This is a genomic window from Plantactinospora sp. B6F1 (assembly GCF_040120695.1).
Taxonomy (GTDB): Bacteria; Actinomycetota; Actinomycetes; order Mycobacteriales; family Micromonosporaceae; genus Plantactinospora.
The window spans coordinates 1-56,588 of sequence record NZ_JBEEAC010000029.1; the positions used below are offsets into that span (position 1 = coordinate 1).

Sequence of the window (56,588 nt, forward strand, 5' to 3'; positions counted from 1 at the left end):
GGCCACGAGGTCTCCGTGCAGATGGTTGTCTTGGTCGATAACCCATCTACCGGAGACCTCGCCACATCTCGATCACCAACACGCCCGGCCCGTCAAACCGGATCAGCCACTTATGACACACGGCCTAGGGGGAAGTCAGGGTGTCGGCCGTACGGTGTGCCGCCGGGTCCTCGGCCTGACCCGGCGGCACACCGGCCGAAGGTCAGGCCTCCGTGTGGGCCTCAACCGGCACGTTGTCGGTCGGGTCGTCGAGCCAGATCGGGCGCCAGTCGGCCAGCTCGTGGTAGCGGCGCAGCTCGGCGAGGCCACTGAGCCACCCGGCCCAGGCCGCGTACGGCGGCTGGTCGAAGCCGCTCTGCACGAAGGAGAGCTTGGTCTTTCCGCCGCTGCCCTCCAGCTCCCAGCTCACCACCCCGGCCGGCCCCCAGTCGACGGTCATCGCCTTGCCGGGGGTGAGATCCAGCACCTTCGCCGGGTTGGGGTTGTTGTCGAAGCCGCCCATCGCGTAGCGGCCGCCGACGAAGGGCTCGATCCCGATCGGGTAGCCGAACCACTCGCTGGCCTTGGCCGAGTCGGTCAGCGACTCGTAGAGCTCCTCGGGGGAGGCGTCGATGACGATCTCCTCACGGAGCGTCGCCGAGGTGAAGTCGGTCTTCGGGGTGAGCGGCCGTCCCTCGACGTGGTCGACGAGGTTGGCGATCGCCAGCGCCCAGTACGTCTGGAGCACGCCCCGGATGCTCGCGCCGGTGATCACGTCCTGGAAGCTCCAGTGGGTCTGCGAGAGCGAGATGACGGTGGAGTCGGGGCTCTCCTCGGTCAGGGTGATCTCGGTGGTGGTCTCCTCGCCGTCCAGCAGCCAGCTGAACCGGAGGCTGTGCTCGCCGACGTGGCGCAGCCGTTGGTGCGGCGCGTCGCCCTCGGGCACCTGTGGGCCCCAGAACTCGTAACGGTGTGGCAGCTCCACCTCTGCCTGGTCGGCGAGCCAGACGCGCAGCTCGGCGGCGTCGGTGAGGGCGTGCCAGACGTTCTTGATCGGCGCGGCGGCGCGAGCGCGAAGCGTCAGTGGTGCGGTCATTCGGTGCCTCCGTGTGGGTAGCAGGCGACGGCGAGCTTGAAGGCGTCGCCCTCGGCTCCGCCGTAGCGGGTGAACAGCTCTTGCAGTGCGGTCTGTAGGTCGGCGAGGAACTGTTGGCGTTGTTCCGCCGGCACCCGGATCTCGCCGGAGACGCCGATCGACGGCAGCTCCGGTGCGGTCCGGTCGAGGGCGGCGATGTCGGCCTGGACCTCCTCCATCAGGTTGAGCAGGTAGCCGAGGCTCATCTCGTCCTGCGCCTTGCGCAGCCCGAGCCGGCCGACCAGCCGAGGGGAGAGCCAGTACGACCGGGCGCTGGCCCGGTAGATGCCCTCGGCGATGCCCCGCACCCTGCGCTCGGAGACCTGGTCGACGAGGCCGGCCTCGACCAGGCGCTTGACGTGGTAGTAGACCCGCTGCGGGGTCTGGCCGAGTTGGGTCGCCACCTCGGTGCAGGTGCGCGGCTCGGCCAGTTGCCGCAGCACCTCGATGCGCTGCGGTTTGAGCAGGGTCTCGGCCTGCTCGATCTGCTCCAGGTACATCACGTCTCTCATAACAAAAACAATCCTGTACGTAAAAACTAATTTTGTCAATCGGCCACGCGAGAGCCGATCGGGTCCGATCGTGGAGGCGGAGCGTCTGCTCGTGGAAGCGGAGGTCAGCCCTCGGGACGGTTCAGCAGGCCGACCGCGACGGTGTGCACCGCGGCCAGGTCAGCCGGGTCGGAGAGCGCCGCCCGCCCACCGGTGACCGCGTACCACTCGTCGGCGTCCTTGTACTGCACCCGCAGGACGGCGTCCTTCCCGTCCAGCTCGGTGCGGAGCGTCAGCTCGCCGGTGATCACCCCGACCTCGTCGGTCATCACCCCACCGGGGCCCGCGGTGATGTCGGTGGTCTGCGCGGCGCTTTCCGTCCCGGCCATCAGCAGCTCCCCAGCATGTCGTCGAGCGCACCCTTCTCGGCCGAGGTCACCGAGAGCCGCCAGTAGTGCTTGACCGCGATCCAGTCCTCCGCGTACCGACACCAGTCGCCCCGGTTCGGCGGCTTCCACTGCGACGGGTCCTGGTCGCCCTTCGACCGGTTGGAACTCGCCGATACCGCGAACAACTGCGGCCGGTCCAGGTCGTTGGCGAAGTCGCCCCGCTTGTCGTCGTCCCACTCGTCGGCACCGGAACGCCAGGCGTTGGCCAGCGGCACCATGTGGTCGATGTCCACCGCGGAGGGGTCGGCGAGGGTCCGCTTGTCGTACCGGCTCGACCAGCGGCCCCCGACCACGTTGCAGCCGGAGAGCTTGATGCCGGTGCCGTCCCGCTGGAGCACGGTGTCCCGGACGTCGCAGTTCTTGCCGGCATGCCGCCAGTGCGGGAATCGCTCCCGGCTGTAGCCCCGCATCGAGCCGGCACTGGCCACGGTGAGCTGGTCCAGCTGGGCGTGGGCGTCGGTCGGTCCGGTCGGCTCCGGCGCCGGGCTCTCGACCGGGGCGCAGGCGGCGGCCACGAGCAGGCCGGCGAGCACGGCCGCAGTTCCCGACCGTGCTAGTGATCTGGTACGGATGAACGGCACGTTCCCAGCTCGCGAGGTCTAGACCGGTCCGAGGGGCGACCGGCAGAGGTTCCGGCGTTTCGCGGCATCCTACGACACAGGCAGGAAGATTGACACCGTGAGCGATTCGTCAGCACCGTTGCGGATGTCCAGCACGGCCGGTCGAGGCACCCTGCTCGCCGCCGTCGTCGCCTCCGGCATGGTCTTCCTGGACGCCACCGTGGTCAACGTGGCCCTCCCGCACCTCGGCGCCGAACTGCGGGCCAGCACCGCCGGCCTACAGTGGACGCTCAACGGCTACCTGCTGACGCTGGCCGCGTTCGTACTGCTCGGCGGGGCGCTCGGCGACCGGGTCGGGCGGCGCAGGGTCTTCCTCGCCGGCGTGCTGGCGTTCACCGCCGCCTCCGTACTCTGCGGCGCGGCGCAGAGCATCGAGTGGCTGATCGTCGCCCGTTTCCTCCAGGGACTCGGCGGCGCGCTGCTGACCCCCGGCTCGCTCGCCCTGCTCCAGGCCAGCTTCCACCCGGACGAGCGGGGTCGGGTGATCGGCGCCTGGTCCGGCCTGGCCGGTGTGTCGACCGCGCTCGGCCCCTTCCTCGGCGGTTGGCTGATCGACGCGCTCTCCTGGCGGGCGATCTTCTTCCTCAACCTGCCACTCGCGGTGATCGTGATCGTCGCCGCGCTGCGCTGGACCCCGGAGAGCAGGGCCGACGGCGCGGCGGCAGCCCGGTTCGACGTGGCCGGCTCGCTGCTCGGCGCGCTCGGCCTGGCCGGCGTCACGTACGCGCTGATCGAGGCGGAGCAGCGCGGACCCGGCTCCGCACCTGTGGTCGGCGCGGCGGTGCTCGGAGTCGCCGCCGCCGTCGCGTTCGTGCTGCTCGAACGGCATCGGGGCGAGCGGGCGATGCTGCCGCCGACCCTCTTCGTCAGCCGGCTCTTCGGGGTGCTCAACGTCTACACCGTGCTGGTCTACGCCGCGCTGACCGGACTCACCTTCTTCTTCTCCGTCTATCTCCAGAACGTCGTCGGCTACTCCGCCCTGGAGACCGGCCTGGCCACCCTGCCGATGACGATCCTGCTGCTGGTCGGCTCGGCACGCTCCGGCGCGCTCGCCTCGAAGATCGGGCCCCGGCCACAGCTCACCGTCGGCCCGCTGGTCGCCGCCGCCGGGCTGTTCCTGCTGCACGGGGTGAGCCGGGGCGACTCGTACTGGACCGACGTCCTGCCCGGGATCACCCTCTTCGGGCTCGGCATGACCCTGGTGGTGGCCCCGCTGACCGCCTCCGTGCTCGCCGCCGCCCCCGACCGGCTGGCCGGCGCGGCGAGCGGCTTCAACAACGCCGCGTCCCGGGTCGGCGGGCTGCTCGCCGTCTCCGGGCTGCCCCTGGTGGTGGGGCTCTCCGGTGGCGGGTACGAGCGCTCCGACCAGCTCACCCCGGCGTACCGGCAGGCGGTGCTCTGGTCCGCCGGGCTGATGCTGCTCGGCGCGCTGATCGCCGCCGTACTGGTGCACCGGCCGGAGCGGGAGCCGAAGAAGTCCCGCCCCTGCCCGTCCCTGCCGCCGCCCCCGACCCACCAGCACGAACCGGACCGGGATACCGGCCGGGCACGGGCGGAACAGCACCGCTCGTAGCGGTGCCGACAGGCGTGCCGGACGGGTCGGGCACGGCGACGGCGGTGCGCCGGTTCGTGCGGGTCGGCCGGGATCGCCGATCCGGCCCGCACGAACGGCTGCTCACTGGAGGACGTGGCTCGGCTTAAGCCGGCTCGGCCCGTTCAGCGCGGACTTCAGCCGGCTCGGCCGGCTCAGCGCAGCGCGCGGTTGACGGCGCTGGTCACCGCCCGGACCGAGGCGGTCACGATGTTGGCGTCCAGACCCACGCCCCAGACCGTACGACCGTCGACCTCGCACTCCACGTACGCGGCGGCCTGGGCGTCGCCGCCCGAGGACATCGCGTGCTCGTGGTAGTCGAGGACCCGGACCTGGACGTCGAGCGCCTGCAACGCGCTGACGTACGCGTCGATCGGGCCGTTACCGGTTGCCGAGAGCGGCCGGCTGTCGCCGCCGAACCGGGCGTCGACCTCGATGTCGACCTTTCCGTCGGCGGTGCCGATGGTGTAGCCCTGCACCTGGACCGCCGGCTCCCGCTGCTGGTCCACCAGGTATTCCTCGGCGAAGAGCTGCCACATCCGGCCCGGCTCCACCTCGCCGCCGTCGTCGTCGGTGACCCGCTGCACCACGCCGGAGAACTCGATCTGGAGCCGCCGGGGCAGGTCCAGGTGGTGCTCCGTCTTCATGACGTACGCCACGCCGCCCTTGCCGGACTGCGAGTTGACCCGGATCACCGCCTCGTAGCTGCGGCCGAGGTCCTTCGGGTCGATCGGCAGGTAGGGCACCGCCCAGCCGAACTGGTCGATCGGCACCCCGGCCGCCTGCGCGTCGGCGGCCAGCGCGTCGAAGCCCTTGTTGATCGCGTCCTGGTGCGAGCCGGAGAAGGCGGTGTAGACGAGGTCACCCGCGTACGGGTGCCGCTCGTGCACCGGCAACTGGTTGCAGTACTCGACAGCCCGCTTGATCTCGTCGATGTTGGAGAAGTCGATCTGCGGGTCGACGCCCTGGGAGAAGAGGTTCAGCCCCAGCGTGACCAGGTCGACGTTGCCGGTGCGCTCGCCGTTGCCGAAGAGGCAGCCCTCGACCCGGTCCGCCCCGGCCAGCAGGCCCAACTCGGCGGCGGCGACGCCGGTGCCCCGGTCGTTGTGCGGGTGCAGGGAGAGGATGACGCTGTCGCGGCGGGGCAGGTTCCGGTGCATCCACTCGATCGAGTCGGCGTAGACGTTCGGGGTGGCCATCTCGACGGTCGCCGGCAGGTTGATGATCAGTGGCCGGTCCGGGGTCGGGTCGATGACCTCGATCACCGCCGCGCAGACCTCCAGGGCGTAGTCCAGCTCCGTCCCGGTGTAGGACTCTGGCGAGTACTCGTAGAAGACGTCGGTGTCCGGGGCGTGGATCTCGTGGTACTTCTGGCACAGCCGGGCGCCGGAGGTGGCGATGTCGGTGATCCCGGCCCTGTCCAGGCCGAAGACCACCCGGCGCTGGAGCGTCGAGGTCGAGTTGTAGAAGTGCACGATCGCGCGCCTCGCACCCCGGATCGCCTCGAAGGTGCGGTCGATCAGGTGCTCCCGGCACTGGGTCAGCACCTGGATGGTGACGTCCTCCGGGATCAGGTCCTGCTCGATCAACTGCCGGACGAAGTCGAAGTCGGTCTGGCTGGCCGACGGGAAGCCGACCTCGATCTCCTTGTAGCCCATCTGCACCAGGAGCTGGAACATCCGCCGCTTGCGTTCCGGCGACATCGGGTCGATCAGGGCCTGGTTGCCGTCGCGCAGGTCGACCGCGCACCATCGGGGCGCCGTCTCGATCCGCCGGGTGGGCCACTGCCGGTCGGGCAGGTCGATTGCGAACTGCTGGTGGTAGGGCTGGTAACGCCGGTACGGCATGCGGCTGGGCCGCTGCCGGGCTATCGGATCAGCGTCGGTGGTGGTGCCGGCAGGTTGTGCCATGACAGGAAGCTCCCGTGGTCATGTGGCGTGAACGCCGAGTGTCAGATCGAGATTTCGGATCTTCGTGCCGGATCCGGGCCTGGTCGCGGGCCGGATCCCGGTGTCAGATCTTTCGAAGAGGCTGACCGGGACGGGGCCCGGCCGAGATGCAGGACGGCGCGCTTCAACTCCGCGACGAGGTGCCGGCCTGGGAAGCCTCGTCGCGGCGGCGAAGGAGCAGGGCCTGCCACATGACAAAGTCACCTTAAGTGCTCGACGAGCGATCGGGTAAGCGTAGTCCGCAATCTGGGAGCCGCCCAGGTGGCGACGGGGGTGGGCGGGGTCAGCGGAGCAGCAACTCGGCCAGCGGGCGACGCTGGCGCAGGCCGATCTCCCGCGCCCGCAGGTCCTCCGGCAGCGAGTAGGGGTCACCGAGCCGGCCCACCGCGACCACCACGTGTGGGCGTACCCCGGACGAGAGGTCCAGGTCGGCGTGGAGCCCGGCGGCGTCGAACCCGGAGATCTGCCGCACGTAGAGCCGCAGCGCGGTGGCTTGGACCGTGAGATGCGCCACCGCCTGGCCCAGGTCGTACGCGGCGTGCGGCAGCGGCCCGCCGTTCGGCCCGGTGGTGGTGTGCGCGCCGAGCAGCAGCGCCGAGGCCCGGCTGGCCCACCGCTGGTTACCGGCGGAGAGGTTGGTCAGGATCCGCTTGAATGCCTCGTCGTCGCGGCGACCGACCAGGAAGCGCCAGGGCTGGGTGTTGTCGGCGGACGGCGCCCAGCGGGCCGCCTCGAGCAGCGACGCGACCTCGGCGTCGGTGAGGTCGGCGACCGGGTCGAAGGCGTGCGGGCTCCACCGGGTCGCCAGAATCGGGGAGAGCTGGGACATGATGCCGAGTGTGCCGTATCAGGCACTCTGTCCCCACACTGGGGTCACCCGGCGTGACGAAGCGCACCCATAACGTGAAGGAGGCTCATTCGCCGTCTGAGCCGTCGGGCGGCGGTGCGGCGATCGGTAACGGCTCCCGGTCGACCAGCGGACCGGGCAGCGCGACGGTGGCCGGGGCGGCGGTCGGCGTACCGGCCAGGGTCAGGGTGCCGGCGGGCAGCCGGGCCGCCGTGAGGGTGCCGTCCTGGGCATAGCAGTAGATGCCCGGGTCCAGCTGCGGGCTGACCGACGCCGAGGTCGACTCGACGGCGAAACACCTGCCCCGGGCGCCCGGCAGGGCGGCGGCGGAGACCGCGAGCGGGGCCTGCCGGTCGGTGAGTACCGCCGGCCAGTCGGTGAACGGGTGCCGCATCCGGGGGTCGATGCCGGGGTCGAGGGGTTGGTCGGGCCCGGCCACCCGTACGCAGCCCGACTCCGGTCGCTCCGCCGAGGGGAGCGCGCACTGGAACATTCCGGCACGATTCTGGACAACTGAGACGTCGGCGCTGCCGCCGAGCGCGCCACCCGGGATGTCCACCCGCCAGGAGCGGTCGGCCGCCCGGACCACCGAGATCGACCGGTCCGGTTCGCCGGCTGCGCTGAGCGTGTACACGGCCGTCAGCTGGCGGTCCTGTGCGGCGGCGGCGAGCGCGGCGAGCTGGTCCCGGGCCTCGGCCGGCTGGCTCGCCGCCGGAGCGGGACTGGTCGCGGCCGGCGCGGGGGTCTCGGCGCCGCAGCCGGCCAGCAGCGCCGTGCCGGCCAGCAGGAGTGCGCCGAGCAGGGGGGCTACGCCGGGATGCACCCCGCCATTCTCGGGGTATACCGCTGGAACGGGTGATCAGTCCAGCTACTCTCGCGTGTCGCGCCGGGTCGGATGGTGGGAACGTCTGGTCGGCGCGACGGCGCCGGCCGGTACTCTGAGTTGGTCTCACACGGCGCCGCCGGTCTCGACCCGGCGGCGTCGGCACGCTCAGGGTCGTGCGCCTCGTCCGGCCCGGGATTCGCTTGGCCCATCGGGAAGGAGTGCACCGTCGTGGCACTGGTCGTGCAGAAATACGGCGGATCGTCGGTCGCCAACGCCGAGCGGATCAAACGGGTGGCCGAGCGGATCATCGCCGCCCGCAAGGCCGGCGACGACGTGGTGGTCGTGGTGAGCGCGATGGGCGACACCACCGACGAGCTGCTCGACCTCGCCAACCAGGTCAGTCCGCTACCGCCCGGACGCGAACTCGACATGCTGCTCACCGCCGGTGAACGCATCTCGATGGCACTGGTGGCGATGGCGATACACAACCTGGGCTACGAGGCGCGGTCCTACACCGGATCCCAGGCGGGCGTGCTGACCACCTCGGTGCACGGCCGGGCCCGGATCATCGACGTCACGCCCGGCCGGCTGCGCTCGGCGCTCAACGAGGGTGCGGTGGTGATCGTCGCTGGCTTCCAGGGCGTCTCCCAGGACACCAAGGACATAACGACGCTGGGTCGGGGCGGCTCGGACACCACCGCGGTGGCCCTGGCGGCGGCGCTGGAGGCGGACGTCTGCGAGATCTACACGGACGTCGACGGGATCTTCACCGCCGACCCGCGGATCGTGCCGAACGCCCGGCACATCAGGATCCTCACCTACGAGGAGATGCTCGAACTGGCCGCCTGCGGCGCGAAGGTGCTGCACCTGCGGAGCGTGGAGTACGCCCGGAGGGCCGGGTTGCCGATCCGGGTACGTTCGTCATACTCGACCAACACCGGCACGTTGGTAACCGGATCGACGGAGGACCTACCCGTGGAGCAAGCACTTATCACCGGGGTCGCCCACGACCGGAGCGAGGCGAAGATCACGGCGGTCGGCGTACCGGACGAGCCGGGAGCGGCGGCCCGGATCTTCGAGACCGTCGCGGGGGCCGAGATCAACCTCGACATGATCGTGCAGAACGTCTCGACCGAGGGCACCGGCCGGACCGACATCTCGTTCACCCTGCCCAAGTCCGACGGACCGACCGCGATGGCGGCGCTGAGCAAGGTGCAGGAGCAGGTCAAGTTCAAGGGCCTGCTCTACGACGACCATGTCGGCAAGGTGTCGCTGATCGGCGCCGGCATGCGTTCGCACCCGGGTGTGGCGGCCAGCTTCTTCGCCGCGCTGGCCGAGGCCGGGGTGAACATCGAGATGATCTCCACGTCCGAGATCCGGGTTTCGGTCGTCTGCCGGGACACCGACCTCGACATCGCGGTCCGGGCCGTGCACGAGGCCTTCGACCTGGGCGGCAGCGAGGAAGCGGTGGTCTACGCCGGGACCGGGAGGTAGTCCGATGGCGACGCTCCCCACACTCGCGGTGGTCGGGGCAACCGGTGCGGTCGGCACGGTCATGTGCGACCTGCTCTCCTCCCGGAAGAACGTCTGGGGTGAGATCCGGCTGATCGCCTCGGCGCGCTCCGCCGGGCAGACCCGGCTGTGCCGGGGCGAGGAGCTGACCGTACAGGAGTTGACCGCCGAGGCGTTCGACGGCGTGGACGTGGCCATGTTCGACGTACCGGACGAGGTCTCCGCGCGGTGGGCGCCGGTCGCGGTCTCCCGGGGCGCGGTGGCGGTGGACAACTCCGCCGCGTTCCGCGGCGACAGGGACGTGCCGCTGGTCGTACCGGAGATCAACCCGGAGCAGGTACGCAACCGTCCCAAGGGCATCATCGCGAACGCCAACTGCACCACCCTGACGATGATCGTCGCGGTCGCGCCGCTGCACCGCGAGTACGGGCTGCGTGAGCTGGTGCTCTCGTCGTACCAGGCGGTCTCCGGGACCGGGCAGGTCGGGGTGGACACCCTGCACGACCAGCTCTCCAAGATCGCCGGTGACCGGGTGCTCGGCTCCCGACCGGGCAACGTGCGGCAGGCAATCGGCGACGACCTCGGCCCGTTCCCGGCCCCGATGGCGCTCAACGTGGTGCCCTGGGCCGGGTCGCTGCGGGACGGCGGCTGGTCGTCCGAGGAGCTGAAGCTGCGCAACGAGTCGCGCAAGATCCTCGGTCTGCCCGACCTGAAGGTCTCCGCCACCTGCGTACGGGTGCCGGTGGTCACCGGACACTCGGTCGCCGTACACGCGGTCTTCGGCACCGAGGTGGACGCGGAGGGCGCCCGGGAGGCGCTGCGCAACGCCCCCGGGGTGATCCTGGTCGACGACCCGGCGACCGGCGAGTTCCCGATGCCTATCGACGCGGTCGGCACCGACCCGTCCTGGGTGGGCCGGATCCGCCGCTCGGTCGACGACCCCCGCGCCCTCGACCTCTTCGTGACCGGCGACAACCTGCGCAAGGGCGCCGCCCTGAACACCGCGCAGATCGCCGAACTCCTCTCCGCCGAGTTCTCCGCCGCCGCCCGCTGAGCGGCGGTGTCAGACACCGGCCAGGCGTACGCCGTCGCGGCCGTTCCGTTTGACGCCGTAGAGGGCCTCGTCGGCGCGGCGCAGGGTCAGGTCGGGTGGCTCGCCGTACCGCTGCACGGCCACCCCGATGCTGACCGTCCGGCCGGTACCCCGGGCCGCCTCCACCAGGCGTTGGGCGATCCCGACCGCCTCCTCCGGGCGGAGCACCTCGATCACGGCCACGAACTCGTCACCGCCGATCCGGTACAGCTCGTCGCCGTGCCGCAGCGCGCCTTCGAGGGCCCGGGCGAGATCGACCAGTACCTGGTCGCCGACCTGGTGGCCGTAGGTGTCGTTGACGGTCTTGAAGTTGTCGACGTCGATCGCGAGCAGCGCCGTCCGGCCCGGGTGCGACCCGGCGATCCGCTCGCCGAACGACCCCTGGTGCCGCAGCCCGGTCAGCGGGTCGGAGCTGGCCCGCTCGCGCAACCGCGCCAACCCGTTCAGGCGTTCCAGGCAGATCCACGACTGGGCGCCGAGCAGCTCGATCAGGTTGACGGTGGTCGGGTCGGGGCGCAGCGTACGGGTGTCGCCGACCAGCAGCACCCCGCAGAACTCGGTGGGGCCGAGCGGTACCGAGATCAGGGTGCGTAGCCCGGCGGCGATCAGCACGTCCTGGTCCGGCGTGGTCGGGTGGTTTCCCTCGCCGAGCGTGTAGGAGGCACCGTAGGTGTGCGCGTGCGCCCGGAGCCGTTCCAGCACCGGTCGGCCGGCGCCGGCCAGCGCGGCATGCACCCGGGACTCGAGAGCGTCGGGTACCAGGTCCGGCGTCGCCACCCGAGGCCCGGCCGGCCCGTCCAGCACGAAGACCGCCGAGCTGAGCCCGGAGACGTCCCGGGCCGCGGAGACGGCGGCGGTCATCAGCTCGGCCTCGGTGGCGGCGGAGGTCAGCGCGGAGGCGTGCCGGAGCAGCTTCTCGCTCCGGGTCTCGGCGGGCGGGCCGCCGAGCTGCCCGATCCTGCCGCCGAGCAGGGCGGCGACCTGCTCGGCGGTGCGCCGCCAGGCGTCCAGGTCGACGTCGACGGTCGGCCACTCCAGATCCAGTACCCCGATCGGCTGCCCCGCCCGGTCGAGGATCGGGGCGCAGATCTCCGCCCGTACGTCGGGTCGCAGCGGCACGTAGTCGGGTTCGTTCGTCACCTCTGGCACGGTTTCGGTCTTGCCGGAGGCGTACACCCGGCCGACCGTTCCGGTGTCGGTCGGTACCGAGGCGAAGACCTGCCACGATCCGGTCGCGGCGACACAGCGGAGCCGGTCGCGGACCCAGAGCAGCACCGCGATCCGTCCCGGCATGTGCTTGCCCAGCGTGACCACCGTCACCTGAGCCGCCTCGACGGCGGTGGACGCCGTGCGCAGCCGGGTGGTCACGTCGCTGACGACGCGGGAGTGGTCGAGGGACACCGTTTCCGATCCGGGGAGGAGGGGTTCGAGGGGTCCGACCAAGATTACTCAGGGTATTGAGAATCTGCCGGGTGTGAGTGATCTCCGCCTCCCCGGACGCCTCGGATCAGTTGATCAGCGCCAGGGCCGCCTCGCGGAGCGGCGCCGATGCGTTCGCCGGGGAGCCGGCGTGGAACGGCGGGTCCGGGTCGTACTCGATGGCGAGCTGGACGGCGTGCGCGGTCGGCACGTCGGTCGCCTCGGCCAGCAGGGTCAGCGCCATGTCGACGCCGGCCGAGACGCCGGCCGCGGTGATGATCCGGCCGTCCCGGACCACCCGCTCCCGGACCGGCTCGGCGTCGAAGGCCCGCAGCTGGTCGAGCCAGCCCCAGTGGCTCGTCGCCCGCCGCCCGCCCAGTAGCCCGGCCGCGCCGAGCAGGAACGAGCCGGAACAGACCGAGGTGGTCCACCGGGTGTACTGGTGGGCGAGTGCGATCCAGCCGACCAGTGCCGCGTCGGCGAGCGCGGCCCGGGTGCCGGGCCCGCCCGGTACGACGATCACGTCCGGGCGGGACAGCTCGGCGTAGCCGGCCGTGGCGGTGATCGACATCGCGCCCCGGTCGTCGACAACCGGGCCGGGTTCGGCGGCGACCATGGTCACGGTGACGCCGGGAGCGAAGGCCAGCACCGTGTACGGCCCGACGACGTCGAGGGCGGTGAATCGCGGATAGAGCGGGATGGCGACGTGCATGCTCGGTTCCTCCTTGACGGAACGGGCTGGATCGGCTGCGCGGTACGGCGCCCGGCAGGTGTCGGGACGTGCGGGATCGGCTCCGGTGTCGGCGGTTGCCGGCGACTGTCGGAGATGCGGTCGGTGGATGGGCCGGCCGGTCAGGCCTGTTTCGACCGGAAACGGCGGCGGTAGTCGCCCGGCGCGACCCGCCAGTGCCGGCGGAATACGCGGTAGAGGGTTTCGGCGGCGCCGAGACCGGACTCCCGGGCCACCCGGTCCAGCGGATGGCCGGTGTGCTCCAGCAGCCGGCGGGCGGCGTCGGCCCGGCTGCGTTCGACGTACCGGCCCGGGGAGACGCCGGTCTGCTCGGTGAAGAGCCGGGAGAAGTGCCGCTCGCTCATTCCGGCCCGGCGGGCGAGCGCCGGCACGCTGAGATCCTCGGTCGGGTTGGCGTCGATGAAGGTCTGGAGTTCGCGCAGCGGTTCGCTGCGTGGCACCGCCGCCCGCATCGCCGTGCTGAACTGGCTCTGGCCGCCCGGCCGGTGTAGGTAGACCACCAGGCCCCGGGCGACGTACCGGGCGAGTTCGTGCCCGTGGTCCGCGGCCACCAGCGCGAGTGCGAGGTCGATGCCGGCGGTCACCCCGGCGGAGGTCCAGACGTGTCCGTCCCGGATGTAGATCCGGTCGGCGTCCACCTCCACCGCCGGATAGCGATCGCCCAGTTCCTGGGCGGCCAGCCAGTGTGTGGTGGCGCGCCGACCGTCGAGCAACCCGGCCTCGCCGAGCAGGAGCGCGCCGTTGCAGACCGAGCCGACCCGTTCGGCGATGCCGGCGAGTCGGCGGATCCCGGCGACCAGTTGCCGGTCGGTGAGGTGTGCCGACGCGGCGAGCCCACCGGCGACGAGCAGCGTGTCGATCGGCCCGGTGACCTGGTCCAGGGCCAGGGGTGCCAGGGTGCTGATCCCGTTGCCCGCCGTCACCGGGCCCGGGCGTACCGCCGCGACCTCGATCCGGTAGCCCCGGCTCTCGCCGACGATCAGGCTCGCCAGCGCGAAGACGTCGGCCGGGCCGGTGAGGTCGAGGTTCTGGAACCCCTCGTAGATCAGTGTCACCACCCGTCGCCGCATGTGTTCATGCTGCTCGCGGCGGCGCTGTGGCGTCAACGACACAGGTATTGCAGATTACGCCAGCGGATCGGCCCGGTCGCTTCGTGCGGCCCCGAGTGGCTCGGGCCGGTCACCGGCGGCGGCCCGGCGCTCGGCCAACACGCCGAACGGACCGGGGAAGCATGCCCGGTGCTTGGCTAAGATCGTCGACAATCCACGTGATCATGATGGCGGGAAGTCGGCGGACGGAGAGCCCGACATGGCGAGGTTGCCCGACGAGGTGGTGGCCGCGATCGGCCGGATCACGATTGCCGCCGGGGACCTGGAACTCATCCTGGCCTGGATCGGCGCCGACCAGGCCGGCGGCAACGCGTTCGAGGTGCTGGCCCGGCCCGGCGAACCGGTACGCGCCGCCCGGGGCTCGGTCGAGTTCGCCACCCCGGCGTACCGGCAGGCGTACCTCCCGGTGGTCGAGATCGCCGCGAAACTGCTCGCCAAGCGACACGCGGTGGTCTCCGCGATGTGGGTCAGCGAGGCTCCGGACGAGTCCGTGCAGCGCTGGGAACTGCTGGACGACAAGACCCACGTACGCCAGCTCGTCGACCCCCGGGCCCTGGACGAGCTGTCCCGGCAACTGCTGGAGGCGCGCAACCGGCTCGTGGCGATCGTGACCGCCCAGCTCAACAACGACCCGGTACCCGCCTCCTGACACTGGACGGAGCCGGACCGGCGCGGACAGGGAATCGGGCGGCAGGTCCTCGACCACGTGATCGGCTGGGCCCGCGAGCGTGCGCTCCGGGTCGACCTGTGGGTCGCCGACGACAATCCCGGCGCCCGGCGCCTCTACGAGTGCCACGGCTTCCGCCCGGACGGCCGGACCGAGCCGATCCGGGAGGGCAGCGAGGCCACCATGAGCCACCTGGTGCTGCCCGGCTGACCCGCCCCGGACGGAACATCCATTCTGGCCGGCCCCGTCCCGTTCGGGCAGACGTGAAATCGGGCGGGTGGTCGGCCGGAGCGCGATGCCTATCCATCGTGGAACGATGGTGGTGTGTGGCGAGGTGGCTCGACGAGCGTCGATCTGGTGGTCGGGGAGGGGTCCCGAACCGGCCGGGTTAGGTTCCGGGAACCGCACCGCCCCGTCGACGCTCGGTGGTGGCTCGTCCACCTCGACCGCCGGCACGACCGAGGCCAGCTTGCGACGTTGCCGCTCGCCGCCGGTCGATCGAACCCCGTGACGGGAGGGGACCAGGATGGATCTCGTGACGCAGGCCGGGCTGGACCGCGAGCAGCCGGAGCGGTCCTATGACCCGCTGGCCGCCGCCCTCGGCAACGCCTCCCTGATCGGCGTCGGCTACCTGATGCTCGGGCGGATCAGGCTGGCCGTGGCCGCGACGCTGGTCAGCGTCGTACTCGTCGCCTCCCTCGTCTGGGGTGCGCGATCGGGGTGGGCCGAGATCGTCGTACTCCTCTGGTGGGTGGCTCTGGTCGGGCACGCGTGGCTCCTGGCGGGCGGGCGGCGGCCGGGGGCCGTGCAGCGTGACCAGCGACTGGTCGCGCTCGCCGTCACGGTTCCGGTGCTGCTCGCCGTGGGGTTTCTGCGGTTCGACGCGGCGGGGATCGAGCGGACCGTCACCGAGGCCCGGGGCAGCGGCGACTGCGCCCGGGCGTTGACCGCGCTGGACCGGGTGTCGTTCGGCCACCGGGTCGCCGACGCTCCGCTGACGGTTCGTGGCGAGCGGAGTGTGGAGGCCTGTCAACGGCTGCGGGCCGCCGAGCAGCGGCTCGCCAGCGGGTTGACCGGGGACCCCGACGGGCTGAAGGCGGGCTTCGACGAACTCGGCGCGGTCCTCGTGGACCTGCCGGGTCACGAGAAGATGGTCGACGCGACCCTGGACAGGTTCCTCGGTGAGCTGCCGACCGACGACCCGTGCCGGACCGCCACGGTCACCGACTGGCTTCGCCAGCGGCCGGCGACCAACAACGCGCTGGACCGGGCCACCGAGGTGGTGGCGCGGACCGCACCGGCGGCGCTGGTCGACTGTGCCGACGGCCTGATGGCCGGCAGCGAGTGGGAGGCGGCGCGGACGCGCTACCAGCAGCTCCTCGACCAGTACCCCGGCCAGGAACTGAACGCCCGGGCCGTGGAGGGAGTCAAGCGGGCCGGCCTGGCCATCGAGCTGGCGAACGTCCGCAGCCTGCTCGACGGGCCGGCCAGCAGCCGACCCGCGTACTGCACCAAGCCGGCGCCGTACAGTGCCGCCACCCCGTACACCAAGGGGAGGACCAACCGGGCCCTGTTCTACGGCGACGACGAGTACACGAAGAAGCTTCCCGCCACCTGGCGGGCCGCCGACGTCACCGCTGCCGTGCTGATCGTCTGCGTGGGCCGAAAGGAGTATGGCACCACCGTCCGGACCTGCCCGTACGAGAACAAGATCTCCAAGCGGTTCCCGACGTACGTGGCGTTCCGCAAGATCGCGATTCCCGTGCAGGCCTACGAACTCCGGACCGGAAAGCTCGTGTTCAACAGCAAGGTGCAGATCAGCGGCGCAAGCTGCCCGAGGATCCTCAGATACACCCGCTACGGCAGCCTGATCGATCTCGGCCCGCCGTCCGAGGTGTACGTCACCGCGTCCAACGCCAACGTCCGCGCCGCCTTCCAATCGCTGATCACCCGGGGTTGACGGCCGGCGACGGATCGGTTTTCGGAGTGGGCTGGCGGCCGGTGCTATCCGGCGTCCAGGCGTCTGCGGGCCAGCAGGTAGCCCTGTGAGGTCCGCTCCCGCTCGCCCTCTGCCGCGCGGACGGCCTTCACCCGGACGTCGAAACCTGCCTTGTCCAGCAGATCGGCGACCTCCTCGGGTTGTTGGCGGTAGAAGTCGAGCGAGATCGTCAGGTCGTCCACCCCGTCGTAGTGCTTAAGGTCATCACCGATCTGGAAGGCGAGCATGAGCTGCCCGCCCGGGGCCAGCGTCCGATGGAACTCCGCGAACACCTGGGGGCGGTACTCCCAGGGAACGTGGATGATCGAATAGTTGGCGAGGAGGCCGCCGAGGGAGGCATCGGGGATGTCCAGAGCCAGCATCGATCCCACCTCGAACCGCAGGCCGGGGTAGGCCTGTCGGGCGAGCGCGATCATCTCGGGGGACAGGTCGACACCGAACGCCTTGAGGTCGAGCTCGCGCAGGGCGTTCGTCAACCGACCGGGACCGCAGCCGATGTCGGCGACCGTGCTGTTGCCGGTCGCCCGGACCCACTCGGCGAAGAGGGCCAACATGGCCCGGTCCACCGGCAGATTGGCCAGGTCGCTAGCGACGACGTCGAGGTGAGCGACGGTGAGCGCGTCGTAGGACTCGCGGGTGGTGCGCAGAAACGGTGCCTCGGTCATGGGCGGCAACCCTAGTACGGCTGAGGCCACCATCTCGTCCGCTGACCGGCGATGTGATCAGGGCGCGGGCAAGAGGTCGAGGGCGGCCAGCAGCATCGGGACGGCCAGTAGGATTCCGCCCAGCCCGAGGGGCGCGCCGAGCGCGCCGAGGACGGCAACGCCTTTCCGAAGCCCAGAGCGCCGCGAGTACGAGATCGCCAGGACACCGTAACCGGCTGCGAAGAGCAGGAAGAAGAGCACGTAACCGACTCCGGCCATATCGATCTGGTCGGCGGTGCCCGCCAGGCCCGAGGCCATGCCGACCGCTTGGATCACGCTGCCGAGGGCGTACACGCTGAGCATGGCAAACGCTCCCCACAGCAGCACGCCCAGCAGGGCCGGAGGAAGAAGCCTCGGGCGCTTGACGATCGACAGCAGTGCCAGCGTCGCGCCCATCACCTTCAGCACGGCGACGAGCCAGTTCATCACGGCGATCCCGGAGGTGTACTCGGCGTGGACCCCGTTGGCGAAGTGGTCGGTCATCTCGAAGTGGACGTTCACCGTCGCGAACCCGATGCAGAACAGGACCACCAGAGCACCTGTCACGGCGACGCCGACGCCGGGCGTGGCAGGGGCCTTGTCTCTAGCGGAAGCAACGGAAGCCATGCCGCCAGTCAACGCGCGTTCTTCAACCGAGTCCTCCCTCCCGAGAGGGGGATCGACCTGCGGACTAGCGCTGAAGTGGGAGCCGCGGCAGGCGCATCCAGTCACTGGATGTGCCTTCTGGGTTGGCCCGGCGGTCATGCGGGTACCGGATGTCGCGCCCCCGCATGACCGCCTGCTCCTCGTAGTCGCGGTAGCCGTTGTGGCCCCGCTCGGAGGAGGTCGGTCCCGCCTGCTTGGATCGCCCCAACTCCTCTTCGGCTCGACCTCCGCGTCTCGATCTCGCGTGGGGCGCCGGATCAGCTGCTGCCACCGTTCGTTGTCCAGACGCTGACCGACCGCCGGCAGTCCTTCGAGCCGGGTGCCGAAGGTCTGATCGTTTGCCGCCTTCTCGCTGCCTCCGACCGAGCGGTGATCGCCGGAGCGCATCAAGGCCCCTCCGTGGAGGGGCCTTGATCTGCCGTTTCTCGTGTCGGGGTGGCCGGATTCGAACCGACGACCTCTTCGTCCCGAACGAAGCGCGCTACCAAGCTGCGCCACACCCCGAGGCGTGCCGAGCAATAGTAGCCCACCCGTCCTCTCGGGCAAATTCGGTATCCCGCCCGGTGCGTCCCGCTCACACCGGGTCTGGGCAGCGGCAGGTCAGCGCGGAATCAGGGTCAACAGCGACGCCTCCGGCCGGCAGGCGAACCGTACCGGGGCGGTGGGGTGGGTGCCGAGGCCGGCGGAGACGTGCAGCCAGGCGTCCGTCTCCGGCCAGCGGTGCAGGCCTCGGGCCATCGACCGGGGTAGGTCGCAGTTGGTGGTCAGCGCGCCGACCAGCGGGACCCGGACCTGGCCGCCGTGGGTGTGGCCGGCGAGCAGCAGGGTGAAGCCGTCGGCGGCCATCTCGTCCAGTACCCGGGGCTCGGGCGAGTGGGTGACCCCGATGGCGAGGTCGGCCTCTGCCGGGACCTGCCCGGCGACCGAGGCGTAGTCGTCCCGTTCGATGTGCGGGTCGTCGACTCCGACCAGCTCGACCTGCCGGCCGCCGGCCTTGATCGACGTACGGGCGTTGTTCAGGTCCGCCCAGCCGGCACCGACCAGTACCTCCCGCAGGTCCTCGGCGGGCAGTTCGACGCCCTGCACGTACTCCCGGTCGGGCAGCAGGTAGCTGAACGGGTTCTTCCAGACCGGTCCCCGGTAGTCGTTGGAACCGAACACGAAGGCGCCGGGGTAGTCGAGCATCGGTTGCAGCGCCCGCAGCGCCCCGGGTACCGCGTCCGGGTGCGCCAGGTTGTCCCCGGTCACCACCACCAGGTCCGGGTCGGTGGCGGCCAGCGAGGCGACCCAGGCCTGCTTGCGGCGCTGGTCCGGCATCATGTGCAGGTCCGACAGGTGCAGGATGCGCAGCGGTTCGGCGTCGGTGGCGAGCACGGGTACGTCGTACCGGCGCAGGGTGAACATGTTGCGCTCGACGAGCGAGGCGTACGCCAGGGCGGCGCCGCCCGCGAGGACGGTCCCGGCAGCCAGGCGGAATACTGTGCGCTTCTGCATGCGGATCAGGGTAGTTTGACCGTCCATGGGTACCCTGAAGGACCTCCTGACCACGGACATGCGTACCGCGCTGAAGGCTCGGGACGAGCTGACCACCTCGACCCTGCGGATGGCGCTGGCGGCCGTCGGCACCGCCGAGGTCGCCGGCAAGGAGAAGCGGGAGCTTTCCGACTCCGAGGTGCTGGCGGTGCTCACCCGGGAGGCGAAGAAGCGACGCGAGGCGGCGGCCGCCTTCGGCGACGCCGGGCGGACCGAGCAGGCGGAGCGGGAGCGGGCCGAGGGCGAGGTGCTGGACCGGTACCTGCCGAAGCAGCTTACCGACGAGGAGGTGGCCGAGCTGGTGACGGGCGCGCTGGCCGCCGGCGGGTTCACCGAGCGCGGCCAGATGGGCCCGGCGATGAAGGCGGCCCAGGCCGCGGTGGCGGGCCGGGCCGAGGGCGGTCGGGTGGCCGCGGAGGTACGTCGGCAGCTCGGCGCCGGCTGACGGCCGCGCGTCACGCGGTAACGCGCGACGGGCGGGCATCCCCTCCCGGGGTGCCCGCCCGTCGTCGTCGTGACCTGCTCGGCGTGGCGTCGGGTCGTGGCCCGGGCCGCTACCGACCGCTCAGCGGCGGCCGGGTGGCCGGGGGCCGCGCGGTCCACCCGGTCCGCCCGGCGGGTCGTCGCTGGCCGGAGCCTTGCCGTTGCTGACCTCGATGCTCACCGCCCCACCCTTGATGGTCCGACCCTCGGGGCTGGTACCGGCCGCCGTGCCGGCCGGGCAGCTGGAGTCGACCTGGCCGCCCACCTCGGCGTCGAAGCCGGCACCCTTGATTCTGGAGAGGGCGGTCTGGATCGGCTGGCACTTGACGTTCGGGATGCTCCGCTGGTCACCGTTGACGATCTTGCCGCCCGGCGGGGTGAACTGGATCGCGGGTTTGCCCTTCATCGCGTCCCGGAGCGTCTGGTAGACGGCGTGGTTGACGCCGCCCGGGTCGTTGTGCCTCATGTTCTGCGTGGTCTCGGCCCAGTCCGGGTCGGCGAGGATGCCGGCGACCGCGAGCTGCTTCGTCATCACGACCAGCGAGGCGCTCTTCTCGCCGTCGGTGGTGCCGCTCTTGCCGGCGACCGGCTTGCCGACGGCGCCGCGCACGTTGCGGGCGGTGGCGCCCTTGCACCGGGAGGTGGAGGAGCGGTCGCCGACCGGGCAGCGGGCGGCGTCCACGGCGGCCCGGGCCACCTCGGTCTTGATCGTCTGCGAGCACTGCGGGTTGGCGATGTCGAGCTTGTTGCCCTCCTGGTCCCGGATCAGCTGCACCGGGATCGGCTTGCAGTACTTGCCGTCGGCGGCCAGCGTGGCGTACGCGTTGGCCAGCTCCAGCGGGGTTGTCTGGGAGACACCGAGGGTGAAGGCGCCCCAGCCGTTCGCGAGCTGCTTGGTGGAGGCGAAGTGCGCGTCGTTACTGGCCCGGAACGTGATGCCCATCCGCTTGGCGGCGTCGACGACCTTGGCCGCGCCGACCCGCTCCTGCAGCGGCACGAAGTAGGTGTTCACCGACGAGCCGAACGCGCTCCACATGTTGTGCACGCCGGCCATGCTCTTGCTGGCGTTCTGCGGGCAGTACTTGTTGGTGCCCGGGCAGGCGGCGTCTGAGCCGTACTCGACGATGTACTTCGTCTGGGCCACCTGCTTGGCGTTGATCGTGGTCTCCAGCGGGTAGCCGTTCTCCAGAGCCGCCACCACGGTGAAGATCTTGAAGGTAGAGCCGGCCTGGTAGCCGGTGATGTCGCCACCGCCGGTCAGCAACGGGTTGGTGGTGTTCGGGTACGTACCCCGGATCTTCTTCTTCCTCTTCGCCGGGTTCGTGCTGAGCTTGTTCTGCGGCTTCTTCGGGTCGTCGAGCTTGTAGTTCCGGTTCACCGCCAGCGCGCGGACCCGCCCGGTGCCGGGCTCGATCGCCGCCACCATCATGGCTTCCTTCTTGCCCGTCTTGACGTTGCGCTCGACGGCGTCCTTGGCGGCCTTCTGCGTCTTGGCGTCCAGGGTGGTGACGATGGTGTAGCCACCGCTCTTGAGCCGCCGCTCCCGGTCGTACTGGGTACGGCCGAAGGTCTCCTGCTGCATCCACCAGCGGTAGAAGTAGTCGCAGAAGAAGCCCCAGTCGTTCTTGCCGACGTCGACGCAGCCGTTCGGGGTGCGCTTGTCCTTGACCACCAGCTTGATCGCCTTGGCCTTGTCGGCCTCTTCCCGGGTGATCGCCTTGGTCTCGACCATCTGGTCGAGCACCCAGTTGCGCCGGTTGACCGCCTCCGGGTAGCCGCTCTTGGTGGTCGGGTCGTTCTCCGAGGGGGCCTTGACCATCCCGGCCAGCATCGCCGCCTCCTGGAGCTTCAGGTTCTTCGGGTGCTTGCCGAAGTACACCTGGCTGGCCGCGAAGATGCCGTACGCGCCGTTGCCGAACGGGGCGATGTTGAGGTAGCCCTCCAGGATCTCGTCCTTGGTCAGGTCGCCGTCGAGCTGCATGGCGTACCGCATCTCGCGCAGCTTCCGGGCGCTGGTGTCCTCAGTGGCTGCCACGACGTCCTGCGGGTGCGTCGCCGAGTAGGCGATGGAGAGCCGGACGTACTGCATGGTGAGCGTGGAGGCACCCTGGGTGGTGACCCCGGCCTGGTTGTTCGCCACGAACGCCCGGGCGACGCCGTTGATGTCGACGCCGTTGTGCTCGTAGAAGCGCTTGTCCTCGGCGGCGATCAGTGCCTGCGCCATCACCGGCGCGACGTCCTTGAGCGGCACGTCGCGGCGGTTCTCGTCGTACATGGTGGCGAGCGGGGTCTTGCCGTCGGAGGCGTAGAGGTAGCTGATCTGCGGCGCCTTCTTGACGGTCAGCTCGGTGGGCAGCTTGTCGAACGTCTCCGCGCCGGCTTTGGCGGCCAGGCCGGACATCGCCACTGCGGGGAACGCGGCCGCGGCAACCACCACGCCGGCCAGCAGCCCACAGATCAGCAGCGACGCGGCGTTGGTGAAGACATTGTGGTCACGCTTCCGCATCCAGGTCACCTCGACAGGGTACGTGAGTCGACACAGAGGTCGCGCCCTGCGTACTTTCCCCATTTCCTGCGGGCGCTGGCCTCGTTGTGTTAAACGCACGACCCCTGGTGCGCGGTTGCGGGCTCCTCGCTGCAGAGTCTCCTCCCTCCGGGAAGTCTCCGCAGCGTTTTCGCTGATCGCGGCCGGGTAGTCAGGGCCGGATTGCCGGATGAAGCGTCAAGGAATGTCCGGGTTGACGGATTTGGCTGACAACGTTGCGTAATCAGTTGACTACAGAGCATGATGGTCGAGCGAGAGAAACGCATGTCGTCCGTGATGCCCGGGGGAGGGCAGCACGGGTGGCCGGGGGGTTATCGCCGGCTGACCGGCTCTGGTCGGTAGCGGGACTGCAAGGGGGGACAGGAGCAGATGGGCATGATCACAGATTGGCCCACGTTGGCGGCGTGTCAGAACGGTGATCCTGACGCGCTGTTCGTGCAGGGTGCCGAACAGAACGTGGCGAAGCGGATCTGCCGCAGCTGCCCGGTGCGGTACGAGTGCCTGGCCGACGCACTCGACAACCGCATCGAGTTCGGCGTGTGGGGTGGCATGACCGAGCGGGAACGCCGGGCGCTGCTGCGTCGTCACCCGCAGGTGGCGAGCTGGCGCAAGATGTTCGAGGCGGCCTTGAAGAACAAGGACAAGGTACTGGTCAACGCCGGCTGATCGCGGCACCGATCGTGCGCAGCCCGTCGACGTCGTGCACGTCGGCGGGCTGAGCCGTCACCGCCACCGCCGGTACCGCCGGAAAGGCGTCGGTGAAGACCCGGGCGACCCGCCGCTCCCGCGCCGCCTGCTGGGCGAGCGCGGCATGGGCCAGCAGGGTCTCCACGGTCGCCTCGTGCCCACCGAGCCGCACCAGCCGCTCGGCCGCGGCCAGGCTCTCGGCGGCGGTCGGCCGCTCCACGGCGGGCCGATGCACCCGATTCAGCACCAGGCCGGCCAGCGGCATCCGTTCCTGGCTCAGCCGGCCCGCGAAGTACGCCGCCTCGCGGACCGCGTCCGGCTCCGGCACCGCGACCAGCAGGAACGCCGTCTCCCGTGCCTGGAGGACCCGGTACGTCTGCTCGGCGCGCTGCCGGAAACCCCCGAACATCGAGTCGAGGGCCGCCACGAAGCCGGACAGATCAGTGAGCAACTGGGCGCCGAGCACCTTCTGCACCACCCGGGAGAACATCCCGAACGAGGCGGTGACCAGGCTGAACATGCTCCGCCCACCACTGCGGGCCGGAGCCAGCAGCAGCCGCAGCATCCGCCCGTCCAGAAACCGGGAGAGCCGCGCCGGCGCGTCGAGGAAGTCCAGCGCGGACCGGGACGGCGGGGTGTCGACCACGATCAGGTCCCACTCGTCCCGGGCGTGCAACTGGCCCAGCTTCTCCATCGCCATGTATTCCTGGGTGCCGGCGAAGGTGGAACTCATCGCCTGGTAGAACGGGTTGGCGAAGATCTCCGCCGCCTTCGCCGGATCGGTGTGCGCGAGCACCACGTCGTCGAAGGTCCGCTTCATGTCCAGCATCATGGCGTGCAGCTCGCCGCCGCTCGCCTCGATGTCGATCCCCTTGACCTGCCGAGGGGTGTTGTCCAGCTCGTTCAGCCCGAGCGACTGGGCCAGCCGCCGGGCCGGGTCGATGGTCAACACCACCGTACGCCGGCCGTGTCGCTCGGCCGCCCGGAGCGCGAGGGCGGCGGCCGTGGTGGTCTTGCCCACCCCGCCCGAGCCGCAGCAGACCACGATCCGAACGCCGGGATCGGCGAGGATCTGGTCGATGTCCAGCTCCGGTGCTGGGTGATCGGGACGCACCAACCGAGCGTATCGGGACAGTGCCGCCCTGGCGGCGTGGTGGCACTCAGGTGTGAGTCAATCGGCGCTGCGGGGTAAGGGAGGGCCCCCTGTTATCGCTTTCTGGTGCATAAGGGGCCCTTTCTGACACCTCAGGCGGCGGCCAGCAGCGTGTCGGCGATCAGGTCCAGACCGGTCCGGTCCACTCCTTCGGCCAGCAGCGGCAACTCGACCAGGGGCAGCCCGAGCTCGAGCAGGTCGGCCCGGAGCGACTCCTCCAGGTCACGTCGGATGAGCTGGTCGCGGGCCTCGGCGTGCAGGCCCGCCACGGTCGTCCGGTCGGTCGGCAGGCCGGCGGCCTCCAGCCCTCGGCGCAGCTCCGCCTGGGTGACCCTGCCGGCCAGCAGCGGCGGGCGGGTCGCGTTCAGGATCAGCCGCCCGACCGGGATCCGCAGGTTGTTCAGGTCCGCGATCGCGTCGATGGTCTCCTGGACCGGCATCTCCTCCAGCAGCGTGACCACGTGTACGGCGGTCATCGGCGAGCGGAGCAGCGCCGCCACTCCCTCGCTCTGGGTCTTGATCGGGCCGACCTTGGCCAACCGGGCGGTCTCGGCGGTGACGTTCAGGAACCGGCCGATCCGTCCGGTCGGCGGGGCGTCCAGCACCACCGCGTCGTACACCCGGCGCTTGCCGGCCGTGCGGGTGGTGGCCTCCTTGACCTTGCCGGTGAGCAGTACGTCCCGCAGCCCCGGCGCGATCGTGGTGGCGAAGTCGATCGCGCCGAGCTTGCGCAGCGCCCGGCCGGCCGCCCCGAGCTTGTAGAACATGTCGAGATATTCGAGGAGCGCCTCCTCGGAGTCGACGGCCAGGGCGCGCACCTCGCCGCCGCCGCGCGCGGTGGCGATCGTCCGTTCCTCGTACGGCAGCGGGTCGGTGCCGAAGAGTTGGGCGATGCCCTGCCGGCTCTCCACCTCGACCAGCAGGGTACGGCGGCCACCGCTCGCCAGCGCCAACGCCAGCGCGGCGGCGACCGTCGTCTTGCCGGTCCCGCCCTTACCGGTGATCACGTGCAGCCGGGCCGGCCACCGGGCACTCGCCCGGTCGGCGTCCGCCCGGTCGCCCGACTCCTCGCCCGCTCGCACCCTTCGAGCCTAACCAGCCCGGCACCCGACCAGCCCGGCCGGTCAGATGACGTCGCAGACCCACCACCCGGTCTCCCGTACCACCACGAAGGTCAACTGCTGGTCCGTCGACCGCTCGTCGCCGGTCGTCATGGTCAGTTTGGTCGACACCAGAGCGCGCTCCCCGGCCTGCTCGTCGACCTTCGGCGTGGACCAGCGGAACCCGGCGGTGTCGTACCGTCCGGCGGATTCCGCCACCTCCTTGATCTTGGCGGCGATCCGGTCAGCGTCCCGGGCGGCCGGGCAGACCAGGCTGGCCGCCCGCGCGGCGTCCTGCTCGCTGTAGACCGCCGTCAGGAACTCGTCCACGGCCACGACCGGATCGGCGGCCCCCTCGCCCCGCTCCGCACCGCGGATCACCAGGACGGCCGCGATCCCACCGACCACGCATAGCAGCAGTGTCGCGGCCAGCGCGATCGACGCGACGATCAGCCCGCGCCGCGTCCTCGGCGGCGCGGCGAAACCGGCCGCCGGGTAACCGGGCGGTGCCGGATAACCCGGAGGTGCCGGATAACCGGGTACGGCGGGACCCGGCCCCGGCTGGCCGAGGTGGTGGCTGGCCGGCCCTGGTTGTTCCGGCCCTGGTTGTTCCGGCCCCGGTTGTCCCGGCCCTGGTTGTTCCGGCCCTGGTTGTCCCGGTTCCGGTTGTCCCGGTTCCCGTGGCTCGGGCTGCGGGCTCGCGTCGAGTGGTTCGGGCTGCGTGGCCGCGTCGCGGGGCTCGGTGTCCGGAGGTGAGGCGGTGGACCCGGTCTGCGGCGAGGGCTCGGCCGGCGGGCGGGTGGGTTCGTCGCCGTCGGACGGTTGCCTCATGTTCTCCCCAATCCCGCAGGCCTCGGTCCGGCGGTGAAGGTACCGGCCGGCGGGTCGGGAGGGCTGGCGTGGTCGGTGGCTGTGCCGGCGGAGCGGTGGCGGACCCGCCCCGGCAGGGTATCCCGGCGGGGCGTATCGGGGCAGCCACGGTCCGGCGTGGACGGGACCCTGTGCCCCACGGATCGGGAGGCGTACGCGTACGGCCGTGGCCGCAGCCCGTAGGCTGTCGCCGACAAGCCTGAGACGAGGAGACCCAAGCGATGCAGAAGTGGGAGTACGCCACGGTGCCGCTGCTCACGCACGCCACCAAGCAGATTCTCGACAACTGGGGCGAGGACGGCTGGGAACTGGTGGCGGTGATACCTGGCCCGAACCCGGAGCAGCTCGTCGCGTACCTCAAGCGGGCCAAGTCGTGACGGCTGGGCCACACGGCAAACTCGCCGAGCTGGGTCTCGTACTGCCCGAGGTGGTGCCGCCGCTGGCCGCGTACGTGCCGGCCGTCCAGTCCGGCCGCCAGGTCTACGTCTCCGGCCAGTTGCCGTTGCGCGACGGCAAACTGCTGGCGACCGGCAAGGTCGGCGGCGGCGTCTCGGCCGAGCAGGCGAAGGACCTGGCCGCGCAGTGCGCGCTCAACGCCCTGGCCGCGATCGACGCGCTGGTGGGTCTGGAGAGCGTCGTCAAGATCGTCAAGCTGACCGGCTTCGTGGCCTCCGCCGACGGGTTCACCGGGCAGCCCGGGGTGGTCAACGGCGCATCGGAGCTCTTCGGCACCGTCTTCGGGGAGGCGGGCCGGCACGCCCGCAGCGCGGTCGGGGTCGCCGAACTCCCGCTGGGCGCACCGGTCGAGGTCGAGGTCGTCGTCGAGGTGGCCTGAGCGCCTACCGTCCTCCCGGATCCTGGGCGCTTTCGAGCCGGAAGGGCGGTTGAGACCGGCAGGTCACGCTGCCCTCGCCCCCGGGTCGTACCATCGCAGCCATGACCGGGCACGTGACCGCGCCGGCCGCGGCGTTGGCTGACCAGCTGCCGAGCTGGGCGACGCTGGTCCGTGCTCCGAACCCGGGGCCGATGACCCTGGACGGCACCAACACCTGGGTCATGGGCGCACCGGGCGCGGGTGAGGTGCTCGTGGTGGACCCCGGTCCGCTCGACGAGGGCCACCTGGCCGCCGTCGCCGCGCACGGGCCGGTCGCCGGGGTGCTGGTCACGCACGGCCACCCCGACCACACCGAGGGGCTGGACCGGTTCCTGGAGCTGACCGGCGCCGAGCCGCTGACCCTGCGCCGTGGGTGGTCGGAGATGGAGCTGGCCGGCCTGCGGATCCGGCTGCTGGTCACTCCCGGGCACACCGCCGACTCGCTCTGTTTTCTCGTGGAGGGCGGCGGCGAGCGGGCCGTCCTCACCGGCGACACCATCCTCGGCCGGGGCACCACGATCGTCGCGCACCCAGACGGCGACCTGGGGAACTATCTCCAGAGCCTGGCAGGGCTGGCCGAGTTCTCCGGGATTCCGGCGCTGCCCGGGCACGGCCCGCCGCTGGCCGACTGCGCCGCCGCCGCCCGGTTCTACCTGGCCCACCGGCGGGCCCGGCTCGACCAGGTCCGCACGGCGCGCAGCCAGGGGGCGCGCACCGCCGCCGAGGTGGTGGCGGTGGTCTACGCGGACGTGGACCGGTCGCTCTGGCCGGCGGCCGAATGGTCCGTTCGGGCTCAGCTCGCCTATCTCGATCAAGAGAACCGGGAATCCGGCCCGGGGGCCGGTGGGTTGGAACATCCGTGACCTGCCCGGTGTGTGGAACAGTCGCCGTACCCGGTGCGCGGTTCTGCCACAACTGCGGAGTCGCGCTGCCGGCTGCCGCGACCCTGCCTGAGGCGGAGCGCCGGGTGGTAACGGTCCTCTTCGGCGATCTGTCCGATTTCACCTCCTGGTCCGAGGATCTTGATCCGGAACGGGTCAGCACGGTCACCGACCGGGTCCTCGCCGCGCTCGCCGGTGCGGTCAAGACCTTCGGCGGGCACGTCGACAAGCTGACCGGCGACGGGATCATGGCCGTCTTCGGTGCGCCCGTCGCACACGAGGACGACGCCGAGCGGGCCGTCCGTGCGGCGCTCTCCATGCAGCGCGCCGTACGCCGGGTCCTCGACGACGAGCAGGGCGGCGGCGCGCCGCTCGGGCTGCGGGTCGGGCTCAACACCGGTGACGTGGTCGCCGGCATCCAGGCGTCGATCGAGTACACCGTCATCGGCGACACCGTGAACACCGCCGCCCGGCTCGCCGACGCCGCCGCGATCGGCGCCGTCTACGCCGGTGCCCGGACCGCCGCGGCCACCCGGCGGGTCGCCTCCTGGCGGCAGCTCCGGCCGCTGCGGCTGAAGGGCAAGCGGGAACCGGTCGAGGCGTACGAGCTGCTGGGCCTGCTGGACGCGCCGGGTACCCGCTCCGGGCTCGGTGACGAGGCGCCCTTCGTCGGCCGGGAGACCGAGATCGGTCGGGTCGCCGGTCGGCTCGCCGAGGTGATCGACCAGGGGCAGCCCCGGGTGCTGCTGATGACCGCCGAGGCGGGGATCGGCAAGTCCCGGTTCGCCGCCGAGGTGGAACGGCTGGCCGCCGGGTACGACGTCGGCGCCGGCCGGTACGCGACGCACACCGGCGCCCGGGTGCTCTCGGTGAGGTGCGCGGCGTTCGGCGAGCGCCGCCGGCTCGCCCCACTGGCCGACCTGGTCCGGGCGGCGGTCGGCCTGCCCGACGGCCCGGCCACCGCCGTCACCCGCCCGGTGGTCGAGGAGCGGCTGCGCCGGCTCGGCCAGCGGCTGTCCCGCTACCGGCCGGACCCGCCGCCGGTCGCCGTGGACCTCCTGCTCGCCCTGCTGGGCTACGCCGAGCTGCCTCCACCGAACGGCACCGTGCCGGCGGGTCCCGCCGAGTGGTCGGCGGGCGACCCCGGCCCGGACGCCGACGCGATCCCGGCCGCCGTCGCCGAGCTGCTCAGCGCGCTCGCCGCCGAGAGCCCGCTCGCGGTCATCGTCGACGACCTGCACGACGCCACCCCGGAGACCACCGATGCGCTCGGCGTGACGCTGTCCCGGCTGACCGGACCGGTGCTGGTACTGCTGCTGGGCCGCCCCGAGCTGGTCCGCACCGCCGGTGCGCTGACCCGGGTGGCCGACGCCGAGGTGCACGCCCTGCCGCCGCTGCGTGGTGCGGACACCGCCCGGCTGCTGACCGCCTACCTGGGTGGGGGGCGGCTGCCCCAGGCCGACGTGGACCGGCTGCTCGCCACCGCCCAGGGCAACCCGTACTACCTGGCCGAGCTGGTCACCCTGCTGATGGAGCGGGGCGCGCTGACCACCGTGCGGGACCGGGCACCGGCCAGGAGGCCCGGCGGGGCGACTGCCGCAGGGGCTCGGACGTCCGCCGGGGCGACCGGCGCAGCGGCCCGGACGTCCGGCATGGTGACCGCACCGGCCCCGGGGTCCGGCGAGCCGACCGCCGCAGCGGTTCGGACGTCCGGCACGGTGACCGCACCGGCCCGGCCGCCCGGCGGGCCGACCGTCGGACCGCTGACCGGTGTCGTCAGCTCCGCCGGGCGGACCGGCGCGTCCGGGACCGGTGACCCCGGTGGACGGGGCGGCGGGCCGGTCGGCGCGGACAACGGCCAGGGAGCCGCACTGACGTCCATCCCGGCCGCCGGTGCCGGGGGCTCCGGCACCTGGCGGCTGGCGCCGGGTTCGCTGAGCAGCCGGCTGCTTTCCCGGGACCTCGCCGCCGTACTGGCGGCCCGGATCGACGCGCTGCCGCCCGACGCCCGGGCGGCGCTGCGGGACGCCGCCGTGGTCGGCGACACGGTGCCGGCGGGTGCGCTGGAGGCGCTGCGCGAGCGGCGGGCCGGGCGCGAGGGGCGGCCGACCGCCGTCGTCGCGGTCGAACTGGAGCGGGCCGTCGAGGAGCTGCTCCAGCGCCGGATGCTGCACCGCAACCGGGACGGTTACATCTTCGCCACCCCACTGATGCGGGAGGCCGTCTACGCCGGCATCGGCAAGGCCGACCTCGCCGACCGGCACGCCGCGCTCGCCGAGTGGGCCGCGCCGCCGCAGCCGGGCACCGGTCCGGGCGAGGCGGTCCGGGCCGGCATCGGGGCGAGCGGGCTGCCGGTCGCGGAACGCGACGCCTTCATCGCCGAGCATGCCGAGCGGGCCAGCGCGCTCGCCGACGTGATCAGCCTGCGCTCCGACGCGACCGCCCGGAACGTGGCGCCGCTCGGCATGGCCGCGCTGGGCCGCTCCGCCCGCCGGGCACTCGCCGCCGGGGAACCGGCACAGGCCGTCGAGTACGCCGAGCGGGCCGGCCGGCTCGCCGGAGAGTCGGTACCCGGTGGGGACCGGCTGGTGCACGCCCGCGCCCTGCTCCAGGTGGGGCGGATCGCCGAGGCGCTCGCCTTGGCCGAGAAGACCGGGGCGAACGCCGGGGACGACCCCGCCGTACGGGCCGGGGCGCTGCTCGTCGTCGGGCAGGCGTACCTGGCCCAGGGCGACCAGGTGCGGGCGGTGCACTCCTGGCAGGAGGCACTGCAGGTGGCCACCCGGGCCAACCTGCCGGGACAGCGCGCGTCGGCGATGCGCCGGCTGGGGATGGCCGACTTCGTCAATGGCCGGCTGAGCCAGGCCAGCAGCCGGTTCGCCGGGGCGTACCAGGTCAACCTGGATGCCGACGATCCCCGGGGCCAGGCGTGGTCACTCCAGAACCTGGCCTGGGTCACCACCACCCGGGGCGACTTCCCCGGCACGGATGCCGTACTGGACCGGGCGGCCCGGCTCTTCGCCGAGATCGACGACCCGGTGGGCCGGGCCTGGCTGCGCGGCACCACCGCGTTCGCCCGGCTGCTCGCCGGCCGACTCGGCGAGGCGCGCCGGCTGGCCCAGGTCTTCCTGCCGTTCGGCGAGCGGGTCAGCGAGGCGTGGGCGGTGGGTACGCTGCGCGCCGTGGAGGCGTTCGCCGCTGCCGAGCTGGGCGAACTCGCCGACGCCGACCGCGAGGCGCGGCGGGCGTACCGGGACTTCGCCGCCGCCTCCGACGACTGGGGCCGGGGGTTCGCCCTCGTCGTACGCGGTGCGGTGGCGCGCGGCGTCGGCGAGCCGGAGCACGCCACCGACCTGCTCACCGACGCGCTCGGCTACGGCCGGCGTACCTCGCATCCGCTGCTCACCGGGCTCGCCGGCACGCTGCGCGGGTTCGTGGCGCTGGACCGGGGCGACGTCGCGGCGGCGGAGCGGGACGCCGAGGCGGTGCTGGCGGCGGTGGAGCCGCACAGCCCGCTCGCGCCGACCCAGCTCGGTCCCCGGATGTTGCTCGCCGCGAGCCGGCTGACCGACGGTGACGCGGCCACGGCGGTGAGCCTGCTCGAACCGATCGCGACGGCCGGCGCGGTGCCCTCGGTGCTGTTCAGCCGCCGCCAGGCACTGGCCCGGTACGCGTCCGCGCTGCTCGGCGACGGGCAGACTGCGGCGGCGCTGGACTGGGCCCGGCAGGCGGTCGAGGCTCCGGGCGAGGACATCCGCAGCCGGGTGATCGCCGCGCGGGTGCTCGCCGAGGCGCTGGCCGCGGCGGGGCAGCCGGTGGAGGCGGCCGGGGCCGCCGAGGAGGCGGTCCGGTTGGCGTACTCGACGCAGCAGATCAGCGAGCGCGCCGCGGCGGAGGAGTTGCGGGACCGGCTGGCCCGGCCGTCGACCGGGGTAGGCGGGGTCGGGCCGTCGACCGGGGCCGCCGGGGACGGGCTGGTGGTGGTCCGGCAGCGGCTCGCCGGTGAGGGTTCGGCGCCGACCGCTCTCGCCGGGGACGGGCCGGCGTAGTCCGGCCGGCGGGCCGATGGCCGGTCCGCTGACCACCCGGGCCGGTTCTGTGGATCTTCGGGATTCCGTGCGGCGCGGGCAGCCGTCAACCTGGATCAACTGCCGTCCAGAACGCCACCGGCGCAGGCACGGAGGAGTGCAGGTGGGGCTGCCCCGTTCGGTCGCCGGCTGGACCGTCGCCGTCTTCACCGTCCGGTGCTGACCGAGGTGGCGTCCGGATGGTTCTTCGGAGTGGCCCTCTGGGAGGGTCTGGGTACGGTTGCCACCGGCGCCGGCCTCTGGTATGACCAGTGCCGCAATGGCAACCAGCCGGTAACAGCCACGGGTGCGGGGGGCTGAACCGGCTCATGTTCCCGGTATTTTCGTCTCTGTGACCGAGACCCCGCCAGGCGCGCTGCCATTGCCCGTCGTGCCCGGCCTGACGGATCTGCAGGTATTTGCCCGAGGCGGATACGCCACCGTCTACCGGGCCACCCAGCAGTCCGTGGGGCGCGAGGTCGCGGTGAAGGTCGAGAACCGCACCCTGGACAGCGAGCGGGACCAGCGCCGCTTCCTCCGGGAGGCGCGGGCGGCCGGCCGGATGTCGTCGCACCCGCACGTGGTCGACCTCTTCGACGCAGGGGTCACCGAGGACCAGCACCCCTATCTGATCATGGAGCTCTGCGACGGGTCGTACGCCGAGCGGATGCGTACCTCGCCGCTCACGCCGGCCGAGGCCCGCGACGTCGGCGTGAAGATCGCCGACGCGCTCGCCGACGCCCACCAGCTCGGGGTACTGCACCGCGACGTCAAGCCGGCCAACATCCTCTACTCCCGGTTCAACGAGCCGGCGCTGGCCGACTTCGGGCTGGCCGTACTCGCCGAGGCCCGGGACTCGGCGATCACCCTGGAGGTGCTGACCCCGGCGTACGCACCACCGGAGATGTTCCGGCACAGCCCGCCCTCGCCGGCGGTCGACGTGTACGCCCTCTGCGCCACCCTCTACGCGGTGATGCACGGCAAGCCGCCGCGCTGGCAGGCCGATCGCAACCCGGGGCTGCTCACCCTGATGGAGCTCTTCACCGAGCCGATCCCCGAGCTGCCCGGGGTGCCGGCCCCGCTGCTCGACCTGCTCCGCTACGGGATGGCCAACGACCCCGCCGACCGGCCCAGCGCCGAGCAGCTGCGGGACCTGCTCGCGGCCGTACCGCTGGATCCGCCGGCCGGGGCGTCCACACCAAACCCGACCGGAATCACCGCGGTGCCGGTGCCGGGGATGCCGGTCACCGGGATTCCGGTCTCCGGCGGGTCCTGGCCGTCCGGAGCGCTCGGCGACTCGGGTGGCCGCGTCGCCGTCTCCGGCAGCGGTGTCGCCGGCCCGGCGGGTGTCGGGACCACGTCGGCTCCCGGAGGTACGCCCTCGCCCCGCACGCCCACCTCGGGTGCGCCCGTCTCCGGCGTTCCCGCCCCCGGCGCGCCGGTCTCCGGTGTCCCGGTCTCCGGGGTCCCCGTCTCCGGGGCGCCGGCCTCGGGCGGTGCCCCGCCCACCGTCTACCTCTCGAAGTCCTATACGCCGCCACCCCGGCCCGGCACCGGGCCGCCCGAGCCGGGCGGGGAGCCCGGCGCCTCGCCGCCGAGCCGCCGCAAGCGGCGCTACTGGATCTTCGGTGGGCTGGGCGTACTGGCCCTGGTCGCCACGATCACCGGCGGTACCTGGTTCGTCGCCTCCCGAGGGGCGCCGAAGCCCTCGCCGAGCGGGCGGGCGGTGGCGACCACGGCCGGCCCGACCGCCGCCCGACCGTCGGTCGGGACCGGTGCGCTGCCCGGCTGCCGGTTGTCGCTGCCCGAGGCTGCCCGCTGCCCGACCGAGCTGGAGTGTTTCGGCCCGGTCCGGCTCCGGGGCGCGACGGCGGAGGCCAGCGCGACATCCTGCGCCGGCCGGCACACCTGGGAGTCCTACGCCGAGGGCGACCTGCCGCCCGGGCTGGACCCGACCGACCACGCGGCGGTGAAGAACGACATCACCGTTCGCCAGGTCTGCAACGCGACCATTTTCCGGCGCACCACCACGCTGCTCGACGTCGCCCCGTGGCAGTTCGAGGTACTGCCACCGAAAGCCGACGACATCGGGCGGACCTTCCGCTGCCTGGCCGGCAAGGGCGTCAACCGGCTCACCGGGCCGACCCTCACCGCGAGCTGATCTCCGCGCCCTGTTGAACACCGAAGTGGACGTTGGCGGCTACCCTCAGCTAGAACATCTCCCCCTTCCCAGAGCGGGGTCAGCCGATGACCGAGACATCGCCCGGCGGCCGGCTACGGCTGCTCGGCACGACCTTGGCGGTCGTGCTCACCCTGCTGCTCGCCGCCGGAGCGGGCTGCGACAGCCGGCGCGGTCCCGAGCCCCCCTCCGTGCAGGAGAAACTCAAACAGTCGCACATCTACGGCCAGAGCAAGCTGCGCATCGGGGTCGCCAACTACGAACCGCTGATGGGCGTACTGGACGACAGCGGCAAGTACGTCGGGTTCGACATCGACATCGCCCGGTACCTCGCGGCCTCGCTCGGCTATGCCGGCGACCAGCGGATCGAGTTCGTCCGGCTCGCCACCGAGGACCGGATCCCCGCGCTGCAGAGCGGGCAGGTCGACATGGTCGTCTCCAGCTTCTCCATCACCGAGGAGCGGCAGAAGCTGGTGAGCTTCGCCGGGCCGTACTTCGTCACCACCCAGGAGGTGCTGGTCCCGGTCGCGCTGAAGAACCGGGTCCGCACGATCGAGGACCTGCGCAGTCCCGACCTGCGGGTCTGCGTCGGCGGCGGATCGACCACCGAGGCCGAACTCGGCAGGCACGAGATCAAGACGCTGGTGGTCAAGAACGTCCACGACTGCGTTGAAGGGATCCTCGACGGCAGGTACGACGCGGTGAGTTCCGACGAGACCATCCTCGCCGGGTTCCGCTCCCGCTATCCGACCAGGTTCGAGATCGTCGACATGCCGTTCGGCACCAGCGAGCAGCTTGGCATCGGGGTGCCGATCGGCGATCCGGCACTCCGGGACCTGGTCGCCTTCTTCCTGCACAAGAGTTACCAGGAGGGGCGGGCCGGCCGGACGAGTCCGTGGCTGAGCGCGTACCACCGGCACCTGGGGCCCTGGCTCGGACCCGACCGGCAGCAGCCGCCGCCGCTGAACGTCCCGGACCTGGTGGACTTCGACGAGAAGGCGCCGGTGTGACCATCGACGCCCCGGCCACCGGCGAGCCGACCACCGGCGCCCAGGCGACCGGCGGGCCGGAGCCGGGCGTGCCGGTGGTCGCCGTCGCGGGCGACGGCGGTGACCGGGGCGGGCAGTCGGCGGCCGGGTGGCCGTCCGTCGACGTCGCGGAGCGGAAGGCCCGGGCCAGCCAGTCCTTCTGGACACTGGTCGTCGGGGTGCCGGCGATCTTCTCGGTACTCCGGCTGAGCGTGGAGGCCGGTGGCGAGTTGCAGACCACCCTGCTGCTCGTCGCCAACGTGAATCCGGTGAACCTGGCTGCCGCGCTGGTCACCACCGCCGCCCGGCTGGTCTCGGCCGGGTTGGTCGCGGTCTTCGCGATCGGCGCAGTGCTGCTGGTCAGCGCCGAGCACAACCGGACGCACCGGATCGGCCGGCACCCGCCGATCTTCGCGCGTTGGCGGGCGATCACCCCGCCGTGGGTGGTGGTCGCCGCCTTCGCCGTCGCGCTCGCCACCTGGCCGATCCTCTACCTGCCACTGCTGCTGCCGGCGTTCGCGGCCGCGTTCCAGCTCAGCCCCGCCCGGCTCGACGAGCGGCGGATTCCCCGGCTGCTGCTTCTGGCCGCACTCCTGGTCGGCTACGCCGTGCTGATGCTGCCGACCCTCGGCGACGCGTGGCAGCAGCGGGAGGCGTTCGCGGTACTCGTGATCGCGGCCCCACCGCTGCTGGCGATGCTCGTCACCGGGCCCGTACCGGTGCTGGTGGCACGGCCGCTCGCCATGGCGGCGCAGTTGGCGGTGCTGGCGATGCTCTGCTGGGCGGCGCTGCCGGTGATCACCACTCCGGTGCTGCCGCTGACCGTCACCACGATCCGGGCCGCCGAGGACGGCACCGGCCCGCCGGCCCCGGATGTGCCCGCACCCGGCTCGGAAGACGGAGGCGTCGAGCGGATCCGTGGGCACGTGATCACTGTGGACGACGTGAGCATGGTGATCCTGCAGGAGCGTGGCGGCGTCCGGTACGTGCCGACCGACCGGGTCGAGGCGCAGGTGCTCTGCCCGACCGAGGAGGAGTTGCCCCGCTACCGGCTGCGGGTGCACGGGTTCCACGTCGAGGACTCGCTGCTGGAGGGGATGGGCCGGCGGGTACGCCCGGTGAACCGGATCGCCGCGGAGTGCCGCACGGTCTAGTAGCTCCTCGGCTGGCCGAGGACGCGCTGTGCGACGAAGTTGAGGATCATCTCGCGGCTGACCGGGGCGATCCGGCCGGCCCGTACCGCGCCGAGCAGGGTGGCCACCCCGTAGTCGGTGGTCATCCCGTTGCCGCCGTGCACCTGGATCGCGGTGTCCACGGCCAGCGCCGCCGCCTCCGCAGAGGCGTACTTGGCGAGGTTCGCGGCGACGCCGGCCTCGACGTCACGCCCGGCGTCGTACAGGGCGGCGGCCTTGGCGATCATCAGTCGGGCCAGTTCGACCTGGACGGCGGCGTGCGCCAACGGGTGCGAGACCCCCTGGTGGGAGCCGATCGGGCGACCCCAGACCCGACGGGTGGCGGTGTAGGTGGAGGCGCGCTCGATGGCGTACCGCCCGGTGCCGGCGCCCATCGCGGCGACCGTGATCCGTTCCGGGTTGAGTCCGGCGAAGAGCGCCGGCAACCCGGCGTCGAGGCCGCCCCGGTCGCCCGGCTCGGCCGTCCCGCCGACCAGGGCGTCGCCGGCCAGCCGTACGTCGTCGAGGTAGAGCAGCCACTGGTTCTCCGGGGAGACGATCTCCATCTCCAGTTTCGACATGGTCAGCCCGGGGGCGTCCGTCGGGACGACGAAGAGCGCGGGTCGGAGCCGTACGCCGGCCGTCCCGGGGTCACCGCCGCCTTGATCGGTCGCGCCGTCGCCGTCGGCCGGCCCGCCGGATCCGTCGTCGGCCCGTCCGCCGGGCCCGTCGTCGGGTACCCGGGCGACGACCAGGACGTACGGCGCCTCGTCGACCCCGGAGACGAAGCACTTCCGGCCGGAGAGCAGCCAGTCCGCGCCGTCCCGGCGGGCGACGGTGCCGAGCCGGTGGAAGTTCGAGCCCGCCTCCGGTTCGGTGATCGCGAAGGCGATCTTCAGCGATCCGTCGGCGAGCCCGGGCAGGAAGGTCCGGCGCTGCGCCTCGGTGCCGTGCCGGGCGATCACCGTGCCGGCGATGGCCGGCGACACCACCAGGAGCAGCAGCGGGCAACCGGCCGCCGCCAACTCCTCGCAGACGATGGCCAGTTCGCTGATGCCGCCGCCACCGCCGCCGTACTCGGCGGGGATGTTGACCCCGAGATAGCCGAGCCGGCCGGCCTCGTCCCACAGCTCGCTGGTGTGTTCGCCCGCCCTGGCCTTGGCGACGAAGTAGTCGTGACCGTACTGCTGGCCGAGCGTCCGGACGGCCTCGCGGAGCTGCCGCTGCTCGGGAGTGGAGTCGAAGTCCATGCGGGATGCCTTCCGACGACGGGGAGCGGGGAACTGGCGGCGGACTACCCCGGGCCCGGGGCGGCCGCGTCGGGTTGCTCCGGCCCTGGGACGGTGGCGGGTTGTTCGGGGGTGACCACGGCGAGCACCGCACCGGTCTCCACCTGGGCGCCGGCGGTGACCGGCAGCTCGGTGACGACCCCGGCGGTCGGGGCGGTGACCGGGTGTTCGAGCTTCATCGCCTCCAGCACGAGCAGCGGCTCGCCGGCGTCGACCCGCTGCCCGGCGGTGACCAGGATCCGGCCGACCGTGCCGGGCATCGGGGCCAGCAGCGTGCCCTCGGTCAGCACGGGCGCCGGTTCGGCGTACCGGGGCAGCTCGGTCAGCGCCACCGAACCGTCCGGACCGTCCACGAAGGAGACCCCACCGACCCGGTGTACGGCGAACAGCTGCCGGACCCCGTCGACCGTCAACACGGTGCGGGACGGTTCGGCGGCGACCAGCAGCACCTCCGGCTGCCGGTCCGGGTCGGGCTGTGCGGTGTCGGGGCGCCGGTCCGAGTGGGGCTGTCCGGTGGCGGGCTGCCCGGCGTCCGGTTGCCCGGTGTCGGGCTGGCCGGGGTGGATCGGCCGGGCAGCCCAGCTGAGCAGGGTGCCGGAGCGGTCCAGCCGGTAGTCGATCTCGACCGCGACGAGGTGATCCTGCGACCCACACACCCGTACAGGGCCGGTCGGGCCGGCGTACCCGATGGTTTGTGGCGCGCTGGGGACGTTGCGCCAGCCGGACGGCAGCGTGCCGAGCACCGGGGCGGTGGCCCGGCGTTCGGCGGCCCCGGCCAGCGCGGCGGCCAGCCCGGCCAGCCCGACCCGGTCCGGCGGGAGCAGCGGGACGAAGACCCCCGGATTCCGGTCGAGGAAAGCGGTGTCGATCTCGCCGGCCACGAACTCGGCCGAGCGCAGCACCCGGACCAGCAGATCGCGGTTGGTCGCCACGCCGTGCAGTTCGGCCCGACGCAGCGCGCCGGCCAGCGCCCGGGCCGCCTCGTCCCGGGTCGGCGCCCAGGCGATCAGCTTGGCGACCATCGAGTCGTAGTGCACCCCGACCACCGAGCCGTCCCGTACCCCGGAGTCGAGCCGCAGCCCGCGGTCGCGCCCCGGATCGGTGCCGAACTCGACGGTCACCCCCGGCACGGCGAACCGGTGCAGCGTGCCGCTGGCCGGCAGCCAGTCGGCGGCCGGGTCCTCGGCGCAGAGCCGCACCTCGATCGCGTGCCCGGTCACCGGCGGGGCGGTGGCCGGCAGCCGGCCGCCCTCGGCGACCAGCAGTTGCAGCCGGACCAGGTCGGTGCCGGTGACACACTCGGTGACCGCGTGCTCGACCTGGAGCCGGGTGTTCATCTCCAGGAAGTGGAACTCCCCGGCCGGGGTGAGCAGGAACTCGACCGTACCCACCCCGAGATAGCCGACCGCCCGGGTGGCGGCCACCGCCGCACTCTGCAGACCGGCCCGCAGCGCAGGGGTGACCGCGACCGAGGGTGCCTCCTCGACGATCTTCTGGTGCCGGCGCTGGATCGAGCACTCGCGCTCGCCGAGGCAGAGCACGGTACCGTGCGCGTCCGCGACGACCTGCACCTCGACGTGTCGGGCCCGCTCGACGTACGGCTCGACGAAGACCGTACCGTCGCCGAACGCGGCGGCGGCCTCCCGGCGGGCCGACTCGATCGCGTCGGCGAGGTCGGCCCGGTCGCGGACGATCCGCATGCCGCGCCCGCCGCCGCCGGCCGCCGCCTTGACCATTACCGGGAACGCCTCGACCCGGTCGGCGGCGGTGTACGTCGGCAGCATCGGCACCCCTGCGTCGGCGAGCAGCGCCTTCGCCTCGGTCTTGTCACCCATCGCCGCGATCGCCCCGGCGGGCGGGCCGACCCAGGTCAGCCCGGCGTCACCGACCGCGCTGGCGAAACCGGCGTGCTCGGCGAGGAAGCCGTAGCCGGGATGTACCGCGTCGGCCCCGGTGCGCCGGGCCGCCGCGACCAGCCGGTCGACCCGGAGGTACGTGTCGACCGGCGCGGCGCCCGGCAGCCTGACCGCGAGGTCGGCCTCGGCGACGTACGGCGCGTCGGCGTCCGGGGCGGAGTGCACGGCGACGGTCTCGATGCCCAGGGATCGGCAGGTGGCGAAGATCCGTCGGGCGATCTCGCCCCGGTTGGCCACCAGCAGTCTGCGGATCATCCGCAGTTCCTCCTCACCAGGGTGCCGGGTGTGCGTGGTCGTCCGGGCGGGCGCATCCGAAGCCGTCCGGCCGGGGTGCCGAGGGTGTTGCTGCCGTCGTAGTGGTGCATCAGAAGCGGAAGACGCCGAAGGTGTCGGCGCCGCGGACCGGTCCGTTGTGGACTGCGGAGAGGCAGAGCCCGAGTACGGTACGGGTGTCCCGAGGGTCGATGACGCCGTCGTCGTAGAGCCGCCCGGAGAGGTGGAGCGCGGCGGACTCCGCCTCGATCTGCTGCTCCACCATGGCCCGCATGGCGGCGTCGGAGTCCTCGTCGTACGGCCGGCCCCGGGCCTGCGCCGCCTGCCGGGCCACGATCGAGAGCACTCCGGCGAGCTGGGTCGGGCCCATCACCGCCGACCTGGCGTTCGGCCAGGTGAAGAGGAAACGTGGCTCGTACGCCCGCCCGCACATGCCGTAGTTGCCCGCACCGTACGAGGCGCCGAGGTTGACCGTCAGGTGCGGCACGGTCGAGTTCGAGACCGCGTTGATCATGAGTGCGCCGTGCTTGATGATGCCGCGCTGCTCGTACTCGGTGCCGACCATGTAGCCGGTGGTGTTCTGCAGGAACAGCAGCGGCGTGTCGGCGGCGTTGGCGAGCTGGATGAACTGGGCCGCCTTCTGCGCCTCCTCGGAGAAGAGCACTCCCTGCACGTTCGCCAGGACGCCGACCGGATAGCCGTGCAGGTTGCCCCATCCGGTGGCCAGGGCGCGGCCGTACGCCGGCTTGAACTCGTCGAACTCGGAACCGTCCAGGATCCGGGCCAGCACCTCGCGCGGGTCGAACGGCACCCGTAGGTCGCCACCGGGGATGCCGAGTAGTTCCTCGGGGTCGTACTTCGGCGGCTGCGGGACCGGCGACCGTGGCGGTGGACCGTGTTTGCGCCAGCCGAACCGGCGTACGCACTGCCGGGCCAGTCGCAGCCCGTCCCGCTCGTCCACGGCGAGGTGGTCGGCGAGCCCGGAGGTGCTGGCGTGCATGGCGGCGCCGCCGAGGGACTCGTCGTCGGCCTCCTCCCCGGTGGCCATCCTGACCAGTGGCGGCCCGGCCAGGAAGACCTTCGCCCGGTCGCGGACCATGATGGTGTGGTCGGACATCCCCGGCACGTACGCCCCGCCGGCCGTGGCGGTGCCGAACACCACCGAGACGGTCGGGATCCGGGCCGCCGAGAGCCGGGTCAGGTCCCGGAAGACCCGCCCGCCGGGGATGAAGATCTCCGCCTGGCTGGGCAGGTCCGCCCCGCCGGACTCGACCAGATTGATCATCGGAAGCCGGTTCGCCAGGGCGATCTCACCGGCCCGCCGGGTCTTGCGCAGCGTGTACGGGTTGACCGCCCCGCCGCGTACCGTCGGATCGTTGGCGACGATCACGCACTCGACGCCCTCGACCACCCCGATCCCGGTGACCACGCTGGCCCCGGTCAGGAAGTCGGTGCCCCAGGCGGCGACCGGGGAGAGTTCCAGGAACGGGGCGTCCCGGTCGAGCAGCAGCTCGATCCGTTCCCGGGCCAGGAGTTTGCCCCGGCCGTGGTGCCGGGCCAGGTACTTCTCACCGCCGCCGGCCCGGGCGGCGTCCAGCGCCCTCTCCAACTCGGCCAGCCGGTCCAGCATCGCCGCCCGGTTCTCCCGGTACGCCGGAGCCGCCGGATCGACGGCGGTGCGCAGCACGCTCACGACCAGTTCCTCCCGTCCAGCGTCATCCGTCGAGCAGTTCGGCCGGCAGGTCGACGAGGCGGGCACGTAGCAGCTCGCCGAGCGCCTTGGCCTGCGGGTCGAACCGGGTCGAGCCGGCCGCGCCCGCGCCCAGCAGCCCGGTGAGCACGAAGTTGACCGCCCGCAGCCGGGGCAGGTCGTACCTTCGCACCGGCAGGGTGGCGGTCTCCGGAAGCAACGTCCGCAGCCGCTCGACGGTCAACCAGCCGTGCAGCCAGCGGTATCCGGCGTCGGACCGGGCCCACACCCCGAGGTTGGCGTCGCCGCCCTTGTCACCCGAGCGGGCGCCGACCACCGTCCCCAGCGGCGCCCGCCGGGTCGATCCGCTCCCGGCCGGTGGCCCCTCGTCCGGCTCCGGGACCGGCTCCTCACGGCGCCCTGCGGTGGCCTCGTCGTGCCGCGCTGGGGTGGCCCCGTCGTGCCGCCCTGCGGTGGCCTCGTCGTGCCACGCTGGGGTGGCCCCGTCGTGCAATGGGGCGGTGACCGCCGGAGGTGCGATGTCGAGCCGCTCGCCGGAGGGGAGCACGGCGACCTGCCGTACACCCTCCTGGGCCACCTCCTCGACGGCGTACACCCCGTACGGGCTGGCGTCGCCGGGCGGCGTGGTCAGGGTGCAGCCGGGGTAGGAGGCCAGGGCCAGTTCGACGGCGGCGGCCGAGAAGGCCCGTCCGGCCCGCTTCGGGTCACCGTCTCTCAGGTGTACGCGCAGCAGCGCGCTCGCCGTCTCGGTGTCGGCCGCGTCCAGGTGGTCGGTACGGGCCAGCGTGAACTCCAGCCCGTCGGCGCCGACCGCGTCGGTGAGCTGGGCCCGGACCAGCGCCGCCTTCGCCTCGATGTCGAGTCCACAGAGGACGAATGTCATCGAGTTGCGGAACCCGCCCAGCCGGGTGATCCCGACCTTGAGGGTGGGCGGCGGAGCAGTGCCGCGCGCCCCGCTGACGCGTACCCGGTCCGGCCCGGCGTCGGTCAGGACGACCGTGTCGAGTCGGGTCACCACGTCCGGACCGAGATAGTCGGGGCCGGCGATCTCGTACAGCAGTTGTGCGGTGACGGTCTCCCGGGTGACCGCGCCCCCGGTGCCCGGATGCTTGGTGAGCACCGCCGAGCCGTCCCGGTGCAGTTCGGCGAGGGGGAAGCCGGGGCGACGCCCGCCGTCGGGCAACTCGGTGAAGAAGCTGAAGTTGCCGCCGCTGACCTGTGCGCCGCACTCCAGCAGGTGGCCGGCGACGGTCGCTCCGGCCAGGGCGTCGAGGTCGGTTCGGGTCCAGCCGAAGTGCGCGATCGCCGGACCGACCGCCAGCGAGGCATCGGTGACCCGCCCGGTGACCACCACGTCCGCCCCGGCATCGAGGCAGGCGGCGATGCCGAACGCCCCCAGGTACGCGTTCGCGGTCAGCGTGCCCGGCCGGTCCAGCGCGTCGCCCTCGACGTACCCGATCCGGCACGGCAGCCCGAGCCGGTCGGCGAGGGTACGCAGCGCGGTGGCCAACCCGACCGGATGCAGTCCGCCCGCGTTGGTCACGATCCGTATGCCCCGGTCGAGCGCATCGCCGAGGCAGGGTTCGAGCTGCCGGAGGAAGGTGCGGGCGTACCCGAGATCGGGGTCGCGGTGCCGGTCCCGGCCCAGGATCAGCATGGTCAGCTCGGCCAGGTAGTCGCCGGTCAGCACGTCGAGGTCGCCGCCGTCGAGCATCTCCCGCCAGGCGCTGGACCGGTCGCCGTAGAACCCGGAGGCGTTGCCGATCCGCAGCAGGTCCGGGCTGGCGCCGATCACGGCGTCGCGGCAGGGCGCCGCCCCTCGGCGGGTTGCCGGCCCGGGCCCGGTGGGCCGGCGAAGACCTGGGCGATGCCGAGCCACTCGGTGGCGACCGGCCCGACCGCGACGAGCGCCAGGTCGGTGTGGTGTCGCCGCTGGGTGACCAGCAGGCAGAAGTCCAGCGCCGGCCCGGAGACCCGGTCCGCCGCGTCCGCCGGCCCGAACTGCCAGGACTCACCGTCGGGGCCGGCCAGCTCGACCCGGACGGGTGAGTCGGGAACCGGTCGGCCGTGGCTGGCGAAGGCGTGTCCGACGGTACGGGCGCCGAGGTAGGCGACGTGCCGGAGCCGCGCGGTCGGGGTACGGGTGACGCCGAGCGCGTCGGCGACGTCCTCGCCGTGCGCCCAGGTTTCCATGATCCGGGCGGTGGCCATCGAGGTGGCCGACATCCGGGTCCCGTACCAGGGCAGCTTCACCCCGGACGGGACGCCGCGCAGCGCCCGGTCCAGGGCCGCCCGGCTGGCCCGCCACCGGTCCAGCAGTCCGGGTGCGGGCGCCAGAAACTCGGTGGCGCCCCGGTCGATGAACCCGTGCGGATCGCTCGCCGCGTGCCGGATCGACTCGGCGAACGCGTCGGCGTCGGTGGCGGCCAGCGTGGCGACGTGGTCGGTCCAGGCGAGGTGTGCGATCTGGTGGGCGATGGTCCAACCCGGTGCCGGGGTGGGGCGGGCCCAGTCCGCCTCGGGCAGCTCCACGACCAGCGTCTCCAGTGCCGCCGACTCGGCGGCCAGGTCCGTCAGCAGGCTGTCCAGGTCGACCATGGGTGGGCTCCTCGCGGCCGGTTGCGGTACGGGTCAGTGGGGTGTGGTGGCGACGATCGAGGCGAGTTGCCGTTTCCAGGTGTCGAGCAGGGCGGCGCGCCGGGCCGAGTCGTCGGAGAGCAGGTTGGCCACCCCGAGTCCACGGAGCAGGTCGAGGGTCACCTGGATCGCCTCCCGTACCCCCGGTTGCCGTTCGTCGGCGCCGAGCAGGTCGACGGTGAGTTTGTGCATTTCACGGCCGACCCGAGCCTCCAGCGGCACCAACGCGTCCCGCAGCTCCGGATCGGTCCGGCCGGCCACCCACAGCTCCAGGGCGGCGACGAAGAGCGGGCCGGTGAAGGCGGCGGCCAGCATGTCGACCACCCGGTCGAGTCGCTCGGGTCCGGCCGGCAGGGCGGCCGCCTCGGCGCGGATCTCCGCCGCCCGTCGCTCGGCCAGATGCTCGACGGCCGCCATCACCAGGGTGCTCTTGGTGGGGTAGTGGTGCAGTTGGGCGCCCCGGGAGACGCCGGCCCGGGCCGCCACCACCGTGGTGGTGGTGCCGGACCAGCCCCGCTCGACCAGGCACTCCACAGTGGCCTCCAGCACCCGGGCCTGGGTGGCTCGGCTGCGGTCCCGTTGCGGGGTACGGCTCGATGCGGCTTGCGGGGTACGGCTCGGCGCGGCGGCGGACACGGTGCCAGCCTGCCGCCCAACAAACAAACAGTCAAGACTGCTTGTTTCTCGTCGCCGGACGGGGGCTGACTGTCCGGGGCGGTCGGCACCGGTCGACCGCCCGACACGTCACCGAGCGGGGTGGGCCGACCACCACGTCGAGTCCGTGACCGTGCCGTTTCGCTGCGTGTGGTCGCAGCGTGTACCGTCCGAATTGGCGGCCTGCCGGATTCTGGCGGTAGAACTGCCGCCCAGTCCCATTCGGGGGAGGGTTTCAGCAGATGCCTGCCAGGATCGGCGACGACATCTTCATCGGCGAGCAGGTCGCCTACTGGCGGAAGCGCCGGGGTAAGACGCAGCGTGCTCTGGCCGGGCTGGCTGGCCTGAGTCAGCCGTACCTGAGCCAGATCGAGCGCGGTGAGCGGGCTGTCGACCGTCGTGCCACCCTCGTCGCCCTGGCCGGCGCGCTCAGCCTCTCTGTCTCAGAGCTGACCGGTCAGCCCGGCGACCCGACCGCACCGGCAAAGGCGACGGCTGCCGCCAGTGTTCCGGCGATCCGCGAGACGCTGATCAGGCGAGAGGTGGGCGAGACCCGTCCGCCTGAGGGCAGCGTCGAGAGGTTGATGGCGGCCGGCGGCGCGTACGACTTCGCCGCCGCCGCTCCCATGCTGCCCGCCTTGCTCGGTGGGCTGACCGGTCCGGATCTCGTCCAGGTGTGTCATGTAGCGGTGTTCACGCTCAAGCACCTCGGCTACCCGGATCTCGCCCGGGACGCCGCTCGGCTCGCGGTGCGGGCGGCCGAGGAGGTACAGAAGCCGGCGTGGATAGGGGCTGCCGAATTCATCCGAATTCTGAGCTTGCCGCCCGAGTTGCCCACCATGCCCACCGCCCGCGCGCAGCGGATGGCGGTGAACCTGCAACCGGACACCGGCGATCCGGAGGTTCGCCAGGTCTACGGAATGCTGCACCTCTATGCCGCGCTGCGGTCGGCGGTCGACCGGCGTCCGGACGATGCCCTGGACCACCTCCGGGAGGCGCAGGACGCTGCCGACTCGCTCGGCGAGCCGGACAACCTGGGACTGGCCCGATTCGCGTTCGGACCGACAAATGTCGGGATCTGGCGACTGGCTGTGCAACTCGAACTCGGAGAATCGGCGCTGGCTGTCGAACGCGCCGCATCTGTCGTGCCGGAGCGGATTCCGTTGGCGATTCGCCAGGCACCCTTCTACCTGGACCTCGGGCAGGCTCTCGTGGCTCAGCGACGCGACGGTGCGGCCATGGCAGCGTTCCTGCGTGCCGAGGCCATAGCGCCACAGTTCGTCCGACTCCGCCCCACCGTTCGGGACAGCATCGCCGTGATCCTCCGCCGGACGAGAAAGAACGCGATCAGCGGGCCGATGCGCCGGGTAGCCGCGATTGTCGGGCTGGAACATCAACTCGTCTGATTGCACGACGCAATCAACCTTCGTCACACCTCGCCTACCTTCTGTCACGGAAGTGCGTGGCGACCCCCGTCGGCAAACGGTCCCGGCCGCACGTCGCTTCCGATGCGCAGGTGCGGGACCAGCTTCCCCTTCTGGCCCGCACCTGTCCGAACGGGTGCGGCGGTCGGTGCCGTGTGGGGCCCGGCCGCCGTGCCTCCGAGACACTGCGGGCGAGGAGATCATCATGCGTGGATGGCGGTGGACTCGACGGTCCGACCCGATGCCGGACCAGGTCGGACCGGCGACGGCGTACCCCGACCAGCGGGGTGGCTACGCCGAAGGCGCCGCCCCCGTCGAGCAACAGGCGGCGGATCGGCAGGCAGTGGATCGGCGGGCGGCTCCGACCGCCGGTGGGCAGGTCGACGGGTCGGCGAGGACCGGTGGGTACAGCCGGCGACGCGGCTACCGCCGCGACGGCATCGGCCGATGACAGGCCACGCCGGACGGGCTGCCGGTCGCGGATTGGTGATCGCCCGGACCGTCGTCGCGATGCGCCGGGCCGTCGAACGATGCTGGTACTCCTCGCCCGGCGGTGCGGAGTGCGTACTGCTGGAGTGGGCGGCCCGGCGTGCCACCCGGCGCACCCTGACGCTCGCCGCCCGGCGGACCGTCGCCGCACACTGGCCCAGCGCCGAGGGCGGTTGCCCGGTCTGTGTGCTGCCGGACTGCCAGGCGTTCCGGACCGCAGTGGCGTACCTCGATCTGATCGGCGACGACTACCTCCCGGTTCACCAGGGCGGTTCGGCGGCCCGGTACGGCTCCGCCGGCAGCGGCCTGTCCAGTAGGAACGCGAGGATCGCCTCCCGATAGCGCTCTGGCTGGTCGACCGCGATGCTGTGCCCGGCTCCGTCGATCGGTACGAGAACGGCGCCGGGCAGAAGGTCCCGGTACTCCCGAGTGACGGCCCAGGCGAGGTAGTCGCACTCCCCCCGGAGCACGAGCACCGGTGCGGTCACCTGGCGCAGCCGTGGCCGAGGATCAGGAACCCGCTGGCTGTCGTAGACGGTGGCGGCGTTGGCCCAGAACCCGAAACCGACCGGTTCGGGATCGTCCGGCTCTGCTGCCGACGACCTCGGGGCGGTGCAGCCGGGCCGCATGTCGATGTCGGCGACGATGGCCTGGTACACGCCGTCCATGGCGGCGTCGGGGAGCAGCACCCGGGCCGGCTGCGGGCCGATCATCTGCATCAGCGCGTGCGCGAGCGCGAATCGCGGCTGGCTGGTGATGATCCGGCTCTGGTCCCGGTACCCGGCCTCGGTCAGCCGTTCGGCATCGCTGAACGCCGGTGCCCAGATGGCTCCGGGGGAGGAGACGACGGCCTTCGCCACCCGGGTGGGGTGGGCGGCCAGGTAGCTCGCGATGAGCTGGCCACCCCAGGAGGCGCCGATCAGCACCATCCGTTCGACGCCGAGCGTGCCGCGGATCGCCTCCAGATCGGCGACGTGCCGGGCGACGGTGTAGCCGGAGGCGTCGGCCAGCCGCTCGGACAGGCCGGCGCCGATCTGGTGGTAGGCGTACACGTCGAAGCCGGCCGCCGCGAGCGCGGCGGCCGGTTCCGGAGCGGGTTCGTCGGGCGCGCCGGGTCCACCGTGGATCAGGATCACGGGCGTGGCCCGCGCCGTCCCGAGCGCGGCGGTTTTCGTGTACGCGATCCGCGAACCGGTCGGCAGATCCCAGTACCGCACGGCCGGCGACCCGGGATACGCGGTGTACGGCGGTGCGGGCGCGTAGACGAGCGTTCCCACCACGGCCGCCACCAGCCCGAATGTCAGGGCGGTGACGGCGATGGTGAGTCCGGTCCGCCAGCGGACACCCCGGACCGCCCACCACGCCAACGCACCCGTGCAGAGCCCGAGCGCGAGTGCCCCGGCGACCGTGGCGACTGTCCGCTGCTCGGTCGCCGCGACGGTCAGCACCAGGGTCACGATCCCCGCGACGGCGCCGATCGGGGCAGCCGCGACGAACACCAGCCAGCGGGCGATTCTTCGGACGGTCACGGCTCGGCCCGCCGGACGACCCGGGTACCGGCCACGTAGTCGAAGAGCCGGCGCGGGCGATTCGCCAGGAACGGGACCCAATCCAACCAGGCCAACGGGCCGAGCAGGAAGCTGACCCGCCGGACGATTCCGGCCAGCGCGCCGATGCGTAGCCCGGCCTCGGTCACCACGCACAGGCCGACCAGCCGCTTGCCCGGGGTGGACCCGGTGCGGCTCTCGATCAGGCCCAGCCCGAGGATCGACCAGGCCAGCGCGAGCGGGACACCGACGCTGTAGAGCAGACCCGCACCGTCGTACGCGCCGCAGCCGGGACCGACCGGCCCGCTGAGGCAGACCGAATCCCCGAACTGGACGTACGCGTACGGCGGGAACGTCCCGAACGCGCCACCGCCGTCGACCAGATCCAGCACGAACAGTGCCACGGCCACCCCGACCAGCGGCAGATTGTCGACCAGGGCCGCCCCGAAGCGTCGCACCATCGGGGCGGGCGGCAACGGTCTGGCCTGCGCGAACGACGCGGCAGCCGTTGCGGGGCCGCCGAGCCGCCGGAGGGCTTCGGAGAGCTCGCCAGCGTTGGCGGCGCCGTCGAGATGGTCGAGCAGCTCCGCGCGGATCGCGGCCTTGTACGGCGCGGAACCGACCAGATGGTGCTCGACCCGGTCCGCGTACGCTTCGATCGACTGTCGATCGTCGGTCATGTCGCATCCGTTTCCGCGCCGGAAGCGCCGTCGTGATTCAGCGCGTCGAGCGAGTCGAGGAGGTCGCCCAGCGTGCCGACCAGCCCGCTCCATTCGGTGCGCAGCAGTTGCAGCCGCTCCCGCCCGGTGGCCGAGAGGGCGTAGTACTTGCGTGGCCGCTGCCGGCCCTCGGCCTCCCACTCGGCCGTGATGTGTCCGGCGTCCTCCAATCGGTGCAGCAGCGGGTAGAGCGTGCCCTCCTTGAGTTCGAGCACGCCGGCTCCCGCGCTCTGCAACAACTTCAGAAGCTCGTATCCGTAGCGCCGTTCGGCGGAGAGCACCGAGAGGACTGCCAGCTCTGCGGTGCCCCGGGCCAGCTCACGCCGCAGCCGGGCGAGGCCGGCGGCCTCGTCGCCCTCTCCCGCCATCACCTGCTTCGGCACGACACCAAGGTACAACCCGATACCTCGGGCAACAAGGTATAGAGGTGGGAAGGCGGCAGCCGGTGTGGTGGTGGCGGGCGAGCGGGCGCGCCCGTCCCGCCGACGGTGCCCGACCGCGCCCCGGGACGGCTCACAGGGCCGCAAACCGAAACGACCCGTCCCACCGGCCGATCAGCATCGGCGGTGGGACGGGTCGGGAAAGCGTGTGAACGGTGCTCAGTGCGCCTGCGTGCTCAGTGCACCGCGTGGTCAGACGCGGGCGCGGTGGTCAGACGCGGGCGCGGTGGTCAGACGCGGGCGCGGCGGGCGAGTCGCTCCGGGTCGAGGATGATGATGCTCTTGCCGTCCAGGCGCAGCCAGCCCCGGGAGGCGAAGTCGGCGAGTGCCTTGTTGACGGTCTCCCGGGAGGCGCCGACGAGCTGGGCGATCTCCTCCTGGGTCAGGTCGTGGGTGACCCGGAGTATCCCGCCGTCCCGGGTGCCGAACCGGCCCGCCATCTGGAGCAGGTTCTTCGCCACCCGACCGGGCACGTCGGTGAAGATCAGGTCGGCCAGGTTGTCGTTCGTCCGGCGCAGCCTGCGGGCGAGCACCCGGAGCAACTGCTCGGCGATCTCCGGTCGGTTGTTCAGCCACGGACGCAGCGCCTGCTTGCGCAGCCGGGCGAGCCGGGTGTCGATCACGGCGGTGGCGGTCGCCGTACGCGGGCCGGGGTCGAAGAGCGAGAGCTCGCCGACCATGTCGGACGGGCCCATCACGGCAATCAGGTTCTGCCGGCCGTCGGCGGCCCGGCGACCGACCTTGATCTTGCCGCTCAGGACGATATAAAGACTGTCGCCCGGTTCGCCCTCGTTGAAGACGATCTCGCCCTTACGGATCTCGATCGTTTCCATGTCCTTCGCGAGTGCCTCGGCAGCCTCGGGGTCCACGCCCTGGAAGATCCCGCTCCGAGCCAACACCTCGTCCATCGCGCACCTCCGCCCACGCGAGCCGCCCGCGGCCGGGTTCCGGCCGGTGATCGGCGCGCGCCGCCAAGTCTAGGCGCATGTGAAGAGTAATCGGAGGAGCCCCCTGGAATCTTGATCCGGCTCGGGCCCAGTTAACCCCGGATGACCAGGGGGTACGCCCGGTTTGGCGGCTCCTGTCTCCACTCGGCCGCCGTACCTGCCGCGCCCGCCCGTACCCAACATCCCGCACCCGCACCGCCACCCGGCCGAATGCCATGATCGTCCAGGGCGGCGACCTGGACACCAGAGGCGTTATCCGTGCCCGGTGACGCCTCTGGTGTCCAGGTGAACGAATGCATGCGGTTGTCGACCGGTGTGGCGGTGGGTGGCTGGTGTGGCGGTGGGTGGACGGGGTGGCGGTGGGGTTGGCCGGTCGGGCGCCCGAGGAGGGAGAGGTCCGGGACCGGACCGTAGAGTCGGCCGGTGCTTGGCGAACCGGAGCTGACCTACCGATCCGAGGACGGGCGCGACCTTCCGCTGCTGGTCTGGCGCTCCCACCGACCGGCGCTGGCGATCAGCTCCGGCCCGCTCGGCGGCGGGATCGGGGTACGGCACTGGGTGGTCAACGCGACCGTGCCGATGTCGTACCTTCGGGACGACCCGGATGCCCACCTCGGCGAGCTGGCCGACCGGCTCGGCCTGCGCGGACCCGGGGTCGGGCTGCTCACCGGCGTCGACGTGGCCGAGGTGGTGACCGCCGACGACGACGGTGTCCGGATCTGGGCCACCGTCGGCCTCGGCGCCCCGATCTGGGCGGCGCATGTCGATCCCGTGGGCTCCGTCGATCCGGTGAGTGCCGTGGGCACGGTCAACGTCGTCGCGCTGTTGCCGGAGCGCCTGGGTGATGCCGCCCTGGTCAACGCCGTCGCGACGATCACCGAGGCAAAGGCGCAGGCGCTGCGCGAGCTGGGCCTGGCGGCCACCGGCACCGCCACCGACGCGGTTACCGTGCTCTGCCCGCCGGACGGTCCCGCCGCCCCGTACGGCGGCCCACGGTCGCGCTGGGGAGCCCCGCTGGCCCGCGCCGCCTGCCGGGCGGTACGCGAGGGTGGTGCTCGAAGGTGACCGGGGGAGGCCCCCTCCTGGCGGCGCGGCAACATCGGCCGGTCGACGGTCGCCCCGGTCGCCCGAGCCCGGTACTGTCACCGAGCGATGTACGAGACCGAGCCGACCAGACCCAGGTCCCGCCGGGCGCCCCGCAGCGCCGGCCGGACCGCCCTCGTCGTCACCGCCGTCCTCGCCGTGCTCCTCGGGGTGGGTGTGGCGGGAGTGGCCGCCTTCGACATGCTCGGTGGCGACGACCCGGCCGGGCCGCAGGCCGCGCCGAGCGCCACCGGCCCCGCCTCGGCCGACCCGTCCCCGACGGGCGAACCGGAGCCAAAGGTCATCTCTATGTCCGCCACCGGCGACATCGTGATGGGCAATGCCCCCGGTCGGCTGCCGGCCAACGGAGGCAAGGGCTTCTTCGACTCGGTCCAGAAGGCGCTCGCCGCCGACCTGGTGATGGGCAACCTCGAAGAGCCGTTGACCGATGACACCGGCACCTCCAAGTGCGGCGCCAACTCGACCCGCTGCCACCAGTTCCGGGCCCCGCCGTCGTATGCGGCGCACCTCAAGGCGGCCGGCTTCGAGCTGCTCAACCAGGCCAACAACCACGGGTACGACTACGGCGAGGCCGGCTACGAGAACACCCAGAAGGCGCTGGAGAAGTACGGCCTCCAGCACACCGGCGCGCCCGACCAGATCACCGTGGTCGACGTCGAGGGGGTCAAGGTGGCGGTGGCCGGCTTCTCGTCGTACCGCTGGTCCAACAGCCTGACCAACATCAGCTCAGCGAAGAAGGTGATCCAGAAGGCCGCCGGCATGGCGGACCTGGTGGTCGTGCAGGTGCACATGGGCGGCGAGGGCTCGGACAAGACCCGGGTCCGGCCCGGCACCGAGATGTTCCTGGGCGAGAACCGGGGCGACCCGATCAAGTTCTCGCACTCGATGATCGACGCCGGTGCCGACCTGGTGGTCGGGCACGGGCCGCACGTGATGCGGGCGCTGGAGTTCTACAAGGGCCGGCTGATCGCTTACAGCCTTGGCAACTTCGCCGGTGGCGGGGGGACGCTCAGCAACAATGGCCGACTCGGCTGGGGAGGCATACTCAAGGTCTCGCTGACCGCCGAGGGCGAGTGGATGGGCGGGCAGCTCGTCTCGACGTACATGAATGGCGCGGGCAAGCCGACGATGGACTCGCAGCGGCGGGCCGCCGGTCTCGTCCGGGACCTGTGCAGATCCGACTTTCCCAAGACCGGCGCACGGGTCGCCGCAGACGGCAAGATCACCCCGCCGGCCGCCGCCAGCTGAGTGGGCTGTCCCCCCGGGCGGGCGGTTTCCCATGCTTCGGCCAGGGTCGTGCTCCCCGAGGTCGATGTCGGCGCCGCGACGTAGGCTGGCCGGCGTGAGTGCCAGAGACGACTCCGCGCGGACCGGAGTCGGAGTCGCAGTCGAGCCCGGCGCGGCGACCCGGGCGATCCGGGCAACGCGGCCGACCCGGCGTACCGTCGAAACCGAGCTGGGCCGCAAGCGGCGGGCGCGGCGGATCGGCCGGGTCCTGACCGAGACGCACCCCGACGCCCATTGTGAGCTCAACCACCAGGGTCCGTTGCAACTGGCCGTCGCGACCATCCTCTCCGCGCAATGCACCGACCAGCGGGTCAACGAGGTGACGCCCAAGCTGTTCGCTCGCTACCCGACCGCGGCCGACTACGCCGGGGCGGACCGGGCCGAGCTGGAGGAGCTGATCCGACCCACCGGCTTCTTCCGGAACAAGACCAACTCCTTGATCAATCTCGGTCGTCAGCTGGTCGAGCGGCACGACGGCGAGGTGCCGCGCCGGATGGCCGACCTGGTGGCGCTGCCCGGGATCGGTCGCAAGACCGCCAACGTCATCCTCGGCAACGCCTTCGGGGTGCCCGGGATAACCGTCGACACCCACTTCGACCGGCTCGTGCACCGGTGGGAGCTGACCACCGAGACCGACCCGGTCAAGATCGAGCACGCCGTCGGCGCGCTCTTCGAGCGCCGCGACTGGACGATGCTCTCGCACCGGGTGATCTTCCACGGCCGGCGGGTCTGCCACGCCCGCAAGCCCGCCTGCGGTGCCTGCACACTGGCCCGGCTCTGCCCCTCCTACGGGCTCGGCCCGACCGACCCGGCCGCCGCCGCGAAACTGCTCAAGGGCCCCCGCGCCCGCGAGCTGGCGGCGCAGGCCGGGGTCGATCCCGACCTGGTGCCGGCGACCGCCGCCGTCGGCGACACCCCGTGAGGTGGTTGCGTCCCGGCGGGTCGCTGCTGGCACTGGTGTTGCTCGCCGCCGCCTGTACCGGGCCGGACGCGGCACCGCGGGACGCTGACCCGACGGCGGGTGGGGAGAGCGCCACGACCACCGCCTTCGCCGACTGCACCACCCTGACCGCCCCGCTCGCCACCCCCGGCACTCCAGCAGGCCAGCCGGCCAGTTCGACGGCCGGTGCACCGGTTGGCTCGACGGCCGGCTCGACGGCCGGTGCACCGGTTGGCTCGACGGCCGGCTCGAAGGTCGGCTCGACGGCCGATGCACCGGCCGGTTCGATGGTCGGGCGGTCGCTGCCGGCGTTGAGGCTGCCCTGCTTCGTCGGGACCGGCGAGGTCGACGTCGGCGAGTTGCGCGGACCGGCCGTGGTCAACCTGTGGGCCTCGTGGTGCCGGCCCTGCCGCAAGGAGCTGCCGGCCTTCCAACGGCTCACCGAGCGGGCCGGCGACCGGCTCCGGGTGGTCGGGGTGAACAGCGGGGACGCCCGACCCGCCGCCGCGTCGATCGGCGAGGACTTCGGGCTGGAGTTCCCCAGCCTCTACGACCGGGACAAGAAGCTGCTGACCGAGCTGGGCGGCCGGCCGGTACTGCCGATCACGCTCTTCGTGGACGCGGAGGGGCGGATCCGGCACCGGGACGAGACGGGTGCCCTCGACGACGCCGAGCTGGCGACGCTGGTCCGCCGGCACCTGGGGGTGGCGGTGCCGTCGTGACCGAGTACCAACTCCCGGCGTGGTGCGAGCCGCTGCTCACCCGGGTCCGGTCCGCCCGTACCGAGGACTTCACCCAGTTGCGCACCCCGGCCAACCGCGGGCGGGCCAGTGCCGTACTGGTGCTCCTCGGTGAGCAGCCGGAGCACGGGCTCGACGTGCTGATCCTGCAACGGGCCGCGACCCTGCGCACCCATGCCGGGCAGCCGGCCTTTCCCGGTGGGGCCTGCGACCCGGGTGACGAGGACGCGGCGGCGACCGCCCTGCGGGAGGCGCACGAGGAGGTCGGCCTCGACCCGAGCAGCGTCACCGTGCTGGCCCAGTTGCCCCGGCTGTGGATTCCGGTCAGCGACTTCGTGGTCACCCCGGTACTCGCCTGGTGGCACCGGCCGCATCCGGTGCACTCCCGGGAGCCGGCCGAGGTGGCACACGTCGCGCGGCTGCCGGTCACCGAACTCGTCGACCCGGCCAACCGGGTCCGGGTACGCCACCCCAGTGGCTGGATCGGCCCTGCCTTCCAGGCCCGGGGGATGCTGGTCTGGGGCTTCACCGCAGGGGTGCTGGCAACCCTGCTGGAGATGGCCGGTTGGGCGCGGCCGTGGCCGCAGGACCGGGTACTCGACCTGCCGCCGGCGAGCCCGCCCCCGAGTCCCGCCCCGGGCGTGGAGAACCGTGACGCGGTGCAGGAGCGGGACGCGGCGCCATCCTAGGCACCGGTGGCCAAGGCCGTTCCCAGGTCTCCCCCGTACCCTGAACGGGTGTCGGTGGTGGATGTGGTCCTGATCCTGCTCATGTTGCTGTTCGCGATCAGCGGCTACCGGCAGGGATTCGTGATCGGCCTGCTCTCCTTCACCGGCTTCTTCGGCGGCGCCCTGCTCGGGTTGCAGGTCGGTCCGCTGCTCGCGGAGCAGTTCACCAGCAACGCGACCCGGATCGTGGTGGCGCTGGTCTCGATCTTCGGCCTGGCGGTGCTCGGCCAGGCCCTCGCCGGCTGGCTCGGCTCACACCTGCGGCACGCCATCACCAGCAGGGCCGGACGGACGGCCGACGACGTCGGTGGGGCGGTGGTCTCGCTCTTCGCCGTACTCCTGGTGGCCTGGCTGGTGGCCGTTCCGCTGGCCTCCTCGTCGCTGCCCTGGCTGGCCAGCGCGGTCCGCAACAGCGCGCTGCTGACCGTGGTGGACCGGGTACTGCCACCGGAGGCGCAGGCGCTGTCCCGGGCGTTGCGGGACACCGTCGACACCAACGGATTCCCGGACGTGTTCGGCGGGTTGGCCCCGACCCGGTCCCGCGAGGTGGCCTCGCCCGACCCGGCCCTGGCGGGCTCGCAGGTGGTGGTGAACGGGCGACGTTCGGTGGTCAAGGTGCTCGGCAACGCGCCCAGCTGCTCCCGCCGGATCGAGGGCTCCGGTTTCGTGTACGCCGAGAACCGGGTGATGACCAACGCGCACGTGGTGGCCGGCACCCGGAGCGTCCGGGTCGAACTGGCCGGAGAGCGGCACAGTGCCCGGGTGGTCGTCTACGACCCGGACCGCGACCTGGCGGTGCTCTACGTGCCGGAGCTGTCCGCTCCGGTGCTGCGGTTCGCCACCGGGCAGGCGGCGATCGAGGATGACGCGATCGTGCTCGGATTCCCCCTGGACGGCCCCTACAACGCCCAGCCGGCCCGGATCAGGGACGTCGGGCAGATCACCGGCCCGGACATCTACGAGTCGGGCCGGGTCAATCGGGAGATCTACACGATCCGGGGGCTGGTCCGCAGCGGAAACTCCGGCGGCCCGCTGGTGGCCCCGGACGGCCAGGTGCTCGGGGTGATTTTCGCGGCGGCGGCCGACGACCCGAACACCGGCTTCGCGGTGACCGCCGACGAGGCCCGCTCCACCGCCAGCACCGGCCTGGAACGGACCCGGGTCACCAACACCGGTGCCTGCACCTGAGGCGGTGGCGGGGACGGCGGCAGGGACGTTCCGCCGGCCGGCTGGTGGGGTCAGGGGCGGTTCCGCCGGGCCCGACGCCGGGCCACCAGCACGGCCGCGGGGACGACCAGGAGCAGGAGGATGCCGCCGCTCCACAGCCCGGGCAGTTGGTGGCCGACCGTGTCGCCCGCCGGCTCGGCATTCCAGTCGGCCGAGTG

General features: G+C 72.3%; 50 protein-coding genes, 1 tRNA gene and 3 pseudogenes (1 of these 54 running past the window's edge). 25 read left to right on the forward strand and 29 right to left on the reverse strand.

Features of this window, described 5'->3' with window-relative positions; genetic code table 11:
* Positions 1–202: 202 nt before the first annotated feature.
* The 4 genes from ABNF97_RS26905 to ABNF97_RS26920 form a co-directional block, all read right to left on the reverse strand.
* On the reverse strand, positions 203–1,075 hold the full coding sequence (locus tag ABNF97_RS26905) for an SRPBCC domain-containing protein (RefSeq protein ID WP_130465488.1): 873 nt from the start codon (positions 1,073–1,075) through the stop codon (positions 203–205).
* Entirely contained in the window at positions 1,072–1,626 is a 555-nt protein-coding gene (locus tag ABNF97_RS26910; protein WP_349340232.1) for a helix-turn-helix domain-containing protein, read from the reverse strand. The genes ABNF97_RS26905 and ABNF97_RS26910 overlap by 4 nt, the downstream gene beginning before the upstream one ends.
* Positions 1,627–1,730: 104 nt before the next feature.
* Complete coding sequence (locus ABNF97_RS26915; protein ID WP_486484998.1) at positions 1,731–2,099, reverse strand: hypothetical protein; 369 nt, start codon at positions 2,097–2,099, stop codon at positions 1,731–1,733.
* Complete coding sequence (locus ABNF97_RS26920) at positions 1,994–2,635, reverse strand: HNH endonuclease family protein (RefSeq protein WP_486484891.1); 642 nt, start codon at positions 2,633–2,635, stop codon at positions 1,994–1,996. Before ABNF97_RS26920 ends, ABNF97_RS26915 begins: the two co-directional genes overlap by 106 nt.
* 124 nt (positions 2,636–2,759) lie before the next feature.
* On the opposite strand from ABNF97_RS26920, the gene ABNF97_RS26925 reads away from it, so the two are divergent.
* Positions 2,760–4,247 (forward strand): DHA2 family efflux MFS transporter permease subunit, encoded by a 1,488-nt coding sequence (locus tag ABNF97_RS26925; protein WP_130466388.1) that lies wholly within the window; start codon positions 2,760–2,762, stop codon positions 4,245–4,247.
* Positions 4,248–4,420: 173 nt separating this feature from the next.
* On the opposite strand, the gene leuA is transcribed toward ABNF97_RS26925, so the two are convergent.
* The 3 genes from leuA to ABNF97_RS26940 all read right to left on the reverse strand — a co-directional run bounded on the left by leuA (position 4,421) and on the right by ABNF97_RS26940 (position 7,884).
* A complete protein-coding gene (gene leuA, locus ABNF97_RS26930) occupies positions 4,421–6,175 on the reverse strand; it encodes a 2-isopropylmalate synthase (protein WP_349340233.1) in 1,755 nt (584 codons plus the stop codon).
* 322 nt (positions 6,176–6,497) lie between these two features.
* Positions 6,498–7,043 carry a nitroreductase family protein gene (locus tag ABNF97_RS26935; RefSeq protein ID WP_130465484.1) on the reverse strand — a complete coding sequence of 182 codons (546 nt, stop codon included), beginning with the start codon at positions 7,041–7,043 and terminating at the stop codon, positions 6,498–6,500.
* An 85-nt stretch (positions 7,044–7,128) separates the two neighbouring features.
* On the reverse strand, positions 7,129–7,884 hold the full coding sequence (locus ABNF97_RS26940) for a hypothetical protein (protein WP_130465483.1): 756 nt from the start codon (positions 7,882–7,884) through the stop codon (positions 7,129–7,131).
* Positions 7,885–8,115: 231 nt separating this feature from the next.
* Between ABNF97_RS26940 and ABNF97_RS26945 the strand changes: the two genes are divergently transcribed.
* The gene (locus ABNF97_RS26945; protein WP_130465482.1) at positions 8,116–9,381 is read left to right on the forward strand and encodes an aspartate kinase; all 1,266 of its coding nucleotides are present in this window, start codon (positions 8,116–8,118) and stop codon (positions 9,379–9,381) included.
* Positions 9,382–9,385: 4 nt separating this feature from the next.
* Entirely contained in the window at positions 9,386–10,453 is a 1,068-nt protein-coding gene (locus ABNF97_RS26950; protein WP_130465481.1) for an aspartate-semialdehyde dehydrogenase, read from the forward strand.
* 9 nt (positions 10,454–10,462) lie between these two features.
* Here ABNF97_RS26950 and ABNF97_RS26955 read toward each other — a convergent pair whose 3' ends face one another.
* The 3 genes from ABNF97_RS26955 to ABNF97_RS26965 all read right to left on the reverse strand — a co-directional run bounded on the left by ABNF97_RS26955 (position 10,463) and on the right by ABNF97_RS26965 (position 13,732).
* Entirely contained in the window at positions 10,463–11,893 is a 1,431-nt protein-coding gene (locus ABNF97_RS26955; protein WP_349340234.1) for a sensor domain-containing diguanylate cyclase, read from the reverse strand.
* 106 nt (positions 11,894–11,999) lie between these two features.
* Positions 12,000–12,623, reverse strand: a complete 624-nt coding sequence (locus tag ABNF97_RS26960; RefSeq protein WP_130465479.1) for a DJ-1/PfpI family protein — start codon at positions 12,621–12,623, stop codon at positions 12,000–12,002.
* 140 nt (positions 12,624–12,763) lie between these two features.
* On the reverse strand, positions 12,764–13,732 hold the full coding sequence (locus ABNF97_RS26965) for a GlxA family transcriptional regulator (protein WP_349340235.1): 969 nt from the start codon (positions 13,730–13,732) through the stop codon (positions 12,764–12,766).
* Between the two features lie 238 nt (positions 13,733–13,970).
* Between ABNF97_RS26965 and ABNF97_RS26970 the strand changes: the two genes are divergently transcribed.
* From ABNF97_RS26970 to ABNF97_RS26980, 3 genes and pseudogenes are all read left to right on the forward strand, one after another.
* On the forward strand, positions 13,971–14,420 hold the full coding sequence (locus ABNF97_RS26970) for a hypothetical protein (RefSeq protein WP_130465477.1): 450 nt from the start codon (positions 13,971–13,973) through the stop codon (positions 14,418–14,420).
* Between the two features lie 15 nt (positions 14,421–14,435).
* Positions 14,436–14,648, forward strand: a pseudogene (locus tag ABNF97_RS26975) (GNAT family N-acetyltransferase); the annotation flags it as partial.
* Positions 14,649–14,964: 316 nt separating this feature from the next.
* Entirely contained in the window at positions 14,965–16,398 is a 1,434-nt protein-coding gene (locus tag ABNF97_RS26980; RefSeq protein ID WP_349340236.1) for a hypothetical protein, read from the forward strand.
* A 44-nt stretch (positions 16,399–16,442) separates the two neighbouring features.
* Here the strand turns inward: ABNF97_RS26980 and ABNF97_RS26985 are convergent, their stop codons facing one another.
* The 4 genes from ABNF97_RS26985 to ABNF97_RS27000 all read right to left on the reverse strand — a co-directional run bounded on the left by ABNF97_RS26985 (position 16,443) and on the right by ABNF97_RS27000 (position 19,280).
* Complete coding sequence (locus tag ABNF97_RS26985; RefSeq protein ID WP_349340237.1) at positions 16,443–17,102, reverse strand: class I SAM-dependent methyltransferase; 660 nt, start codon at positions 17,100–17,102, stop codon at positions 16,443–16,445.
* 57 nt (positions 17,103–17,159) lie between these two features.
* Positions 17,160–17,747: a hypothetical protein gene (locus tag ABNF97_RS26990; protein ID WP_349340238.1), complete on the reverse strand. Its 588-nt coding sequence runs from the start codon at positions 17,745–17,747 to the stop codon at positions 17,160–17,162.
* 469 nt (positions 17,748–18,216) lie between these two features.
* A tRNA-Pro gene (locus tag ABNF97_RS26995) sits at positions 18,217–18,290 on the reverse strand.
* A 96-nt stretch (positions 18,291–18,386) separates the two neighbouring features.
* Complete coding sequence (locus ABNF97_RS27000; RefSeq protein WP_349340239.1) at positions 18,387–19,280, reverse strand: metallophosphoesterase; 894 nt, start codon at positions 19,278–19,280, stop codon at positions 18,387–18,389.
* A gap of 25 nt (positions 19,281–19,305) precedes the next feature.
* Here ABNF97_RS27000 and ABNF97_RS27005 point away from each other — a divergent pair, with 25 nt between their 5' ends.
* Positions 19,306–19,764 (forward strand): GatB/YqeY domain-containing protein, encoded by a 459-nt coding sequence (locus ABNF97_RS27005; protein WP_349340240.1) that lies wholly within the window; start codon positions 19,306–19,308, stop codon positions 19,762–19,764.
* 120 nt (positions 19,765–19,884) lie between these two features.
* Here ABNF97_RS27005 and ABNF97_RS27010 read toward each other — a convergent pair whose 3' ends face one another.
* A complete protein-coding gene (locus ABNF97_RS27010; protein ID WP_130465466.1) occupies positions 19,885–22,308 on the reverse strand; it encodes a transglycosylase domain-containing protein in 2,424 nt (807 codons plus the stop codon).
* Between the two features lie 408 nt (positions 22,309–22,716).
* On the opposite strand from ABNF97_RS27010, the gene ABNF97_RS27015 reads away from it, so the two are divergent.
* Positions 22,717–23,013: a WhiB family transcriptional regulator gene (locus tag ABNF97_RS27015; RefSeq protein ID WP_101369108.1), complete on the forward strand. Its 297-nt coding sequence runs from the start codon at positions 22,717–22,719 to the stop codon at positions 23,011–23,013.
* Here ABNF97_RS27015 and bagB read toward each other — a convergent pair.
* The 3 genes from bagB to ABNF97_RS27030 all read right to left on the reverse strand — a co-directional run bounded on the left by bagB (position 23,000) and on the right by ABNF97_RS27030 (position 26,118).
* Entirely contained in the window at positions 23,000–24,148 is a 1,149-nt protein-coding gene (gene bagB, locus ABNF97_RS27020; protein ID WP_486484889.1) for an ATPase BagB, read from the reverse strand. The two genes, ABNF97_RS27015 and bagB, sit on opposite strands and share 14 nt — an antisense overlap.
* Before the next feature lie 131 nt (positions 24,149–24,279).
* A complete protein-coding gene (bagA, locus tag ABNF97_RS27025; RefSeq protein ID WP_130465464.1) occupies positions 24,280–25,269 on the reverse strand; it encodes an ATPase BagA in 990 nt (329 codons plus the stop codon).
* Positions 25,270–25,311: 42 nt separating this feature from the next.
* On the reverse strand, positions 25,312–26,118 hold the full coding sequence (locus ABNF97_RS27030) for an Rv0361 family membrane protein (RefSeq protein ID WP_349340241.1): 807 nt from the start codon (positions 26,116–26,118) through the stop codon (positions 25,312–25,314).
* Positions 26,119–26,378: 260 nt separating this feature from the next.
* On the opposite strand from ABNF97_RS27030, the gene sp36 reads away from it, so the two are divergent.
* From sp36 to ABNF97_RS27070, 8 genes and pseudogenes are all read left to right on the forward strand, one after another.
* Complete coding sequence (sp36, locus tag ABNF97_RS27035) at positions 26,379–26,534, forward strand: Sp36 family protein (RefSeq protein ID WP_130465462.1); 156 nt, start codon at positions 26,379–26,381, stop codon at positions 26,532–26,534.
* Positions 26,531–26,992: an Atu1372/SO_1960 family protein gene (locus ABNF97_RS27040; RefSeq protein ID WP_130465461.1), complete on the forward strand. Its 462-nt coding sequence runs from the start codon at positions 26,531–26,533 to the stop codon at positions 26,990–26,992. Before sp36 ends, ABNF97_RS27040 begins: the two co-directional genes overlap by 4 nt.
* A gap of 101 nt (positions 26,993–27,093) precedes the next feature.
* Positions 27,094–27,894, forward strand: coding sequence for an MBL fold metallo-hydrolase (locus tag ABNF97_RS27045; RefSeq protein WP_349340242.1), 801 nt, complete (start codon positions 27,094–27,096; stop codon positions 27,892–27,894).
* Positions 27,810–29,162 (forward strand): annotated as a pseudogene (locus ABNF97_RS27050) (adenylate/guanylate cyclase domain-containing protein); the annotation flags it as partial. The gene ABNF97_RS27045 and the pseudogene ABNF97_RS27050, both read left to right, overlap by 85 nt.
* 591 nt (positions 29,163–29,753) lie before the next feature.
* Positions 29,754–31,829 (forward strand): annotated as a pseudogene (locus ABNF97_RS27055) (ATP-binding protein); the annotation flags it as partial.
* Positions 31,830–32,370: 541 nt separating this feature from the next.
* Positions 32,371–34,140: a protein kinase domain-containing protein gene (locus tag ABNF97_RS27060; protein WP_349340262.1), complete on the forward strand. Its 1,770-nt coding sequence runs from the start codon at positions 32,371–32,373 to the stop codon at positions 34,138–34,140.
* Positions 34,141–34,226: 86 nt separating this feature from the next.
* Positions 34,227–35,168, forward strand: a complete 942-nt coding sequence (locus tag ABNF97_RS27065; RefSeq protein ID WP_130465459.1) for a transporter substrate-binding domain-containing protein — start codon at positions 34,227–34,229, stop codon at positions 35,166–35,168.
* A complete protein-coding gene (locus tag ABNF97_RS27070; RefSeq protein WP_349340243.1) occupies positions 35,165–36,340 on the forward strand; it encodes a hypothetical protein in 1,176 nt (391 codons plus the stop codon). The genes ABNF97_RS27065 and ABNF97_RS27070 overlap by 4 nt, the downstream gene beginning before the upstream one ends.
* Here ABNF97_RS27070 and ABNF97_RS27075 read toward each other — a convergent pair.
* The 6 genes from ABNF97_RS27075 to ABNF97_RS27100 all read right to left on the reverse strand — a co-directional run bounded on the left by ABNF97_RS27075 (position 36,337) and on the right by ABNF97_RS27100 (position 44,820).
* Complete coding sequence (locus ABNF97_RS27075; RefSeq protein ID WP_349340244.1) at positions 36,337–37,608, reverse strand: acyl-CoA dehydrogenase family protein; 1,272 nt, start codon at positions 37,606–37,608, stop codon at positions 36,337–36,339. The genes ABNF97_RS27070 and ABNF97_RS27075 overlap by 4 nt on opposite strands.
* A 44-nt stretch (positions 37,609–37,652) precedes the next feature.
* Positions 37,653–39,818: an ATP-binding protein gene (locus ABNF97_RS27080; protein WP_349340245.1), complete on the reverse strand. Its 2,166-nt coding sequence runs from the start codon at positions 39,816–39,818 to the stop codon at positions 37,653–37,655.
* Positions 39,819–39,927: 109 nt separating this feature from the next.
* Positions 39,928–41,466 (reverse strand): acyl-CoA carboxylase subunit beta, encoded by a 1,539-nt coding sequence (locus tag ABNF97_RS27085; protein WP_486484997.1) that lies wholly within the window; start codon positions 41,464–41,466, stop codon positions 39,928–39,930.
* A gap of 85 nt (positions 41,467–41,551) precedes the next feature.
* Positions 41,552–43,261 (reverse strand): acyclic terpene utilization AtuA family protein, encoded by a 1,710-nt coding sequence (locus tag ABNF97_RS27090; RefSeq protein WP_502930555.1) that lies wholly within the window; start codon positions 43,259–43,261, stop codon positions 41,552–41,554.
* A gap of 77 nt (positions 43,262–43,338) precedes the next feature.
* Complete coding sequence (locus ABNF97_RS27095) at positions 43,339–44,145, reverse strand: TIGR03084 family metal-binding protein (RefSeq protein ID WP_130465453.1); 807 nt, start codon at positions 44,143–44,145, stop codon at positions 43,339–43,341.
* A gap of 33 nt (positions 44,146–44,178) precedes the next feature.
* Complete coding sequence (locus ABNF97_RS27100) at positions 44,179–44,820, reverse strand: TetR/AcrR family transcriptional regulator (protein ID WP_349340247.1); 642 nt, start codon at positions 44,818–44,820, stop codon at positions 44,179–44,181.
* 260 nt (positions 44,821–45,080) lie between these two features.
* Here ABNF97_RS27100 and ABNF97_RS27105 point away from each other — a divergent pair, with 260 nt between their 5' ends.
* From ABNF97_RS27105 to ABNF97_RS27115, 3 genes are all read left to right on the forward strand, one after another.
* Positions 45,081–46,244, forward strand: a complete 1,164-nt coding sequence (locus ABNF97_RS27105) for a helix-turn-helix domain-containing protein (RefSeq protein WP_349340248.1) — start codon at positions 45,081–45,083, stop codon at positions 46,242–46,244.
* Between the two features lie 223 nt (positions 46,245–46,467).
* The gene (locus tag ABNF97_RS27110) at positions 46,468–46,713 is read left to right on the forward strand and encodes a hypothetical protein (protein ID WP_349340249.1); all 246 of its coding nucleotides are present in this window, start codon (positions 46,468–46,470) and stop codon (positions 46,711–46,713) included.
* 35 nt (positions 46,714–46,748) lie between these two features.
* Positions 46,749–47,093, forward strand: coding sequence for a hypothetical protein (locus ABNF97_RS27115; RefSeq protein ID WP_349340250.1), 345 nt, complete (start codon positions 46,749–46,751; stop codon positions 47,091–47,093).
* On the opposite strand, the gene ABNF97_RS27120 is transcribed toward ABNF97_RS27115, so the two are convergent.
* From ABNF97_RS27120 to ABNF97_RS27135, 4 genes are all read right to left on the reverse strand, one after another.
* Positions 47,012–48,280 carry an alpha/beta fold hydrolase gene (locus ABNF97_RS27120; protein ID WP_349340251.1) on the reverse strand — a complete coding sequence of 423 codons (1,269 nt, stop codon included), beginning with the start codon at positions 48,278–48,280 and terminating at the stop codon, positions 47,012–47,014. The two genes, ABNF97_RS27115 and ABNF97_RS27120, sit on opposite strands and share 82 nt — an antisense overlap.
* Positions 48,277–48,978, reverse strand: coding sequence for an RDD family protein (locus ABNF97_RS27125; RefSeq protein ID WP_349340252.1), 702 nt, complete (start codon positions 48,976–48,978; stop codon positions 48,277–48,279). Before ABNF97_RS27125 ends, ABNF97_RS27120 begins: the two co-directional genes overlap by 4 nt.
* Positions 48,975–49,400: a PadR family transcriptional regulator gene (locus ABNF97_RS27130; protein WP_349340253.1), complete on the reverse strand. Its 426-nt coding sequence runs from the start codon at positions 49,398–49,400 to the stop codon at positions 48,975–48,977. Before ABNF97_RS27130 ends, ABNF97_RS27125 begins: the two co-directional genes overlap by 4 nt.
* Positions 49,401–49,687: 287 nt before the next feature.
* Positions 49,688–50,365: a cyclic nucleotide-binding domain-containing protein gene (locus ABNF97_RS27135; RefSeq protein WP_130465446.1), complete on the reverse strand. Its 678-nt coding sequence runs from the start codon at positions 50,363–50,365 to the stop codon at positions 49,688–49,690.
* 462 nt (positions 50,366–50,827) lie between these two features.
* Here ABNF97_RS27135 and ABNF97_RS27140 point away from each other — a divergent pair, with 462 nt between their 5' ends.
* The 6 genes from ABNF97_RS27140 (at position 50,828) to ABNF97_RS27165 (ending at position 56,391) form a co-directional block, all read left to right on the forward strand.
* The gene (locus ABNF97_RS27140) at positions 50,828–51,469 is read left to right on the forward strand and encodes an adenosylcobinamide amidohydrolase (RefSeq protein WP_349340254.1); all 642 of its coding nucleotides are present in this window, start codon (positions 50,828–50,830) and stop codon (positions 51,467–51,469) included.
* A gap of 87 nt (positions 51,470–51,556) precedes the next feature.
* Complete coding sequence (locus tag ABNF97_RS27145) at positions 51,557–52,756, forward strand: CapA family protein (protein ID WP_502930554.1); 1,200 nt, start codon at positions 51,557–51,559, stop codon at positions 52,754–52,756.
* Between the two features lie 166 nt (positions 52,757–52,922).
* Complete coding sequence (nth, locus tag ABNF97_RS27150; RefSeq protein ID WP_349340264.1) at positions 52,923–53,717, forward strand: endonuclease III; 795 nt, start codon at positions 52,923–52,925, stop codon at positions 53,715–53,717.
* A gap of 5 nt (positions 53,718–53,722) precedes the next feature.
* Positions 53,723–54,457 carry a redoxin domain-containing protein gene (locus ABNF97_RS27155; protein WP_349340255.1) on the forward strand — a complete coding sequence of 245 codons (735 nt, stop codon included), beginning with the start codon at positions 53,723–53,725 and terminating at the stop codon, positions 54,455–54,457.
* Entirely contained in the window at positions 54,454–55,164 is a 711-nt protein-coding gene (locus ABNF97_RS27160) for an NUDIX hydrolase (protein ID WP_349340256.1), read from the forward strand. Before ABNF97_RS27155 ends, ABNF97_RS27160 begins: the two co-directional genes overlap by 4 nt.
* A gap of 48 nt (positions 55,165–55,212) precedes the next feature.
* On the forward strand, positions 55,213–56,391 hold the full coding sequence (locus ABNF97_RS27165) for a MarP family serine protease (RefSeq protein WP_349340257.1): 1,179 nt from the start codon (positions 55,213–55,215) through the stop codon (positions 56,389–56,391).
* Positions 56,392–56,441: 50 nt separating this feature from the next.
* Here ABNF97_RS27165 and mycP read toward each other — a convergent pair whose 3' ends face one another.
* Positions 56,442–56,588 carry the 3' portion of a type VII secretion-associated serine protease mycosin gene (gene mycP / locus ABNF97_RS27170; RefSeq protein ID WP_502930556.1) on the reverse strand. 1,143 nt of this gene lie beyond the right edge of the window, so the window shows 147 of its 1,290 coding nt (coding positions 1,144–1,290); its start codon lies off the right edge, out of view; it ends in the stop codon at positions 56,442–56,444.

Bases quoted from the DNA above. Each gene is read 5' to 3' on its own strand.
- ABNF97_RS27125 (WP_349340252.1), bottom strand. From the start codon at position 48,978: ATGACCGACGATCGACAGTCGATCGAAGCGTACGCGGACCGGGTCGAG.
- sp36 (WP_130465462.1), top strand. From the start codon at position 26,379: ATGCAGAAGTGGGAGTACGCCACGGTGCCGCTGCTCACGCACGCCACC.
- ABNF97_RS26935 (WP_130465484.1), bottom strand. From the start codon at position 7,043: ATGTCCCAGCTCTCCCCGATTCTGGCGACCCGGTGGAGCCCGCACGCC.
- ABNF97_RS27110 (WP_349340249.1), top strand. From the start codon at position 46,468: ATGCGTGGATGGCGGTGGACTCGACGGTCCGACCCGATGCCGGACCAG.
- ABNF97_RS27085 (WP_486484997.1), bottom strand. From the start codon at position 41,466: ATGCTGGACCGGCTGGCCGAGTTGGAGAGGGCGCTGGACGCCGCCCGG.
- ABNF97_RS27015 (WP_101369108.1), top strand. From the start codon at position 22,717: ATGGGCATGATCACAGATTGGCCCACGTTGGCGGCGTGTCAGAACGGT.
- ABNF97_RS26985 (WP_349340237.1), bottom strand. From the start codon at position 17,102: ATGACCGAGGCACCGTTTCTGCGCACCACCCGCGAGTCCTACGACGCG.
- ABNF97_RS26960 (WP_130465479.1), bottom strand. From the start codon at position 12,623: ATGCACGTCGCCATCCCGCTCTATCCGCGATTCACCGCCCTCGACGTC.
- ABNF97_RS26990 (WP_349340238.1), bottom strand. From the start codon at position 17,747: ATGGCTTCCGTTGCTTCCGCTAGAGACAAGGCCCCTGCCACGCCCGGC.
- ABNF97_RS27145 (WP_502930554.1), top strand. From the start codon at position 51,557: ATGTACGAGACCGAGCCGACCAGACCCAGGTCCCGCCGGGCGCCCCGC.
- ABNF97_RS26980 (WP_349340236.1), top strand. From the start codon at position 14,965: ATGGATCTCGTGACGCAGGCCGGGCTGGACCGCGAGCAGCCGGAGCGG.
- ABNF97_RS26970 (WP_130465477.1), top strand. From the start codon at position 13,971: ATGGCGAGGTTGCCCGACGAGGTGGTGGCCGCGATCGGCCGGATCACG.
- ABNF97_RS26905 (WP_130465488.1), bottom strand. From the start codon at position 1,075: ATGACCGCACCACTGACGCTTCGCGCTCGCGCCGCCGCGCCGATCAAG.
- ABNF97_RS27065 (WP_130465459.1), top strand. From the start codon at position 34,227: ATGACCGAGACATCGCCCGGCGGCCGGCTACGGCTGCTCGGCACGACC.
- ABNF97_RS27080 (WP_349340245.1), bottom strand. From the start codon at position 39,818: ATGATCCGCAGACTGCTGGTGGCCAACCGGGGCGAGATCGCCCGACGG.
- ABNF97_RS27010 (WP_130465466.1), bottom strand. From the start codon at position 22,308: ATGCGGAAGCGTGACCACAATGTCTTCACCAACGCCGCGTCGCTGCTG.
- ABNF97_RS27005 (WP_349340240.1), top strand. From the start codon at position 19,306: ATGGGTACCCTGAAGGACCTCCTGACCACGGACATGCGTACCGCGCTG.
- ABNF97_RS27095 (WP_130465453.1), bottom strand. From the start codon at position 44,145: ATGGTCGACCTGGACAGCCTGCTGACGGACCTGGCCGCCGAGTCGGCG.
- leuA (WP_349340233.1), bottom strand. From the start codon at position 6,175: ATGGCACAACCTGCCGGCACCACCACCGACGCTGATCCGATAGCCCGG.
- ABNF97_RS27000 (WP_349340239.1), bottom strand. From the start codon at position 19,280: ATGCAGAAGCGCACAGTATTCCGCCTGGCTGCCGGGACCGTCCTCGCG.
- ABNF97_RS26965 (WP_349340235.1), bottom strand. From the start codon at position 13,732: ATGCGGCGACGGGTGGTGACACTGATCTACGAGGGGTTCCAGAACCTC.
- ABNF97_RS26950 (WP_130465481.1), top strand. From the start codon at position 9,386: ATGGCGACGCTCCCCACACTCGCGGTGGTCGGGGCAACCGGTGCGGTC.
- ABNF97_RS27090 (WP_502930555.1), bottom strand. From the start codon at position 43,261: ATGCTCGACGGCGGCGACCTCGACGTGCTGACCGGCGACTACCTGGCC.
- ABNF97_RS26925 (WP_130466388.1), top strand. From the start codon at position 2,760: ATGTCCAGCACGGCCGGTCGAGGCACCCTGCTCGCCGCCGTCGTCGCC.
- ABNF97_RS27105 (WP_349340248.1), top strand. From the start codon at position 45,081: ATGCCTGCCAGGATCGGCGACGACATCTTCATCGGCGAGCAGGTCGCC.
- ABNF97_RS27075 (WP_349340244.1), bottom strand. From the start codon at position 37,608: ATGGACTTCGACTCCACTCCCGAGCAGCGGCAGCTCCGCGAGGCCGTC.
- ABNF97_RS27135 (WP_130465446.1), bottom strand. From the start codon at position 50,365: ATGGACGAGGTGTTGGCTCGGAGCGGGATCTTCCAGGGCGTGGACCCC.
- ABNF97_RS27030 (WP_349340241.1), bottom strand. From the start codon at position 26,118: ATGAGGCAACCGTCCGACGGCGACGAACCCACCCGCCCGCCGGCCGAG.
- ABNF97_RS27045 (WP_349340242.1), top strand. From the start codon at position 27,094: ATGACCGGGCACGTGACCGCGCCGGCCGCGGCGTTGGCTGACCAGCTG.
- ABNF97_RS26910 (WP_349340232.1), bottom strand. From the start codon at position 1,626: ATGAGAGACGTGATGTACCTGGAGCAGATCGAGCAGGCCGAGACCCTG.